44 protein-coding genes (2 of these 44 running past the window's edge) are annotated in these 57,671 nt (G+C 40.5%); 26 read left to right on the top strand and 18 right to left on the bottom strand.

All coding sequences use genetic code 11. From position 1 onward, the window contains the following. On the top strand, positions 1–735 hold the end of the coding sequence (locus tag ED557_14450; GenBank protein RNC79717.1) for a S9 family peptidase. It extends 1,626 nt beyond the left edge of the window; only the last 735 of its 2,361 coding nucleotides appear in the window; the start codon falls outside the window, past its left edge; its stop codon occupies positions 733–735. Positions 736–808: 73 nt separating this feature from the next. On the opposite strand, the gene ED557_14445 is transcribed toward ED557_14450, so the two are convergent. Genes ED557_14445 through ED557_14435 form a run of 3 tightly spaced genes read right to left on the bottom strand, consistent with a single transcriptional unit; the run spans position 809 to position 2,414 of the window. Further along, positions 809–1,255 carry a dUTP diphosphatase gene (locus tag ED557_14445; protein RNC79716.1) on the bottom strand — a complete coding sequence of 149 codons (447 nt, stop codon included), beginning with the start codon at positions 1,253–1,255 and terminating at the stop codon, positions 809–811. Next, positions 1,252–2,037 carry a DUF3108 domain-containing protein gene (locus tag ED557_14440; protein RNC79715.1) on the bottom strand — a complete coding sequence of 262 codons (786 nt, stop codon included), beginning with the start codon at positions 2,035–2,037 and terminating at the stop codon, positions 1,252–1,254. Before ED557_14440 ends, ED557_14445 begins: the two co-directional genes overlap by 4 nt. Positions 2,038–2,051: 14 nt before the next feature. Beyond that, positions 2,052–2,414, bottom strand: a complete 363-nt coding sequence (locus tag ED557_14435; protein ID RNC79714.1) for a Spx/MgsR family RNA polymerase-binding regulatory protein — start codon at positions 2,412–2,414, stop codon at positions 2,052–2,054. Positions 2,415–2,495: 81 nt separating this feature from the next. Between ED557_14435 and ED557_14430 the strand changes: the two genes are divergently transcribed. The 10 genes from ED557_14430 (at position 2,496) to ED557_14385 (ending at position 13,786) form a co-directional block, all read left to right on the top strand. Beyond that, positions 2,496–2,987, top strand: a complete 492-nt coding sequence (locus tag ED557_14430) for a hypothetical protein (GenBank protein ID RNC79713.1) — start codon at positions 2,496–2,498, stop codon at positions 2,985–2,987. A 37-nt stretch (positions 2,988–3,024) separates the two neighbouring features. After that, positions 3,025–3,291, top strand: a complete 267-nt coding sequence (locus ED557_14425) for a hypothetical protein (protein RNC79712.1) — start codon at positions 3,025–3,027, stop codon at positions 3,289–3,291. Continuing rightward, positions 3,288–3,785 (top strand): acetyl-CoA carboxylase biotin carboxyl carrier protein subunit, encoded by a 498-nt coding sequence (locus ED557_14420; GenBank protein RNC79711.1) that lies wholly within the window; start codon positions 3,288–3,290, stop codon positions 3,783–3,785. The genes ED557_14425 and ED557_14420 overlap by 4 nt, the downstream gene beginning before the upstream one ends. A gap of 1 nt (position 3,786) precedes the next feature. Continuing rightward, on the top strand, positions 3,787–5,052 hold the full coding sequence (gene murA / locus ED557_14415) for a UDP-N-acetylglucosamine 1-carboxyvinyltransferase (GenBank protein ID RNC79710.1): 1,266 nt from the start codon (positions 3,787–3,789) through the stop codon (positions 5,050–5,052). A 410-nt stretch (positions 5,053–5,462) separates the two neighbouring features. Further along, positions 5,463–7,232 (top strand): Rne/Rng family ribonuclease, encoded by a 1,770-nt coding sequence (locus tag ED557_14410; GenBank protein ID RNC79709.1) that lies wholly within the window; start codon positions 5,463–5,465, stop codon positions 7,230–7,232. A gap of 58 nt (positions 7,233–7,290) precedes the next feature. After that, positions 7,291–7,842, top strand: a complete 552-nt coding sequence (gene hslV, locus ED557_14405; GenBank protein RNC79708.1) for an ATP-dependent protease subunit HslV — start codon at positions 7,291–7,293, stop codon at positions 7,840–7,842. Then, positions 7,842–9,230, top strand: coding sequence for an ATP-dependent protease ATPase subunit HslU (gene hslU / locus ED557_14400; protein ID RNC79707.1), 1,389 nt, complete (start codon positions 7,842–7,844; stop codon positions 9,228–9,230). Before hslV ends, hslU begins: the two co-directional genes overlap by 1 nt. A gap of 96 nt (positions 9,231–9,326) precedes the next feature. After that, on the top strand, positions 9,327–11,231 hold the full coding sequence (locus ED557_14395; GenBank protein RNC79706.1) for a S41 family peptidase: 1,905 nt from the start codon (positions 9,327–9,329) through the stop codon (positions 11,229–11,231). Positions 11,232–11,687: 456 nt separating this feature from the next. Next, positions 11,688–13,364: a gamma-glutamyltransferase gene (gene ggt, locus ED557_14390; GenBank protein RNC79705.1), complete on the top strand. Its 1,677-nt coding sequence runs from the start codon at positions 11,688–11,690 to the stop codon at positions 13,362–13,364. A 2-nt stretch (positions 13,365–13,366) separates the two neighbouring features. Then, the gene (locus ED557_14385) at positions 13,367–13,786 is read left to right on the top strand and encodes a GCN5 family acetyltransferase (protein ID RNC79704.1); all 420 of its coding nucleotides are present in this window, start codon (positions 13,367–13,369) and stop codon (positions 13,784–13,786) included. 71 nt (positions 13,787–13,857) lie between these two features. On the opposite strand, the gene ED557_14380 is transcribed toward ED557_14385, so the two are convergent. Further along, on the bottom strand, positions 13,858–17,085 hold the full coding sequence (locus ED557_14380) for a peptidase S41 (GenBank protein ID RNC79754.1): 3,228 nt from the start codon (positions 17,083–17,085) through the stop codon (positions 13,858–13,860). 227 nt (positions 17,086–17,312) lie between these two features. Here ED557_14380 and ED557_14375 point away from each other — a divergent pair, with 227 nt between their 5' ends. After that, complete coding sequence (locus tag ED557_14375; protein RNC79703.1) at positions 17,313–18,644, top strand: spore coat protein; 1,332 nt, start codon at positions 17,313–17,315, stop codon at positions 18,642–18,644. Between the two features lie 86 nt (positions 18,645–18,730). On the opposite strand, the gene ED557_14370 is transcribed toward ED557_14375, so the two are convergent. Next, positions 18,731–20,494 carry a cation acetate symporter gene (locus tag ED557_14370; GenBank protein RNC79702.1) on the bottom strand — a complete coding sequence of 588 codons (1,764 nt, stop codon included), beginning with the start codon at positions 20,492–20,494 and terminating at the stop codon, positions 18,731–18,733. Then, positions 20,494–20,757 (bottom strand): DUF4212 domain-containing protein, encoded by a 264-nt coding sequence (locus tag ED557_14365; protein ID RNC79701.1) that lies wholly within the window; start codon positions 20,755–20,757, stop codon positions 20,494–20,496. The genes ED557_14370 and ED557_14365 overlap by 1 nt, the downstream gene beginning before the upstream one ends. A 152-nt stretch (positions 20,758–20,909) precedes the next feature. Here ED557_14365 and ED557_14360 point away from each other — a divergent pair, with 152 nt between their 5' ends. The 4 genes from ED557_14360 to ED557_14345 are packed head-to-tail and all read left to right on the top strand — an operon-like array spanning position 20,910 to position 24,375. Continuing rightward, positions 20,910–21,908, top strand: coding sequence for a formylglycine-generating enzyme family protein (locus ED557_14360; protein RNC79700.1), 999 nt, complete (start codon positions 20,910–20,912; stop codon positions 21,906–21,908). 1 nt (position 21,909) lies between these two features. Next, a complete protein-coding gene (locus ED557_14355; GenBank protein RNC79699.1) occupies positions 21,910–23,460 on the top strand; it encodes a DUF4976 domain-containing protein in 1,551 nt (516 codons plus the stop codon). Between the two features lies 1 nt (position 23,461). Beyond that, positions 23,462–23,866 (top strand): extradiol dioxygenase, encoded by a 405-nt coding sequence (locus ED557_14350; protein ID RNC79698.1) that lies wholly within the window; start codon positions 23,462–23,464, stop codon positions 23,864–23,866. 26 nt (positions 23,867–23,892) lie between these two features. Next, a complete protein-coding gene (locus ED557_14345) occupies positions 23,893–24,375 on the top strand; it encodes a RidA family protein (GenBank protein ID RNC79697.1) in 483 nt (160 codons plus the stop codon). A 378-nt stretch (positions 24,376–24,753) separates the two neighbouring features. Here ED557_14345 and ED557_14340 read toward each other — a convergent pair whose 3' ends face one another. Further along, a complete protein-coding gene (locus ED557_14340) occupies positions 24,754–28,407 on the bottom strand; it encodes a vitamin B12-dependent ribonucleotide reductase (protein ID RNC79696.1) in 3,654 nt (1,217 codons plus the stop codon). A 588-nt stretch (positions 28,408–28,995) separates the two neighbouring features. Between ED557_14340 and ED557_14335 the strand changes: the two genes are divergently transcribed. Further along, positions 28,996–29,751 carry a DUF3047 domain-containing protein gene (locus ED557_14335; protein RNC79695.1) on the top strand — a complete coding sequence of 252 codons (756 nt, stop codon included), beginning with the start codon at positions 28,996–28,998 and terminating at the stop codon, positions 29,749–29,751. Positions 29,752–30,222: 471 nt separating this feature from the next. Here the strand turns inward: ED557_14335 and ED557_14330 are convergent, their stop codons facing one another. The 3 genes from ED557_14330 to ED557_14320 all read right to left on the bottom strand — a co-directional run bounded on the left by ED557_14330 (position 30,223) and on the right by ED557_14320 (position 32,653). Further along, positions 30,223–30,585, bottom strand: coding sequence for a hypothetical protein (locus tag ED557_14330; GenBank protein ID RNC79694.1), 363 nt, complete (start codon positions 30,583–30,585; stop codon positions 30,223–30,225). Positions 30,586–30,786: 201 nt separating this feature from the next. Next, positions 30,787–31,224 (bottom strand): hypothetical protein, encoded by a 438-nt coding sequence (locus tag ED557_14325; GenBank protein ID RNC79693.1) that lies wholly within the window; start codon positions 31,222–31,224, stop codon positions 30,787–30,789. A 4-nt stretch (positions 31,225–31,228) separates the two neighbouring features. Continuing rightward, entirely contained in the window at positions 31,229–32,653 is a 1,425-nt protein-coding gene (locus ED557_14320) for a PKD domain-containing protein (protein RNC79692.1), read from the bottom strand. A gap of 983 nt (positions 32,654–33,636) precedes the next feature. Between ED557_14320 and ED557_14315 the strand changes: the two genes are divergently transcribed. The 4 genes from ED557_14315 to ED557_14300 are packed head-to-tail and all read left to right on the top strand — an operon-like array spanning position 33,637 to position 41,838. Further along, positions 33,637–34,707, top strand: coding sequence for an efflux RND transporter periplasmic adaptor subunit (locus tag ED557_14315; GenBank protein ID RNC79691.1), 1,071 nt, complete (start codon positions 33,637–33,639; stop codon positions 34,705–34,707). Between the two features lie 19 nt (positions 34,708–34,726). Beyond that, positions 34,727–38,023 (top strand): efflux RND transporter permease subunit, encoded by a 3,297-nt coding sequence (locus tag ED557_14310; GenBank protein RNC79690.1) that lies wholly within the window; start codon positions 34,727–34,729, stop codon positions 38,021–38,023. Continuing rightward, positions 38,020–41,049, top strand: coding sequence for an efflux RND transporter permease subunit (locus ED557_14305; protein ID RNC79689.1), 3,030 nt, complete (start codon positions 38,020–38,022; stop codon positions 41,047–41,049). Before ED557_14310 ends, ED557_14305 begins: the two co-directional genes overlap by 4 nt. Positions 41,050–41,088: 39 nt before the next feature. After that, positions 41,089–41,838, top strand: coding sequence for an acyl-[acyl-carrier-protein] thioesterase (locus ED557_14300; GenBank protein RNC79688.1), 750 nt, complete (start codon positions 41,089–41,091; stop codon positions 41,836–41,838). Here the strand turns inward: ED557_14300 and ED557_14295 are convergent. The 5 genes from ED557_14295 to ED557_14275 all read right to left on the bottom strand — a co-directional run bounded on the left by ED557_14295 (position 41,835) and on the right by ED557_14275 (position 47,953). Beyond that, the gene (locus ED557_14295; GenBank protein RNC79687.1) at positions 41,835–42,653 is read right to left on the bottom strand and encodes an aldo/keto reductase; all 819 of its coding nucleotides are present in this window, start codon (positions 42,651–42,653) and stop codon (positions 41,835–41,837) included. The genes ED557_14300 and ED557_14295 overlap by 4 nt on opposite strands. Positions 42,654–42,684: 31 nt before the next feature. Next, complete coding sequence (locus tag ED557_14290; GenBank protein ID RNC79686.1) at positions 42,685–45,489, bottom strand: T9SS C-terminal target domain-containing protein; 2,805 nt, start codon at positions 45,487–45,489, stop codon at positions 42,685–42,687. A 74-nt stretch (positions 45,490–45,563) separates the two neighbouring features. Beyond that, positions 45,564–46,865, bottom strand: coding sequence for a dicarboxylate/amino acid:cation symporter (locus ED557_14285; protein RNC79685.1), 1,302 nt, complete (start codon positions 46,863–46,865; stop codon positions 45,564–45,566). A gap of 38 nt (positions 46,866–46,903) precedes the next feature. Next, positions 46,904–47,731 (bottom strand): DUF92 domain-containing protein, encoded by an 828-nt coding sequence (locus ED557_14280; GenBank protein RNC79684.1) that lies wholly within the window; start codon positions 47,729–47,731, stop codon positions 46,904–46,906. A gap of 3 nt (positions 47,732–47,734) precedes the next feature. Further along, positions 47,735–47,953 carry a DUF3098 domain-containing protein gene (locus tag ED557_14275; protein ID RNC79753.1) on the bottom strand — a complete coding sequence of 73 codons (219 nt, stop codon included), beginning with the start codon at positions 47,951–47,953 and terminating at the stop codon, positions 47,735–47,737. Between the two features lie 135 nt (positions 47,954–48,088). Here ED557_14275 and maf point away from each other — a divergent pair, with 135 nt between their 5' ends. The 4 genes from maf (at position 48,089) to ED557_14255 (ending at position 52,677) form a co-directional block, all read left to right on the top strand. Next, positions 48,089–48,703, top strand: a complete 615-nt coding sequence (gene maf, locus ED557_14270) for a septum formation protein Maf (GenBank protein RNC79683.1) — start codon at positions 48,089–48,091, stop codon at positions 48,701–48,703. Beyond that, complete coding sequence (locus tag ED557_14265; protein RNC79682.1) at positions 48,700–50,559, top strand: hypothetical protein; 1,860 nt, start codon at positions 48,700–48,702, stop codon at positions 50,557–50,559. The genes maf and ED557_14265 overlap by 4 nt, the downstream gene beginning before the upstream one ends. Positions 50,560–50,562: 3 nt before the next feature. Beyond that, entirely contained in the window at positions 50,563–51,828 is a 1,266-nt protein-coding gene (locus tag ED557_14260) for an asparagine synthetase B (protein RNC79681.1), read from the top strand. An 81-nt stretch (positions 51,829–51,909) separates the two neighbouring features. Continuing rightward, on the top strand, positions 51,910–52,677 hold the full coding sequence (locus ED557_14255) for a nucleoside triphosphate pyrophosphohydrolase (GenBank protein ID RNC79680.1): 768 nt from the start codon (positions 51,910–51,912) through the stop codon (positions 52,675–52,677). Position 52,678: 1 nt separating this feature from the next. On the opposite strand, the gene ED557_14250 is transcribed toward ED557_14255, so the two are convergent. After that, the gene (locus ED557_14250) at positions 52,679–53,155 is read right to left on the bottom strand and encodes a DUF2306 domain-containing protein (GenBank protein ID RNC79679.1); all 477 of its coding nucleotides are present in this window, start codon (positions 53,153–53,155) and stop codon (positions 52,679–52,681) included. A 227-nt stretch (positions 53,156–53,382) separates the two neighbouring features. Here ED557_14250 and ED557_14245 point away from each other — a divergent pair, with 227 nt between their 5' ends. After that, positions 53,383–54,552 carry a citrate synthase gene (locus ED557_14245; GenBank protein ID RNC79678.1) on the top strand — a complete coding sequence of 390 codons (1,170 nt, stop codon included), beginning with the start codon at positions 53,383–53,385 and terminating at the stop codon, positions 54,550–54,552. A 40-nt stretch (positions 54,553–54,592) separates the two neighbouring features. On the opposite strand, the gene ED557_14240 is transcribed toward ED557_14245, so the two are convergent. After that, positions 54,593–57,487 (bottom strand): PAS domain S-box protein, encoded by a 2,895-nt coding sequence (locus tag ED557_14240; protein ID RNC79677.1) that lies wholly within the window; start codon positions 57,485–57,487, stop codon positions 54,593–54,595. 164 nt (positions 57,488–57,651) lie between these two features. After that, positions 57,652–57,671, bottom strand: the 3' portion of a protein-coding gene (locus tag ED557_14235; protein RNC79676.1) for a leucine--tRNA ligase. The gene runs 2,515 nt beyond the window's last position; only the last 20 of its 2,535 coding nucleotides appear in the window; its start codon lies beyond the right edge, outside the window; it ends in the stop codon at positions 57,652–57,654.

Below are 57,671 nucleotides of genomic sequence, written 5' to 3'. Positions count from 1 at the left end.
TTCCCTACTTCTTTTACCTACTTTGGTTCAGCAGGAAGGAATCAGACTTTGGCACAACTTGGATTTGTAGTAGTGGCCTTTGGTCAGCGTGGCGGTAGCCCGATCCGTTCTAAGTACTACCATAACTTCGGATATGGTGATATGCGAGACTACCCATTAGCTGACAACAAGTATGGTATAGAGCAGCTTGCTTCTCGTCATTCCTTTATTGATGCTTCCAGAGTTGGAATCTTTGGACATTCAGGTGGTGGATTCATGTCTACAGCGGCCTTGCTTACTTATCCTGAATTCTATGATGTAGCCGTTTCCAGTGCTGGTAACCACGACAATAATGTATATAACGTTTGGTGGAGTGAAGTACACAACGGGGTTAAAGAAAACAGGAAAACTGTTAAGAAGATGAATGCTGACAGTGTAGAAGTGGAAGAGGAAATCATCACTTTCGACGCCCCTATTGAGACTAATGCTGCACTGGCTGAAAATCTCGAAGGACATCTACTACTAGTTCACGGAGATATGGATAATAATGTGCACCCAGCGGGTACGATCCGACTTGCTGATGCGCTCATAAAAGCTGGTAAGAGATTTGATATGATGATCTTACCTGGTCGTCGCCATGGTTTCGGTCCTTATCAGCCATATTTTAACCGAATGATGTGGTACTATTTCGCTGAGCATTTATTGGACGACTACCGATCCAATATAGACTTCAATATCCCAGAAGACGACGATTAAGAACATTGAACCCCAAACTTTGAACATTGAACTTTCAACGTTTTTAGTTCGATGTTCAAAGTTCAATGTTCATTCACTTCACCCCTGTACTCCCAAAACCACCGGAGCCGCGTTCGGTTTCATCGAGCGAATCTACCTCTTCAACCTGAAGCTGAACTACCGGAGTGATTACCATTTGGGCAATTCGATCTCCGTGATTCACGGTAAAGTCTTCTTGACCATGATTTATAGCTATTACTTTTACCTCTCCCCGGTAATCAGCATCGATAGTACCAGGAGAGTTGAGCATAGTAATTCCATTTCTTATTGCAAGTCCGCTACGTGGGCGTACTTGAGCTTCATACCCTTTTGGCAAGGCCATCTGCAAGCCCGTTGGAATAAGTGTTCGTTCACCTGGCTTTAATGTAATTGGTTCCGAAAGAGCTGCCCTGATGTCCATTCCTGCTGCTGAAGTTGATTCATAACTTGGCAGAGACAAATCTTCTGCATGTGGAAGTTTTTTAAACTTGATTTGGCTCATCGCTCTTCCTTTTCATATTCGATTAGTTTGATGATAGCATTTCCTAGAAACACTTTAACCCTGGCTTCGAGGGGAACCCTTAGATCATCATTTAAAAACCATGCCCTGAAATCACCGCTAAATCCAAAAGGACCTTCCAGGTTTTCCGTTTTCCCCCGAGTCATATAGGCTTCAATTTTACCAAAAGGTCGGTACTTTCTTTTTTCAAGCTCAGGAGAATTTTCAAAATGTATGTACCCTACGCCCTTAGCTATATAAACAGGCATAGAGCTCGGTTCATCTCCTCCGGCAAATAAACGCGAAAAATAAAAAATGATATGGCCTGCTGTAGCAGGTTCAATTAAATCCAACATACCCTCTTCACCATCTTCTTCTTTATAGGCAACAGAATTGGTCTCTCGATCAAATGAGTAAATAATCTCTTTCTCTTTCTCTTCGTCAAGATTGTCCTTCCAATACAGCGAAGTAACCGGGATTCCATCTTCATTCTCATAGAAGAAACTATGATAATGGTCAATTTCAGTTCCCATGAAAGGAATTTTAGAGTTGGATTCCATTTTTGTTATGAGGTGCTGATGTACCCTGCCATTATAAAGGGTATCAGATAACAGGGTTACTTCAACCCATCCGAGTTTGAAAAATCCATACTTAACTTCATACCGAAAGGTCTCTTTTACCGAAACTAGCTTTTCGAAGGTAGGTTGGTCGAAAAAAGCATTTTCCTGAGACTCCGCATATTCCGATACAGAAAGAAAAAGTAAAAGTAGTAGAATTCTCCGCATATCCCTTTTAATGGTTATTCACCCATTAACTCATTTTCCTTCAGGAAATTTTCAAAGGCTTCTTCATCATATCCCACCAATACTGAGTTCTCATGTACAAGTACCGGACGTTTTATCATACTCTGATTTTGTTCCAAAACCTCAAGAAGCTCCTCTTTGGATAAGGTTTTGTCTTTAAGACCTAACTGCCTGTATGTGGTTCCTCTTCTATTTACTAATACATCAATGCCTACTTTAAATTCCAGGTCTTTGAGTTCATCCATACTCAGTGGCTCTTTTTTCACATCGATAAATTCATATGGAATTTCTTTGTTATCCATCCACTTTTTTGTGGCTCTTACTTTATCGCAATTTGGTATCCCTATTATATGCAGCATACGTTTTGGTGAATAGTTTCGTATTTTCTGCAAGATACGGTTTGATCTTACAATTTTGAATTCTACACCGTTATTTGTCTGATGAAATATTTCCTACAATTCGCACTTTTATTCACGCTCTTAATTGGATGCACTAATAATGATGCCCAATCTGATTTCGAACGCCAGGCTTTTGGAGAGCCGAATGGAATTACTCAAACAGATGAGAATGGAAATATCATCGGTGATCCTGATTCTGATGATTGGAGAACTTCCCCTTTTTACGCCGGCCTCGCAGAAATTAATCCGATCTTCCCAAACCCGGTTCTTTATGGCTCCAATGGTGCAACGCTAGATGTTTTCCTAAATGGAACGCCACTTACTTCGGTACTGGAACTGGGATACTTCGATTTTCAAAACCGGTGGACTCAAGTTCAGCGTGTTGATGGGATAACTGATTTCAGTCAAAACCCACTCATCGTCAGCCCTGCTTCCTTTGGCTCCAATGCTTCGCTTGCAAGAGGCACATATAGACTTGTTTTACTAGACGGTAATCAAAGAGTGATTACTTATGGAGATATTGAGATCGAGTAGGTTGTGATAGTTTCCCGGGCGCTCTATCTTCCCTGCCATGCGGAAATTACTACCCTCTGAAAAAGCGATTTTACAACACCTGATTTTTCCGGAACCTTATGAGGTTATTCTGGAGGAAACAGGCCTGCCAGTCGGTGCACTTAGAGACGACCTGATAAATCTGATCAATTACAGATTGGTCGAAGTTGTGAATCATGATTCTGATTCTATAAACGGAACTTCATTTTACGACGCTGACAATCTTCAGGATTTTTCATTCAGAGCTACAAAAACAGGACTCAAACATATTAGGCAAGTGGTATGAAATTTGAAGCTGAAGTAAAGGAAACAACTATTGAGGTTGAGCTGAATGAAGAAGAGTCTTCGTTTATTTCCGGAAAGGCCTCAGAAACTTTTACATTCAAAAAAGACAACGGCAGATTTTTCCTGCGATTGGGAACAAAGCTCTATAAAATTGATAATGTAGATTACAACGGTTCTGAAATTACATTTTCGATCAATGGAGAATGGCATACCGTCACCGTTAAGGATGAACAAGAACTACTGCTCGATAGTCTTGGATTCAAAACGGGTTCGGATGTTGCAGAGGGATCTATAAAAGCTCCAATGCCCGGTAAGATTCTGGATATACTGGTAAGAGTTGGTGACGAAGTTACTAAGGGTCAACCTGTTGCCATTCTGGAAGCCATGAAAATGGAAAATGAACTTAAATCCCCTATTGATGGGAAAGTAATTAGCATTGACGCAGAAACCGGACAATCATTAGAAAAAAACAGCCCCATTCTGGAGATAGAATAACTTGGATAAATTTATTATTGAAGGCGGTACCCCGCTAATAGGTACTATACCCATAAGTGGTTCAAAAAATGCAGCTCTCCCGATTATAGCAGCTGCCCTTCTGGGAGACTCTCAAACTATCATACACAACATCCCCCGACTGCAGGACATTTATACTTTCAACAATGTACTTAGAGTAGTAGGCGCACGAGTCGACTTTAACGATTCTGCGAATACAGTTGCTATCGATCCCGGAAATGTATCCTACCTTGAGGCACCTTATGATTTGGTTCGAAAAATGCGAGCTTCCTTTTATATGCTCGGAGCTTTAGTCGGCAAACATGGGTATGCTAAAGTATCTCTTCCGGGAGGATGCGCATGGGGTCCTCGTCCGGTTGATCTTCATATGAAAGGAATGGAAGCAATGGGGGTAGAAATCACCCTGGACAAAGGTTATGTAATTGCTCGGGCTGATGACACCCTGGAAGGTGAAAGTTTTACTTTGAATCCGAGCAGTGTAGGAGCTACGGTAAATTTATTACTCGCATCTGTACTTCGGTCAAGAAAATTTACCATTAAGAATGCTGCTAAAGAGCCTGACGTGGTACAGCTTTGTGAAGTTCTTACCAAAATGGGAGCAAACATCGAGGGCATTGGTACAGATACTCTCACCATTAGAAAAGTTGATTCTTTGCAAGGAGTCGAAATAAGTAATGACCCTGATCGAATCGAGCTTGGAACCTTTATGATTGCAGGGGCTATGATCCCTGGTTCTGAGCTGACCCTTACTGGCTGTAATCCTGATCATCTGGGGAACTTCCCTGAACTACTCAGTAATACAGGGACTGAAGTTCAATTAAATGGTTCTGTAATTTCGATAAAAGCCCCGGAGGTTCTAAAGCCTGTTTCAATTGAAACTGAAATTTACCCTGGCTTCCCAACCGATCTCCAGGCACAGTGGGCTACTATGTTAACCCAGGCTCACGGAGATTCGTCAGTAACTGATACAGTTTACTTCGACCGATTTAGTTATGTGCCGGAATTAGTTCGTCTTGGAGCCGACATGCACAATGAAAAAAATACGGTACATATTAGTGGTAAAACTCCCCTAACCGGAGCATCAGTAATGAGTACAGACTTAAGGGCTAGTGTAAGCCTGGTACTTGCAGGTATGGTCGCAGAAAATACAACTGAGGTGCTTCGTATTTATCACCTGGATAGAGGTTATGAATCGCTTGAAAACAAGCTAAATCCTGTTGGCGCAAAGCTATCAAGAGTTGAAGCGTAAAATTTAAGAAAGCCCTTACATAAGTGGATTTCAGCCGTTATATTCTTTCTGATAAATCGACAGTACATTTTTAGAAAGAACTTTTACTTTTTTGCAATACGAATTGTATTCATATAACCAGAAAAATACGGCGGCCTTCATAAAATCAAGAATACAAGGCCTCTATCTCGATTTATTATGCTTCTGGTCAATATTGATCGCACTAACCACCCAGAAGCAATATTCGAAATCCAAATACGAAGATTTCGATCCTTCAAAAACAAATTTAACAAGTAATTATACCCCAGCCCATCTATCAGTAAGTTCTACTGCTGCGAGGAGTTCGGACCTTATTTTATCACAGACTATTAAAAAGATTCGCAGATGGATGACTTGTAGGGATAACGGGCCGCAGGGAAAAAAGAAATTCAATGAAGAATCAAATTATCATTCATTCTTCGGGCGACCAGGCCCGAATTGCTCTCATCGAGAATGGAGAGCTCGCACAATTATTCATCGAGTCGGAAGAGAACCAGCGTACTGTTGGTAATATTTATGTAGCACGTGTGCACAAAGTGATGAGCGGTATTAGAGCCGCCTTCATCGATATGGGAACGCCAAAAGATGCTTTTCTCCACTTTTCGGATGCAGGAGATCATCTGGATGACTATGTGGCTAAACTTAATGGCCCCAATGCCATCCCCAATGATGCCAAGAAGGACATTAAGAACAAAGAGAATCTATCTAATGTGCAAAAGCAGATGCTTGCCGGTAAAGTTCTTAAAAGCGGGCAGAAACTGCTTGTTCAAATCGTAAAAGAACCTATTGGATCTAAAGGCCCACGGGTTTCTACCGATATTACCATTGCAGGGCGATTCCTTGTATTGATTCCTATGGGAGACTATATCGCCGTATCTAAAAAAGTCAACAATTTCAGAGAGCGGAAACGTCTAAAGAATATCCTTAACGGAATGGTTCCGGACGGATTTGGAGTAATAGTAAGAACTGTTGCTCAAGGTCAATCCGATGAAGCTATCGAAGAGGATCTTCGAAATGTGCTAAAGAAATGGGAACGAGTAGTTGATAACCTGGAAAATGCAAAACCCCCTTCCCTACTATATAAAGATCTGGATATGACAGAAAGCCTGATCCGCGATCTGTTTGCCAAAACCTATGACAGGGTTCTTATTGATGACCCTAAAATGTATCGGCAGATAAAATCTTATGTAGGTCAGATTGCGCCTCAGATGGTTCCTAATGTTGAGCTATATAAGAAGAAGGAACACATCTTCGATTTCATGAAGATATCTGAGGATGTCAACTCCATATTCAGTCCAAGAGTGCGTTTAAAGATGGGCGGCTATCTCATTTTTGAGCAAACTGAAGCTATGTATGTTGTGGATGTTAACTCTGGCCCCTATGCCGCGAAAGAGAAGCAGGAAGATAATTCTCTAAAAACCAACCTTGAGGCTTCCCGGGAAATTGCTAAACAACTACGGTTGAGGGACATCGGCGGGATTATCGTTGTCGATTTTATTGATTTAAGAGACGAAAAGAACCGAAAGAAAATTTATGACGAACTCAAAAAAGAGTTTCGAAAAGACCCAGCCAAAACCAATATCATTGGGATGAGTGATTTTGGACTTGTTCAGATAACGCGTCAACGCATCAGGCCAAGCGTAGTTAATTCTGTATCCAAAGTGTGCCCAATGTGTGGTGGTTCAGGTAATGTGGTAAGCCAGGATACCATTGTAACAGATATTGAAAGCTGGATCAATAAATTCAAGCACAATACCGGATATCGTGCCATCGATCTCTACGTTAACCCGTATCTAAAATCTTACCTTACCAAAGGAATGTTTAGTAAACGGTGGAAGTGGATTTCTAAATATCACCTCAAGATTACAATCATTAGTGACGAGAATACCTCTTTAAATGAATTTCATGTCACATTAGCTGGTTCTGATATTGATATTACAGATGTAGTTATTAGAGGTGAATCTCTAGAAGATTTATTAAATCGCCAGGAGTTGGAGGAATTGAATAGCGGTCAGCATAATAGAGATAACCTTGATATCTCAAAAAAAGAGAAACGACCTCCACGAAATAACGGAAGATCAAATAACCGGCAGAATAACAGATCGTCAGGAAATTCTGCCAATTCGAAAGGAAAGCCACGCCCTCAGCACCAGAATAAATAAATATTGAGCGTGGCTCGGTTATTGCGTTTAGTTGATCAGATTTAAACAAATTGTGACTATGAGTTCATTTAAACTACATGCTACTACAGTAGTGGGCATCATCCATAATGGAGAAGCAGCTATTGGAAGCGATGGGCAGGCGACCATGCAAACCACCGTCATGAAATCCACTGTCAAAAAAGTTAGAAAACTGGCGGATGGTAAAATACTTGCCGGATTTGCAGGTTCAACCGCTGATGCCTTTACCCTGTTCGAACGCTATGAATCAAAGCTTGATGAGTACAATGGAAGCATGCAACGTGCTGCTGTTGAACTTGCCAAAGATTGGCGGAAAGATAAATTCCTTCAGAAACTTGAAGCACTTCTAATTGTGATGGATGCAGAACATGCGTTAGTAATTTCAGGACAGGGAGACGTTATTGAGCCGGACGATAACATCGTGACTATTGGAAGTGGAGGTAGTTACGCATTGGCTGCCGCACGTGCTATGGTTAAACACTCCCCCAATATGACAGCGAAAGATATTGTTGAGGAAGCCCTAAGAATTGCGGCTGATATTGATATCTACACGAACCACAACCGGACGATTTTAGAAATAGAGGGTAAGTAATGATTGAAGAAAAGAATTTAACCCCCCAGCAAATAGTAAGAGAGCTGGATAAATATATAGTAGGACAAAAAGAAGCCAAGCGATCGGTAGCCATTGCCCTTCGAAACCGATGGAGAAGACTAAACTCTGATGAAGAAATTAAGGAAGAAATTGTTCCTAATAACATTTTGATGATTGGGCCTACCGGTGTTGGTAAAACGGAAATAGCCCGAAGATTAGCTAAGCTCGCTATGGCTCCATTTGTTAAAGTGGAAGCATCCAAATTTACGGAAGTTGGATATGTGGGACGTGATGTTGAATCCATGATTAGAGACCTCACTGATCTTGCTGTGAATATGGTTAAGGAGGAAATGCAAGAACGAGTGAAGGGCAAAGCAGAAGAACAAGCCGAAGAACGCATTCTTGATATCCTCATCCCCCCTGTTAAGAAAACTGGTGTTGGCTTTAATAGTGATTCTAATTTTGATGCGGAAAAAGCTTCTGATGCGGAACTAAATGAGCGTACCCGAGAGCGTTTCAGAGAAAAACTTAAAAATGGTGAGCTGGATGAGCGTAAAATTGAAATCGAAGTAAAAAGCTCGAAAAACCCAATGATGCAGGTCTTTGGCCCAGGCGGGATGGAAGAAATGGGGGTAAACCTCCAGGATATGCTCGGTAATATGGGAAAAAGCAAAAAAGCCAAGCGTAAGCTCGAAATCAAAGAAGCGCGTAAAATCCTTATTGAGGAAGAAGCGGAAAAACTGATTGACCATGAATCAGCAGTTCAGGAAGCCCTTGTTAGAGTTCAAAAGCAAGGTATTGTCTTTATTGATGAGATCGACAAAATAGCTGATTCTTCATCTGGAGGAGGTAAAAGCGGACCTGATATAAGTCGTCAGGGAGTTCAAAGAGATCTTCTGCCAATAGTGGAGGGAAGCACAGTAAATACCAAACATGGAATCGTAAAAACTGACCATATCCTCTTTATTGGCTCAGGTGCTTTTCATGTTTCCAAACCATCGGATTTAATCCCAGAGCTACAAGGGCGTTTCCCAATCAGGGTAGAATTGAATTCGCTTACTGAAGAAGACTTTGTAGATATACTTAGTAAGCCAAAGAACGCTCTTACAAAGCAATATCAGGCCATGCTAGCTACCGAAGGTGTTAGCATTACATTCACTGATACAGCCATTAAAGAATTAGCAAGAATAGCAGCATTGGTTAATAGCCAGGTAGAGAATATTGGAGCAAGAAGACTTCACACTATCATGTCTTCACTTTTTGATGAGCTCTTATTTGCTGTGCCCGATGACATTAACTCAGGGGAAATAACGATTGATCCTAACTATGTAGAAAAGCAATTGGATGGACTTGTTAAGGACAAAGATTTGAGTCATTACATCCTTTAACATTGGTTCATACGTATTTATTCATTACACTCGTTAAGATGAAACTTATCCCTGAATTAGTGGTTATCAGTATTGAATATTAGCCTTATGAAGTTTATGACATTGAAGAGATTTCTGGTTCCAAACCTGTTTATAGTACTCATCCTCGCTACCTTAAATTTTGCCGGAGTTGATGAAGTCATCAAAACAAATGATGACGACAAAACCAACCTAACAAAATACGTCCAGGCTCAACGTGCCATACTTCAAAATTACTTTGGCTATGCTGATATAGATATCATGTACAAAACCGGTATTAAGTATATGGTAAAAAGTATCGAAGATTCTACCATTACTATTTCAGGAACACCAATCGATACCACCTTTCCCGGAATTCAAGTATCAAATCTCAGGGAGTCTTATCTCAAGTTCGAAGAGGCATATTTATATGTAGCCAATAATGGACAGGACGAGGATATGAAATTCTTAACTGAGCAGGCTATTCGGGGTATGTTTTCAACCCTTGATCCACATTCCGTATTTATTGAAGCAACGGATAGTGAAGAAGACCAGGAAAATTTTGCTGGTAAATTTCAAGGAATCGGGGTTCAGTTCAATGTCTTGAATGATACCATTACCGTAGTAACAGCAATTGCAGGTGGCCCTAGTGATCAACTGGGAATTCAATCCGGCGACCGTATTGTTCAAATCGATGATACCTCGGCTGTCGGCTTTAACAATGAAGACGTAGTTAAGCATTTACGCGGAGAAAAAGGCTCTAAAGTCCGGGTAGGAATCATTCGCCCGGGAGTATCTGAAATGCTCTATTTCACCATAACACGTGATGATATTCCCCTCTATACTGTTGATACCTCTTACATGCTTGATGATCAAACGGGATATATCAAAATAAATCGTTTTGCAGCTACCACCCATGATGAGTTTATGCAAGCTATGGATCAGCTAAAAGATGAAGGCATGGATCGACTGGTACTGGATTTAAGAGGCAATCCTGGTGGGTATCTTGGACAGGCCGTAGCAATAGCCGAAGAGTTCTTCCCTAGAGGTACGCAGCTTGTAGCAACTCAAAGCCGTCACAATCGATTTAATCAGGAATATTTTTCTCGAAAAGATGGGGTATTCAAGGATAAGCCCATTATTGTGTTAGTGGATGAAGGCGCTGCCTCAGCCAGCGAAATTGTATCTGGTGCTTTGCAGGATCATGACAGAGCGTTAGTTGTTGGGCGGCGAACTTTTGGAAAAGGATTGGTTCAACAGCAATATGAATTAGCCGACCAAAGCTATGTACGAGTAACTATTTCAAGATACTCTACCCCATCAGGCAGGGTAATTCAAAAAGAATTTACTGAAGGTGGCGGCGAAGAATACGCTTATGAGATTTACAATCGAAGCGACAACGCTATGAACGACGCAATTGAATTTGTAGATGAAGTTCCTGACACTCTTCAGTATAAAACCGATGCAGGCCGTACAGTGTATGGTGGCGGAGGTATTGTACCTGATTATATCATCCAGGCTGATACCACTCGATCCGGATATATGATCAATTTCTCACTCAGAAAAAGGGCGTCATTTGAATTTATCAGAAGCTATCTCGATAGCTATGGAGACAAATTCAGAGCGGAATGGGAATCCGATTTTGAACGATTCCGAACAGAATTTACCTGGCCGGAAGAAGACCTTGCCAGATTTAAAGCCTCTCTTGAAGAAAAAGGTATGGTTATCACCGATGAAGTTTCCAGTCCTGAATTCAAAAGAGATTCTCTTTTTGTTCCTCCTGGTTACTTCGAAGAAGTGGCATGGATGGCTGAAGGCAGGATGAAAGCAGAGTTAGCACGTCAGGTTTGGGGACTCCCCTACTTCTACCCTATTGTAAACGATGTATTTGATACTACCCTTGAAGAAGCCATGGGACTTTGGGATGCCTATTCAAAACTCGAAGCATTGGCAAAAGGAAAAGCTTCTCTAGATGATTTCTCTGATATCAAATCGGATGGGTAAAGTATTAGGCCCCTGAGACTGTAAAACCTTTTTGGGTTAATCCTTAACGTTTGGTTATCCGTTAATAGTTATTCGTTATTGGAAAGATGACTTGCCAATAACGAATAACTATTAACGAACGGAGTGAAGCTATCTCAGAATTATTACAAGTTACCCTTAGACCGCTTCGTACCTCGCGGATGGTTGATTAGCTCAAAATGAAAATTTAAAGGCAATTACTTAAATCATTTGCCAAGTAAAACCCACCCCTGTATCCCCTCCCAAGAGGGGAACTTTTTTAACTTTATTTAGAAATTGAACAACGAGCCTCCCCTCCACCGGAGGGGATTGAGCCCGCCTTCTATAGTATATTTACGGCGGACAGGAGGTAGGTTCAAAGAAACTATTATTTATTTCACCCGGAAATCTTCGTTTATTGTTGCCAGTCAAAAACTTAGTAATGGTCATCTAATTTATATGAAAAAGCTTTTGCTTGTTGCACTTTTAGCACTATTCACTTCTTCCATAAACGCTCAAGTTTATTATCAAAATGGAATGGTTGCTTCCGATAATATGATAGCCTCTGAAGTTGGGTCTGAAATTCTTCAACAAGGTGGAAATGCAATAGATGCTAGTATTGCCACAGCTTTTGCCCTCGCTGTAGTACATCCTCAAGCAGGAAATATCGGTGGAGGTGGTTTTTTGGTTTATATGGATAGTGAAGGGGAGTCCACGACCTTCGATTTTCGTGAGAAAGCTCCGCTTGCAGCAACTAAAACGATGTACCTGGATGAAGATGGAAACTATATCTCAAGAAGTAATAATACTGGTTTTCTATCAGTGGGAGTACCAGGTACAGTAGCTGGTTTATGGGATGCTCATCAAAAATATGGGAGTTTGCCCTGGGCAGATTTGCTTCAACCAGCAATAGAATTAGCAGAAGACGGATTCCCTTTGAGTTTCACCCTCGCACAACATGCGAAGAATTTTTCAGAGAATTCTACTGATAACGAGTTCATCCGGAATTTTTTAACCAATGGGACTGGTGTCCCACTAAAAATGGGCGAAATCTGGAAACAACCTGAACTCGCTTATGTGCTAAAGAAAATTAGAGATGAAGGTCAGGATGGTTTTTACAAAGGTGAAGTTGCAGAAAAACTAGCAAGCTACATGGCTGAGAATGGTGGAATTATTACCATGGAGGATTTGGCTAAATACAACTCTGTGGAGAGAGCACCGGTAACAGGTACATATAAAGAGTACGACATCATTTCAATGGGGCCGCCTAGTTCCGGGGGAGCGACGCTAATTCAAATGATGAATATGATGGAACTGGTCGACTTTGAAGAAATGCCTTTCAATTCCACCAAATACGTTCACTTTATGGCCGAATCAATGCGTCGTGGTTATGCTGATCGTGCTGAATATTTAGGTGATCCAGATTTCAATCCTGAAATGCCTGTAGACCGGTTAACCTCCAAAGAACATGCACAACAACGCTTCTCAAATATCGATTGGGAACAAGCTTCTGTGAGCGATTCCTCTAAGTTTGGACAATTGTATGATGGGCAAAGTACAACCCACTTTTCTGTAATCGATAAGGATGGAAATGCAGTTTCTCTTACGTACACACTTGAGTTCTCATATGGCTCTCGCTTAGGTTCTCCTGAACTTGGTTTTATCCTGAATAATGAAATGGGAGACTTCAATGCCATTCCGGGAGAAACTAATCGCTCGGGTCGGATTGGAACACTTCCAAATCAAATCGAACCGGAAAAACGTATGCTTTCGAGTATGAGTCCAACCATTATTGCTAAGGACGGAAAGCCTTATTTCGTAATTGGAACTCCCGGTGGACGAACCATCATCAATACTACATTCCAGACCGTTCTAAAAGTTATCGAATTTGACATGCGCGTTGACCATGCCATTGAGTCCATGAAAGTTCACCACCAATGGTTACCTGATCGAATTCTTTATGAACCGAATACACTTTCACCTGACACAAAAGCCGCTCTTGAAGCTATGGGACACACCCTGGTTCCAAGAAGCAGTCTCGGACGAATGATGGGAATTATTTGGGATCAGGAAAATGGTGTCTTTATTGGCGCTTCTGATAGTTCAAGCCCTGATGGGGGAGTAGCTGGATTCTAAAAATGAAATACCCTGAAGTCAAAAATAGTAGCGAAGTGGGAAATTATCCTGCAAAAGTATTTGCGGGTGGTGGATTTGTTTGGGATGAAGTTTTAGAGTATCGAGTTTGGTGCCACCCAGAGCAAGGTGCTCAAAATAAGTTTGAAGGAGACGACTACTTTTACGCCTTTGATAATTTTGAGGATGCCTTAGAATTTTCTAAATCAACTAAAGGAACAGTTGAACCAATAGCCTTAATTCTGCAAAGAGAATACATAGATGAACCTGAAAGTGGGGAGTATATTCATATTAAGAAAGAGCGAATAACCGAATGGCCTGTTGAGTTCTTGTCTCGACCGAGAAGAACCGATTCAACAATTCCTGACTTTCTATCACCGACCGCTCCAGAAAACAGACTTGATATTTTAAGAGGAAACGTGTGAAAAGAAAAGAACCGACCTCAGAATGACTATGAGTAATTGAGTGGGCATGCAATTACTCATAGCCTAAACAGTTAATCCTCAACCTCCCCCATCAGCTCTTCAATAGCTCTTTCGAGCTGTTGATCTCTTCCGAAATCGATAACACCAGGCATATTCTTAATCTGGATATCTGGTTTGGTTTCCAGGTTTTCCATCCAGCGACCAGCTTTATCTTTGGCGCTTACAGGAACAACTCCCCATACACCACCATTTGGCAATCGCTCCCATCCTGCAAAGCTACAGGTTCCTGGAACGGGCATCCCCAGGGTAGTACCTATTTCAAGATCAACATAACCCTGAGCATAGCAGTGTCCGTCTGAGTAATTACTTTCATTGAACATAGTCAGAGTTGGCTTAGTCCAGCGGGAAGTTGGTTCCCCTCCTACCACTTTATCAGCCGTAGCATAGGTAATAAATCGCTCTCCGGTAAAAAACATAGCCAAATCAGCTACAAGATCTCCTCCTCCATTAAAACGAGTGTCAACAATGATCGCTTCAGCATCAAGGTATTTGCCCATTATATCCTCAAAAATATCTCGATAAGGACCATCACTCATTCCCGGGATATGAACATAGCCCAGCTTTCCATCACTCTTTTCTTTCACCTCTTCTGCATTCTTTTTAACGAAGCGATTATAAAGCAATCCATTTTCTGTTCCCAACGAAACAGGCTTCATGGTGATAGTAACGGGGTTTCTGCCTCGCTCATCGGTTAGTTCAAGGAGTGTGAACTTTCCGGCTTTCCTGTTCAGGTATTTAGCTACATCCTCATCAGCCGAAACTACTTCTCCGTCAATTTTTTGGATAATCATACCTGGCTTAACATCGAACTTGGCTTTATCCAGTGGGCCGCCTTCAATTACTTCTACAATCTTGATACCATCATCGGTGTGCTCATAATCCATAAAAATACCTAATGAAGCTGTTGCATCTCCATTATCGATATTATCACCGAACCGACCTCCGGCATGAGACACATTCAATTCACCTAGTATTTCACTTAAGAGCTCAGCAAACTCATAGCCATTACCTGTATGAGCGACTTTTGGCTTGTACTCATCAACAAGCATATCCCAATCGTTACCATGGAAGCTAGGCTCATAAAAGATTTTACTGGTTCGAAGGGCAACATGATCGAACATGACTTCTCGCTCGGCTTCTGAATCAAAATTCATCTCCGCACTGATGCTAATCGATTTTTGAGAACCAGCACCCGGATCAATCTTCGAAATTCTTCCACTGCTTAACAGATAAAGGTTCTCCATTTTGTCGTCCCACATTAGACTGGCACCGCCAGCATTTAATCTAAGCACCTGCTTGGTCTCCCGGGTTCTCAGATTTGTTTCCCACAGGTTTAAACCTCGTTCAAAACGTGCCAGGTAGTACAGTTTGCTAGCATCTTTTGAGAGAACAGCATCACCTAAACTGGAAGAATGAATAGTAAGTCTGGCCGTACGATCTTCCATCCCATTCCAGTCAAAGTTCAAACTTTTATCCTCTTCTTTTTCTTCGTCTTCTTTTTTCTCATCCTCGTCTTCCTTCTTCTTTTCTTTAGCAGCCTTCTCAAGTTCTTCCATTAACTTGAAGTCTTCTTCACTGAGGTTGTACTTATCCCAACCTTCCTGGGTAAAAAACATGGTATATACATCATATTGAGAACGACCGCTGGTAGCGTAACTCTTCAATCCATGGCGATTACTAAACCAAAGCAACTGCTTCCCTTCATTCACCCAACTTGGACTAGTATCGTAATATCCGCTCGGAACCAAGGTTTTCATTTCTTCCTCTCCTGATGCATCTAAAAGTACGATATCGGCATTATTGAGGAGTTTATCGTAGCGCATCAATAACCATTTACTATCCGGGCTCCAGCTGAAGTCCTTATCTCCATCTCGCATATGGTATAAATCTTCAGGAGTAAGCAGGGTAACCGTTCGCTTCGATTCAAGATCCATCACCTTCAGCGTTCTACGATCCTCAATATAGGCTATCTTCTTACCGTCAGGAGAAATCTTTGGTAGGTAGTTGTCTACATTTGTCTCGATGAGTGCTTCTTCTTCAAGCAGTGTGGAAGCATAGAAGAAAGGCTCTTCTTCCCTTACCTTTTTTGTTTGGTAGATACTCCATTTTTTATCTCTTTCACTAGCATAAACAACAGATTCACCATCAGGAGTAAAAGAAACAAAGCGCTCCGTTTCAGGAGTTTTCGTTATTCTTTTGGTGAGTGAACCATCTACCGTGGTTACAAATACTTCTCCGCGAGCAATAAAGGCAATCTCCTTGCCATCAGGAGAAATAGCCATTTCAGAAACTCCTCCATTCACATTTAGAATTTCATCGCTATTCGCAATATCCTGGGTACGGATTGAGATATTCACCTTTCTTGGGTCACTTCCCTCCTGCATCGTGTACACTTCTCCGTGATAGCCAAAAGCCAATCTCCCATTTCCGATACTTAAAAACCTAACCGGGTGGGTATCAAACTCAGTCAATTGAGTATTTGTAGAAGGATTAGATAAGCTCAGTTTGTGAATATTGAATGAGCCACCTTCTTCACTCAAATAATAGATATTCTGCTCAGTATCATCATAAACCGGGTTGCGATCTTCTCCATAAAATTCGGTGATTTTAGTGTGCTCACCTGATCTTGTGTCATAGCTCCAGATATCCCGGGCTATGGCTGATTGATGGTGTTTTCTCCATGGGTCTTCATACCCTTTGTTATCATGGTAAATTAGCTGAGTACCATCACTGTTCATCTGAACATATTCAGCAGGAACGGTAAATACCTGATCTACTCTTCCCCCACCTACCGGCACTGAATAAAGTTCTGCCTGTCTGCTTGTTGGATATTGGCGATGAGTTGCCAAGTCCTGGCGTTGGGCCTTGAATAGAACTGAATTATTATCTGATGAAAAGGTATAAGGTTCTTCATCATTTGAATGGAACGTCAAGCGGGTAGCTGCACCACCTAATGCGTCCATTACATAAATATCAAAATTTCCATATCGATCAGAAGCAAAAGCGATATGTCTGCCATCATTACTCCAAACGGGCATGTAATCGTGTGCTTTATGAAAGGTAATCCTGGAAGCCTGGCCACCTGAAGTCGGTACTGTGTACAAGTCTCCTTTATAGGTAAAGGCGATGGTTGATCCATCCGGAGAAATAGAAGGATATCTTACCCATTCCGGAGTAACTTGGGCAAAGGTAATAGTCACCAAAAAAAGCGAGAAACAGAGTGAAAGAAATGATCGCATGTAAATAATCCCTTTAATTTTGAATTTCATGAAAGTATAGAAAACGTGCCGCCGATTTTGTAAATAGTTTTACTTAAAGCGTATAAAAAAGCTAACCTGAGTTGAACATTGAACAAGGAACTTCGAGGTTCAGTGTTCAATGTTCTTTATTCAAGAAGCCTCTTAGGGGTAATTATTAGCAAGCGTGTACTAATATTAGACAGTCAACAATATTCTTGGCCTGAAGAATGAAAAAGCACACCCCACTTTTAATTGCCCTCTTATTATTATTCACATTTTGCGAAAACTCAACCGATAGCGGTTCTTCTGTGGAAGTTGATTTAGATGATGGTACCGCACTTGATCTTTCAGACTGGACTACAGAAACGCATAGCAATGATGTTGATCCAAACTACTCGGTCGTTTTTGAGGAAAATACTCTTAAAAGAATCGATATCACTATCAGCTCAAGTAACTGGGCTGCCATGCAGGCTGATCTTGACGAAAACCTGACTGGCTCCATTGAAGACATTGATTTTACTCCAGTTTGGGTTCCGGCTACTATTAGCTTTGATGGTTTGATTTGGTCTAAAGTAGGAGTCCGGTACAAAGGAAATTCCACTTTATTAAATGCTTCCCGAAGTGGAGGAGATAAATACCCATTCAAGCTCGATTTTGATGAATTTGAAGATGAATTTCCCGAAATAGATGATCAGCGTTTCTATGGATTCAAACAATTGAATTTGGGAAACAATTACTCTGATGACACTTTCATGCGTGAGAAAATTGCGCCAGATTTGTTTCGTGAATTTGGCGTTTCAGCACCCAGAACTGCTTTTTATGCTGTTTATTTAGATCGAGGGAACGGATCAAATTTTATTGGTCTCTATACGCTTGTTGAAGAGGTAGATGATTCGGTACCCGATTCCCAATTTCCTGATGACAATGGTAACCTCTATAAGCCCGATGGAGATGCAGCTTCTTTCGCACTAGGCACTTATGATGAATCTGAATTTGATTTGAAAACTAACGAAGATGAAGCCGATTATTCAGATGTACAAAGCTTTTATGATATACTTCATAGTGATTTAAGAACCTCTGACGAAACCCAATGGAAAGCCGATCTCGAAGGTATTTTTGACGTGGACACTTTTCTCAAATACCTGGCTGTAAATAATGTAATCCAGAATTGGGATACCTATGGCCTGATGACGCACAATTATTTCCTCTACAATGATGAAGGTATATTGACCTGGATTCCATGGGATAATAACGAAGCCTTTCAAGATGGAAAAATGGGCGGCGCTTTAAGTTTAGGAATGGACGAAGTAAGCTCGGATTGGCCTATCATTCGATATATAATAGATATTGAGGAATACGAAACTACGTATATGAACTATGTGCAAGAATTTAATGAAGGAGTATTCGAAAGTTCCACAGTAAATGCCACCCTTTCCAGCTATGAAACTTTGCTTAATGAATATGCTTCTCAGGAATCATCAAGCTTTAGCACTTCTGTAAGCTCTTTACAGAGCTATATCGAAACCCGGAATTCCGTAGCAGCCAGCTTCGTAGAATGACCTAATCAGAAGTGAACATATCGAACATTGAACGTTGAACAAGGAACATCGAACTTCAGCGTTCAAAGTTCACGATTCAATGTTCTTCACTTGGGATATCTGATCTCTTCGACCATTTCCTGGACTTCTTCCGGGGGCTCAGGATAAAATCTTCCAATGGCTAACGAAACGACCAGATTCACTAACATACCCAGCGTTCCTATTCCTTCGGGAGAAATACCAAACCACCAGTTTTCAGGTACATTAAGTTCCGGAAAGGCAATTTTGAAGTAAATGATGTAGGCAAGTGTGAATAATAGCCCGGCTACCATGCCTGCAACTGCCCCTTCCCTGTTCATCTTTTTATAAAAAATTCCCAAAATGATAGCTGGAAAGAACGATGCTGCTGCTAAGCCAAAGGCAATAGCCACAACCTGGGCTACAAAGCCAGGTGGATTAATTCCAAAATATCCCGCAACCACTACCGCAACTGCTGCTGCGATCCGTGCATATCTTAATTCCGCCTTATCAGAAATATTTGGGTTGATTTGCTTCTTTATCAGATCGTGAGAAACAGCGGTAGAAATTACTAATAGCAAACCAGCAGCCGTAGAAAGTGCAGCCGCCAGTCCTCCTGCAGCTACAAGAGCAGCCACCCAGTTGGGGAGTCCTGCTATTTCAGGATTTGCAAGCACCATAATATCACGATCTACATAGAGTTCGTTCTCTGAGCTTGTAACTTCATTGCCAAATAAAGGCTCGCCTACTTCCCCTCGTTTAACCTCTCCATTTTCTTTTAGAAGCTCTGGTACGCCAACGATTGCAGCACCGGGTTTGTAATCAATCAGACCATCCTCATCTTTATCTACCCAGGCTAAAAGACCAGTTTCTTCCCAAGTATCGAACCAAGGAGGCATCTGTTCATAAGGTTGCTCGCTAACCGTTTCTATCAAATTGGTTCTGGCAAATACAGCAATTGCGGGAGCAGTGGTATAAAGTATGGCGATAAAAATAAGGGCATATCCTACTGATACACGAGCATCTTTTACTTTTGGAACCGTGAAGAACCGAACGATCACGTGCGGCAAGCCTGCTGTTCCAACCATCAAAGCTACGGTGATAAAAAACACATCCTGCATACTCTTGGTCCCTGAAGTGTATTCGGAAAACCCAAGCTCGGTATGCAGTTGATCCAGCTTATCTAAAAGGAATACTCCTGAGCCATCATTAAGGGTTGAACCAAACCCAAGTTGGGGAATAGGGCTCCCAGTTAGCTGCATCGAGATAAAGAAGGCAGGAACCATAAAAGCAAAAATGAGCACACAGTATTGAGCTACTTGGGTGTAAGTAATACCCTTCATTCCTCCCAAAACCGCATAGAAGAAAACGATGGTCATTCCAATAACCACACCCCAAAAGATTTCAACTTCCAGGAACTTGGAGAATACCAGGCCAACACCCCTCATCTGCCCGGCCACATAGGTAAACGAAACGATCAAAGCACAGATGACGGCTACGGTACGGGCGATATCCGAGTAGTATCGGTCGCCGATGAAGTCAGGTACAGTAAACTTTCCAAACTTTCTTAGATAAGGAGCCAAAAGCAGTGCAAGTAGTACATAACCTCCAGTCCATCCCATTAAGTAAACAGCTCCATCATAACCCATAAATGAAATAAGGCCTGCCATAGATAGAAAAGAAGCAGCTGACATCCAATCAGCAGCTGTAGCCATTCCATTGGTTAGTGGCTTTACTGATCCTTCTGCTACATAAAATTCACTAGTTGATGCAGCCTTACTCCATATTGCAATACCGATATACAACGCGAAGGTAATCCCTACAATGATATAGGTCCAAACTTGAACATCCATCAGGCATCCTCCTCGCTTACTCCATACTCCTTATCGAGGCGGTTCATCAGAAACACATACACAAAAATCAGAATTACGAAGGTATAAATAGATCCCTGTTGTGCAAACCAGAATCCAAGTTTAAATCCTCCAACTCGTATTGCATTTAATTCTGGTGCTAATAGAATTCCAAAACCGTAAGAAACCACAAACCATATAGTGAGCAGTATCCCCAGGTATCTTAGGTTTTTTTTCCAGTAACCTTTTAAGTCTTTGTCTGACATTCATTATCTCCATTTGATATAGCTTGAGCCAGGAAAAGCTTTAAACTCAAGTTGGAGAATAGTATGCGGCTTTTAAGCGACTTGTTCAAGGTAGCTTTACATGAGAAAATCTTTCACTTGGCAGATGCCCAAAGATTTCTTTATTTCGACGTATGAGACTACTAATTCTGGCGCTCGGCTTTATTCTTTATTCGTGCTCTTCAGCCGAAAAAAATGAAGGAATTCCTGAATCAAACCCGGAGGGTATGGTTTGGATAGCAGGCGGCTCATTTAATATGGGAGGAGATGATCTGCAGGCAAAGCCGGATGAACTCCCTCTTCACCAGGTTTCGGTAAGTGGTTTTTGGATGGATATTCATGAAGTGACCAACGCTCAATTTGAGGAATTTGCAAATGCTACCGGGTACCTAACCGTAGCAGAACGTACACCTGATTGGGAAGAACTCAAAAAACAACTCCCCCTTGGTACTCCCAAACCTCCTGATTCTGTTCTGGTTCCTGCTTCATTAGTATTTGAAAAAGATTTTGTTGAAAAAAAATTACCTACCTGGAACTGGGTTCCTGGAGCTAATTGGAGACAACCGCTAGGCCCTGAGAGCACTAATGAGGGACAAGAAAATTACCCTGTCATTCATATAGCCTGGGAAGATGCACAAGCTTATGCCGATTGGGCTGGAAAACGATTACCTACTGAAGCTGAGTGGGAATATGCAGCCCGTGGGGGTGTATTTGAAACCCAATCAACTCGAAAGCAAGCAGCTATAGCAGCGAACATTTGGCATGGTACCTTCCCTTATTCGAATTCAGAAGATGATGGACATTATTATTCTGCGCCTGTAAAGAGTTTTGAACCCAACATTCTTGGCCTTTACGATATGGCGGGAAATGTTTGGGAATGGACGCAAGACTGGTACGATCCCAACTATTATAAAATTTCAAATGGAGCCGAAAATCCTGTTGGCCCTGATAAAGGATTTGATCCCTTTGAACCAACCATTCCAAAAAAAGTGGTACGTGGCGGTTCCTTTTTATGCCACGAAAGTTACTGTGCGGGATACCGGGTATCTGCAAGGATGAGATCGAGCCCTGATACCGGATTACTACATACCGGATTTCGACTGGTAAAAGATTATACACCCAACGATTCATAACATGAAATACACAAGCCCTCTTATTCTCTTTATTTGCTTTCTCTTGAGTTGTACCTCTCTCACTGAAACCGAAAGCCAACTTGATTTTGAAACAATCCCCGATACTCAAAAAAAGAATATCGTTTTCATTTTATCTGATGATCACCGTTTTGACTTCATGGGGTTCACAGGTAAAGTACCCTGGTTAAAAACTCCGGCTATGGATCGTATGGCAGAGGAAGGTGCCTACTTCCCAAATGCATACGTAACCACTGCCCTATGCTCACCAAGCCGGGCTTCTATACTAACCGGTTTGTATTCTCATTCTCATACCGTTGTAGACAACCAGGCCCCAGATCCGGGAAACCTTACTTTTTTCCCTGAATACCTTCAACAGCATGGATATAGCACCGGGTATTTTGGCAAATGGCATATGGGCGATGAAAATGATGAACCCCGCCCCGGTTTCGATCATTGGGTAAGCTTTCGTGGCCAGGGAGTGTATTATAACCCAACCTTGAATATTAATGGTGATCGGGTCGAGTATGGAGATTCCACCTATATCACAGACTTATTAACCGAACTCTCAGTGGAATGGCTAAATGAGCAATCAACTGATGAGCCATTCTTTATGTATTTATCGCACAAAGCAGTACATGCCGAATTCATGCCTGCTCAAAGGCACCTAGGTACTTATGCGAATGAGGAACTGATATATCCGCCAAGCTTTAATGCTCCCAAATATGGAATCCCTAACCTACCTACTGCCCAGTATACAGGAACTCCATTAGAGGGGGAAGAATATTATGGAGACGGTCGTCTTCCTGATTGGGTAAAAAATCAACGAGAATCCTGGCATGGCGTGGACTATATGTATCATGGGCAGATGGATTTCGAGACCTTCTACAAAAATTATACGGAAAGCTTGCTAGCTGTTGATGAAAGTATAGCAGCAGTTATGGACGCTCTTGAAGCCAAAGGAATCCTGGATGAAACACTCATTATCTACATGGGTGACAATGGCTTTTCATTTGGAGAACATGGGTTAATTGATAAACGCCATTTTTATGAGGAATCGGCGAAGGTTCCTTTCCTTGTCCGCTATCCTGAAGTATTAGAGGGCGGTCAAGTAATCGAAGAAATGGTTCAAAACATTGATGTAGGACCTACTTTTTTGGAGTTAGCCGGAATTAAAACACCGGAACATATGCATGGAAGATCAATACTTCCCATACTGGCCGGAAATACTCCCGATGATTGGAGAGATCGCATTTTCTATGAGTATTACTGGGAATATGACTTTCCTCATACGCCAACTATTCATGGGGTTCGCACCGATCGCTATAAGTATATCCGCTACCACGGAGTTTGGGATACCAATGAATTTTACGATCTACAGGAAGATCCATTTGAAATGAACAACCTGATTGACAGTCCTGAACACCAGGAAATCATTGAAGAACTCGCAGGTGAAATCTATACCTGGCTGGAAGAGACAGATGGAATGCAGATTCCTTTAAAACGAACTATCAAGCACCGTTGGGGTGATCAACGCAATATTGGAGTGTACTAAAATGAAGAATACTGCCTGGCTAAACTTACCCATTAAAGAAGTAAAACGTTCTAAGGACTTCTTTCAAAAGCTTGGAGCTTCATTCGTAGAAAATGAAACCGAAACTATGTTCGGTATTTACCTCGGTGGAAATAACATTCAGATCATGATGTTTACTCACCCGGAGTTCGAACAATTTACCCAAGCAGAGGTCATTGATGCTTCTTCTTCCGCAGAGATGTTGATTTCAATGGAAGCATCTTCAAGAGAAGAAGTGGATGAAATGGCAACAAAGGTTAAGGAAGCTGGAGGACAAGTCCAGGGGCCTGATTTATGGGGAGGCTGGATGTATGGAATCCTTTTTCAGGATTTGGATGGGCACCGATGGAATATGGCTTATATGGACTGGAATAAGATGCCTAAGTAACATCAAAGATTCTTTTATTTGAAGCTATGAAACTACCAATCCTAAAATCATCCCTCTTTATTCTACTGGGCCTATTAAGTCTGAACTGTACTCAATCTGAAAAAAAAGAACGAGTAGAGATCAAACATCTTGATTCGGGTAAGATTCTCCCTGAGGAAGCTGATCTACCCTTCTCTGAAGCTGTGTTGGTTGACAACACCTTATACCTCTCCGGCCAAATTGGGATTATACCAGGAACGTTAACCCTGGTTGAAGGAGGCATAGGAGCCGAATCTAAACAAGTGATGGAGAACATAAAGACAACTCTTGAGGCTCATGATTTCAATATGAATGATATTCTTAAATGCACCATTATGATCGATGATATCTCCCAATGGAGCTCCTTTAATGAGATCTATAAAACCTATTTCGAAGAGCCTTATCCTGCACGTAGCGCTTTTGGAGCAGATGGATTAGCTCTTGGCGCTGCTATTGAGGTTGAATGCATAGCGGTTTTAAAGTCCGATTAAACACTTCTTCTTTTTTACAATCTCTCTCCAGATGCTTTATGGGAACGATACTCAGAGAATTTCTGGCGGGATTTTAGAAAAGTGACTAATGAGTATTAACCATCCAAAGAAGTCATCCTGAACTCGTTTCAGGATCTTACGGAAGGGCGTTGATTAATCGTTATTCCAATAATTGATTCGTGGGCTTTACAAAGATGCCGAAACGCGTTCGGCATGACCTTAAATAAAAAACCCCAACCGGCTTTCCACCAATTGGGGTTTATCCTGTTTCTCCATGAAAGAAACTCTTAAACACTTTTGCGAGCGAAGCGAAGCAATCTCAGTTTCAGGTACTCTGAGATTGCTTCGGCAAAATGCCTCGCAAACGGTGCTTTTTATTTAACTGCAGCCTGAGGTAGAGCCACAAGTAATACACTTCATACATGTGCCATTGCGTACCATCGTCATGCTTCCGCATTCAGGGCATGCATCACCTGTATAACCTAATTGCTTTGCTTTCTCATAATCACTTTCGTAGCTACTTGCCTTTTCTGCTTTCACAGCCTGAACCGTTGCTTGTGTTTCAGTGATTACCTGTTCAACTACTTCCGGAATCTTAGCCTCTGCCGGTGCTGGAGGCGCAGCAGGTGCTGGCACTGGTGCCGGAGTTGCTATGGCAGCAGCAGTAGCCGTTGCATCTTCCATTGGGCGTAGATCACGAGTATGAATTTGATCAGCTGGCACGTGAGCCAAATCTTCTCTTCCAAGATACGTAACTGCTAATTCACGGAAGATGTAATCGATTACCGATGTACTCATCTTCACATGTGGGTTACCATTTACCATACCGCTTGGCTCAAACTTGGTGAATACAAAGGCATCCACAAATTCCTCTAGTGGCACTCCGTGCTGAAGACCTAAAGAGATAGAAATAGCGAAACAGTTCAGTAAGCTTCGGAAAGCAGCGCCTTCTCGGTGCATATCAATAAAGATCTCACCAAGCTGACCGTTTTCGTATTCGCCTGTTCTTAGATAAACGCTTTGTCCACCTATTTTCACTTTTTGAGTATATCCTTCACGCCGGAAAGGAAGTCTCTGACGACGAGCTACATATTTGTGAATGATGCGCTCTGCAATCTCAACTACCTGATCCTGAGCTTTGGCAACTACTGGATCTGCAGGTGTTTCTTCTTCCTCATCCAGTTCTTCAAACACATCTGCCATACTATTCAATGGCTGGCTAAGCTTAGAACCATCACGATAAAGAGCATTTGCTTTCAACATCATTTCCCATGAAAGCATATAAGCGTCTTTCATGTCTTCCACTGTTGCTTCATTTGGAAGGTTAATGGTTTTGGAAATTGCTCCTGATAGGAATGGCTGTGCAGCCGCCATCATCTTGATATGACCTTCTGCGGAGATATAACGGGTTCCGATTCGTCCGCACTTATTCGCACAATCAAAAACTGCAAGGTGCTCATCTTTTAGATGAGGGGCACCTTCTACGGTCATGGTTCCGCAAACATAATCATTGGCTTCCTGGATTTGCTCCTTACTAAATCCTAAATGTTTAAGCATATCAAAGGTAAAGTCAGATAACTGCTCTTCCGTAATCCCAAGTACTTCTTTGCAGAAGTCTTCACCTAATGTGAAGTGGTTGAACGCAAATTTAATATCGAAACTGCTAGGTAAGCCTGCTTCAATTGCTTCCAGCTTCTCATCGGTAAAGCCTTTCGCCTTCAGAGATTCCGGGTTGATATGCGGACAGCCTTCCAGTGTGGCATGACCTTTTGCATAATTGATAATCGCTTCAGCTTCTTTGGGAGTATATCCTAATGTCTTTAATGCTCTTGGTACACTCTGGTTGATTATCTTGAAGTATCCGCCACCCGCAAGTTTCTTAAACTTCACAAGTGCGAAATCTGGCTCAACACCAGTTGTATCACAGTCCATTACCAGGCCAATAGTACCTGTAGGAGCAAGTACCGTTACCTGTGCATTTCTATATCCATTCTTTTCACCCAGCTCAACGGCTGCATCTGAAGTTTCTTTGGCTGCACTAAGAAGGTAATCAGGGCAAATTGATGCATCGATACCTAAAGGCTTAACAGTCAGGCCTTCATATTCTTTTGGTGCTGCATTATAAGCTGCACGTCTATGATTACGCATTACACGAAGCATGTGCTCCTTATTACGCTCATATCCTTCAAAGGCACCTAACTCACCAGCCAGCTCTGCGCTTGTTTCATAGGCTTTCATATGCATAATTGCTGTAAGTGCTCCGGCAATTGCTACCCCTTCAGCACTATCATAAGGAATCCCTTGTACCATAAGCGCAGCACCAATATTGGCATAACCTAGCCCAAGAGTTCTGAATACATAAGAAAGCTCTGCGATTTCTTTAGATGGGAATTGAGCCATGAGAACAGAAATCTCAAGAACGGTGGTCCAGATTCTGGAAGCATAACGAAGAGACTCTACATCAAAGGTGGTGCATTCTTCATCGGTGAAGTACTTCATTAAGTTCAATGAAGCAAGATTACATGCTGTGTTATCCAGGAACATGTATTCAGAACATGGGTTACTTGCTCTGATTTCTCCATCTTCAGGACACGTATGCCATTCGTTGATGGTATCATGGTACTGTGTACCCGGATCAGCTGAAGCCCACGCAGCATATGCGATTTGATCCCACATTTCCTGTGCTTCAAGCGTTTTGCAAGGTTTAGGCTCGCGACCTTCTTTTTCTGCTGTTTCCTTTTCTACCCTCCAATACAGATTCCATTCAGAATTATCTTTAACAGCTTTCATGAACGCGTTAGGAACACGAACAGAGTTATTCGAGTTTTGACCGGCTACAGTAGCATATGCTTCTGAATTCCAGTCTGTATCATACGTTTCGAATTCAAGATCCTTATATCCCTGAGCTGCAAGCTGGATTACCCGCTCTATATAATTGAGAGGAACCTGGTCACGCTTAGCCTGACGAATTACTTTTCCAAGCTCCTTATTCTTGAGCGGGTCACGGCTCATTGCTCCGTTAAAAGTTCTTCCTTCAATTTCTACCGGAGTATGGCAAAGGCGGATAATATCCTTAAGATGCTTTTGAGTCATTTTTGAGCCAGCAACAAGTGCAGCTACTTTTTGCTCCTCTTTCACCTTCCAGTTGATATATTCTTCAATATCAGGATGGTCGAGATCAAGAGTAACCATTTTAGCAGCACGTCGAGTGGTACCACCAGATTTAATAGCTCCCGCAGCTCGATCTCCAATTTTAAGGAAACTCATTAATCCGGAAGATTTTCCTCCCCCACTGAGTGGTTCATTCGCACCACGGATAGAAGAAAAATTACTTCCGGTACCTGAACCATACTTAAACAAACGTGCTTCACGCACCCATAAGTCCATGATTCCTCCCTCATTCACCAAATCATCATCCACACTTTGGATAAAACAAGCGTGAGGTTGAGGATGCGTATAAGAATCTTTTGATCGAGTAAGTTTCCCAGTTTTCGCATCTACATAATGATGACCTTGAGCAGGCCCGTTAATTCCATAGGCCCAGTTCAATCCTGTATTGAACCACTGTGGGCTGTTAGGAGCTGCCATTTGATTAGCAAGCATGTAGCAAAGTTCATCATAGAAAATCTTGGCATCTTCTTCGGTATCAAAATAATCATGCTTCCATCCCCAGTATGTCCAGCACCCAGCCAGGCGACTAAATACCTGCCTACTATCAACCTCATGAGAAAAGCGCTTTTCCTCAGAGAGATTTTTTAATTCCTTTTCATCCGCTACAGAACGCTGAAGCCAGCCGGGCACTCCTTTTTCAGATACCTTTTTAAGAGCGGCAGGTACGCCTGCTTTCCTGAAGTATTTCTGTGCAATAATATCAGTTGCAACTTGAGACCATGACTCAGGTACTTCCACGTTCTCCATAAAGAATACTTGTGAGCCGTCCGGGTTTTTAATTTCTGAGGTTCTCTTGACAAAATTCATCCCGTCATAGGGAGTAGACCATTCAGGATTTGTATAAAAGCGAGTAAACTTCATTGGCGTAATACTGTAGATTTCGTGTTAGTCTTTCGTGGATTTAATACCGTCAACCCCTCGAGAATTCAAGCTGATTCTCCTAAAGAAGTGCCCTCAAATATATAGGCAGGCAAGTAGGCTAACAAATTAAATCTGGACTTTTTTTCCACAAAAAGTATTACTTATCCACATTAACTAATATTTAAATTTAATAAAGATTGGTTAACGTTATTTTAATTATATGAATTACTATTTTATCGATTTAAAAAAATATTGAACAGCCAATAAAAATTACGTTAAAACATTAATAAAAGCATGTTTATTAAGTCAAGGCCTTGAAAAGTTATCCACATTAAATTCTTTTCAAACTTAATTTAGATAATATTTATTCATAAATTTCATTTGTTATTTTTTAGTATAAATGATAAATAATATGATTTATATTCCTTTTTTTTGTATTGATATTTTTTGGGTTTCGGACAGATTTTTCACAGCAAACCTATCCCCTATCCCTGTAGCCTTAAGAAAAAAAGTTTAACATTTTTATCACAAAGCCCTTTTCGAGAAACTAAAAGTGAAATAGCCCAGTTACTGATCAAAAAAAATAAGATGAAATTTCTAAAGAGCTTTATCTGGTTAGCGTTTGTTTTTGCTACCACTGCTTCTTTTGCATTTTCTCAAGATGCAATATCTATCCCGGTTACTGAATTCAACCCGGAACAACTAGAGGAGTATGTGGAAAATCCTAAGTGGTCAATTCTATCTCTTCCCCGAAGAGATAAAACAACCTACACCCTTGTTGAGATGAACGATCGTACAGCTATTAAGGGAGAAAGTAAGAACAGTGCCTCTGGCCTTATATATAAGGTAGATATAGATCCTAACGAATATCCAATTATAGAATGGAGCTGGAAAGTAGATGATGTACTAGAACAAGGGAACTACAAAACAAAAGATGGGGATGACTATGCAGCCAGAATTTATATCACCTTTGATTATAGCAAACGAAAGTTAAAATTCGGTGACCGGGTCAAATATGAAGCCATACGAACTTTTACCAGGTATAAAATTCCGCTCCGGGCTCTTAACTATGTATGGGCAAATAAAGCCGAGACAGAAACCATTGCTCCCAACGCATATACAAATTGGGTATATATGGTAGCCGTACAATCCGGAAAAAATGAAAGTGGCGATTGGAAATTTGAATCCAGAAATATAGTGGAGGATTACAAAGCAGCTTTTGGCGAAGAACCTCCAAGAATTTCAGGAGTAGCTATTATGACCGATTCCGATAATACAAAGGCGGAAAGTAAAGGGTATTATGGTGATATCGTGTTTAGAAGCCTGCCCCTGAACGATAACTGATCTTACAAGAGGAGGGAAATTACTGTGCAAACTCTTCGCTTCATCAATAGCGCTGAAGTTCCTACTGATTCTGTAGCTCTACTGCGGCACCCAAATTGGAGCTCTGCTCCAACCATTAGCCTTCATATACCATAATTGGATACAGAGGCCTTTCAAGTCTTGGATTTGAAAGTGAATGCGGAAACCTTTTAAAGCCATTCAGTAGCCCCAAACAAACAAAAGTCCCAGCGTCCGTGGGTGTTGCACAACATTGAAATTATCTGCGTCGGTATAGAGGTGTCTAAAGTGGGGGTAATAATCGCAAAATGTCCCGTAGTAGAGCTAAGTTTTCCCTTCCGTCACGGAGCAGAGCTCCGTAACTAGGTTAAAGGGATAGTAATCATCGCAGCCGAATACATTTCCATCTACATCTACACTGGTTCTTATCGTACCCAGATGAACATGTGTCAGTACAGTTATGAAGAAAACTTCTTATTCAATAATATTCTCTGACTCTTTACCTTCATTTGTAAAAACTAACTTTTCATATATCACAAACAAGTTAGCTCCAAGATAAATTATAAGTCCAATGAATTTATCTGAATGTTTATAAAGCATATCATATGACCAATTTGCAAATGCAATTTTATCCATTATAATAAAAGACGGGTATTCTAAAGTCTTTTCAATAAGTATCATTGCAACAAACAAAACTATGAATATCGAATTGACGATAAGATTATATACTATAAGTTTCCTTCTTTCTTTAAAGAAAAAGCCAATAATAATCATCAGAATAAATACACCTAGTATTATTTTCCCATCATAAAGAAACCTCAAAATTTCTAATCTCATTTTATTGTCCTCCTTTCATTGCATTTATGAAAACTCTGATCTTCGTTACAGTTTGGGTATATAAATCATATACATCATGATGACCTTCTAATACTTTCATGCTTTCCTCTACCAGAATCGTAGTTAATAAAACATGTGAAAGTTCATACATAGCTGTATTCTTCGATTGTCCAAAAGAAATCAGGCTCTACCCATTAACATTTAGAATTGATTTACCACTTCAATTATTTCATCTGTTTCTTCGTCATATTTAATCGCTAAATGCCACGCAATTGATATAAATGAGGTAATAATATCTTTTGAATTATCTTCATATAGCTTTTTACCTTTGATATCCTTGCTGAATAGGATCACTTTTAGATTTTTTGGGTTAACTGTGGAGTCAGGAGTCAAATCATATTTGGAATAATAATCTTCTTCAATTACAAACCAAGTATCGTCTTCTAGAGGGAATAATCCGTTTGAAAGAAAAATCTCTTCAAACTTTTTCACATTTTCACCTGCAATTGAAAGCTCAACACCATTAATATCTTTCATTTTCAATCTATCATTATCGATAGTAATTGAGTTTTTACAACTAAATAAAGAAAACATGGAAAAGTAGATTACGAACTTGAGTATTCCTTTTTCTAATTTCATTATTTCACCTATATCTTTTGATTGCTTCTTCTAAGAATCGATTACCTTGAAAGAAGGATTCTCTGCTCCCAAGAAAACTGGACCTACCTTGTGCTGAAAAATGACTTACTCCTCTTTGTCCTAATATAAAACCCTGCATGTTAAATTTTCTTGCTGTAGCAAGATCCGTATCAGATGGAGCATTTCCTCCAGCTACGATATTTCCATTTACATTCCATCCTGGGTGTGTATGTATAAATGCAATTACATGACGGTCTCTATAGGTTGTATTGCTTCCGTCGTAATTCGGCAGATAAAAACTACCACTTCTCGAAGTATTACCATATGTAGCGGGATTGAAAATTACCAAACTAAAATTACCGTTTTCATCCTCGAGAAGATATGCAGCCAACTCTACAGCAACACCTTCTTCTTTACCTGGATGAGATAGTAACCACATTAGTTGCAAGCCAAAAGTAATTAGATCACCTTCAAAATATTCCATCTCTCCAAAATATGGATTAGGCCCAAATTCGGGTACAGTTTGTTGACTAGGTACTTCAGAACTCTCAGGAGTATCGTTTTCAATCGAACTTGATTGAGATGATTGATTACTACCAGTTTGGCCATTTTTATTTTTTTCTACTAGTGTTCGTAGCCCATCAACTATGGCTTGATTGTCTGCCTGTGCTTTGGCTTCAGGACTAGCATAAATCTCTCCATCCTGCCCACAAAAGGTTACATAGGAAGAACCACACGAACTCATTCCGGTTGGGTCGGTGTAGTTGAGGGGGTTATTTCCTACATAGGTGTACGAGGAGGAGAACTCCATTAACGGATCCATTTGGTTGAAGCGGCCTAGGAGTGGATCATAACCCCGGGCATTCATGTGTACCATCGTCAGGCTGGCTTCGTCGTCCTGCTCATGCCCGGTGAATTTGTAATCATCATTTGGGTTGGAGGAGTTATTGGAGCGCCCGTCCATTTGTAGCCCAAAGGGATAGTAATCATCGTAGCCTAGTACATTCCCATCTACATCTACACTGGTGCGCACATTACCAATGTGATCTTTAAGGAAGTACACCCGCTGCGGGCGTTTGATGGTTACCGTAATGCTTGTGGTATTGGTTAGGCTAATGTTGTTCCACACTTTTAATGAGACGGTATAACTTTGCTCATGTACATTGGCAGGTAAGTTAAAGGTGTGGGTTTTTGTGGGACCGGTATACGTACTCCCTTCAATGGTCCATTGGTAGGTGGTGATATATCCACTACAGTTGTTTGGCGTACTGGTTTCCCCGGAAAATACAATCTCGGTGCCGTCTCTAAAGCTAAGCCCGGAAGGAGTATTGGTAATGGTTGCCGTGGGGGCAAAGTAGCATTCTTCGGTAGCAACAACCAGGGAAATTGAAAGAAGGCTAAGCAAGGTACTTACTAATATCTTTTTCATTGCTTGCCTCCCGTACTATCAGCGGAAGCGGGTGCCGGGCTTCTTTTTCCTGTTCCCTTTTTTCTTCTACATAGAGTACTCATAACTGTTAGTCAACTGAATTGTTAGTTTTTCTTCTTAATTGACGTGACGGATAGCCTAATCTATCCATGAATAGGTACACAAAAGCTTGACTGATTTTCCTGCTTGTACCTATCCTTGTAGTTAGAACTGCGAATGTGTAGTGACTCCTTTTACACTATGTTTGTTCTCTAACCCTTGTCGCATCATTAAGATGTGTATTACAAGAGATAGATACAACCTAATTGTAATGATTGTCATAATGGTAAATTATTGGTCTTCATGATGTTAAAAATGCTGAATGTTGATTCTCAGTTGAGGGTGAGTAGACTAAAAGTAGCTACAAGAATTTTTCATTCTTGCGCATATATTTGACTATTAGGTACAAACTTGAGCTTCATACCATGTATTCAAAGATCGAATGTACCCAATCCGAAATTTCTTCTTAACTACTTTTAGCAGCATCGCCACAACCACTGGAAGCCAGAGCTTCCCGCTCCGCATTCCGAATGTGGACATTCGTAACGAGGAAAAGATCTCTGGGGCTGTATCCCCTCCGTCAGAGGATGGTTTTAAGGTGGCAGGTATTTTTTGCCAACCACAAAAACTCTAATACACAAAAAATTAGTGGTTTCGTGTATTTGTGGCTAATCCGATGCATAGGCTCTCTGGTATCACGGGCAAACCTGGTTTACTTTCTGCTGTTCTATATCCCGGAGATTGCCTGCCTTCCGAAGTCTCGTACAGAGGATAGGCCTGTTTACCATATGTTTCTCCAGAAGGCAGGCCTGACACCTATAAAGATGACCTAGATGTATTATCCGTCAAAAGAAAGATCAAAAATTTTAACTTCTCATTCCGAAACAATGTGAAAATGAGGTCGTAACGGGCTCCGTTCAACTCAAATCAATTATTTTTTCGGAATGAAAACAAAACGCTTCGGACACTTCTTAGTAGCTTCTGCTGTTACCATATTTACTCTTCAGGCATGCAGCAACGGAGGCGATCAAAACAACAATAACAATAATAATGAGAATGATGCCGATTCCACTCTGGCTATCCCAGTGGAAGTAAATGATGTTACAAGAGGAGATATTTCAGCTTACTACTCCAATACCGCTACTCTCGAAGCTGTGGAAGAAGCCACTATCGTAGCAAAAGTAAGAGGACTTGTACAAGAGCTTATGGTCGAGGAGGGTGACTATGTAAGAGCTGGTCAAGTCATTGCTAAGATCGAAGATGATCAATACAGGATTGAAAGTGAAAGAGCTAAAGCTACCCTGGATCGACTCTACAATGATTACCAACGAAACAAGGAATTGTTCGACAGAGATTTACTTGCTGCGGAAATTTATGAAAACTCCCGTTACGAATATGAATCACAAAAAGCAGCTTACGATCTTGCCGAGCTAAATTACGAACACACTAATATAAAAAGCCCAATTAATGGTGTTATCTCAGAGCGATTTATAAAAGTTGGCAATATGATTGGTACCGATCAGCAGGCATTCCGTGTAACTGATTTTGATCCTATTCAGGCTAATTTGTTTATCCCTGAACATGAACGCGCTAAAATAAAGGCGGGACAAAGAGCTGAGATGATCGCTGATGCTATTCCAGGACAGCTATTTACAGGTCGAGTAGAAAGAATTAGTCCTATCATCGACCCTCAAACGGGTACTTTTAAAGTAACTGTTTATCTGGATGATAATCAGGATATGCTTAGACCAGGCATGTTCGGTCGTGTAAAGATCGTATACGATACACGGATGAATACCAAGATGATTCCTAAAGCAGCGATCATGTCTGAAGATGAAATCCAGTCTGTGTTTGTAATCAAAGATTCCCTTGCCTTCCGAAAAATTATTCAAACAGGCTATGTAAATGGTTCTACAATCGAAGTAGTAGCAGGATTGGATGACGGCGAAATGGTAGTAACTACCGGACAGGGAAGCTTAACTGACAGCACCCGCGTAAATATCATCCGACTTTAATTCTTAAGGGGCATATACTATGAAACTGATTGATTTTTCCATCAAAAGGAAAGTAACCATTAGTATGTTCACGGTTGCAATCCTTTTGTTTGGGGTGGTTTCATTAGGTAGACTGAATGTCAATCTTCTGCCTGATCTTAGCTATCCTACATTAACAATTCGCACCGAATTTGAAGGTGCTGCACCTATCGAAATTGAAAACCTGATTACCAAACCTATTGAAGAAGCAGTAGGTGTGGTTAAGGGAGTTAAAAAGGTTCGTTCTGTATCCAGAACCGGACAATCTGATGTTGTATTGGAGTTCGTGTGGGGTACTGAAATGGATTTCGCTAACCTGGATGTGATAAGTAAGCTTGATGCTATTCAGCTTCCGCTTCAGGCAAGTAAACCGGTCACTTTACGCTTTGACCCTTCGCTGGATCCTGTAATGCGTTACGCCCTTTACTTTGATGAAACTGAAGCTGAAACCTCATCAGAAGAAGGTGCTTCCGTAGATTTTGCATCCTATCAGGATATCAATAACCCTGATGCAATTACTGAATTAAAACAGCTTCGGATTATTGGAGAAGAGCTTTTAAAGAAGAGCCTTGAATCCACAGTCGGTGTAGCTTCTGTAAAAATTAGTGGGGGGCTTGAGGAAGAAATACAGGTTAATATCGACCAGCAACGTCTATCCTATCTTAATATCCCAATCGAAACAGTGAGTTCAGTCCTTGGTGCGGAGAATATCAATCTTTCTGGTGGTCGCCTTGAGGAAGGTACACAGCAATACCTGGTTAGAACGCTTAACGAATTCCAAAGCATCGAACAGATTCGAAATGTGATTGTCTCCACTGCAAATGACAACACGATCTACCTGAAAGATGTAGCTGATGTAACCCAGGCCTATAAAGAACGTGAGGCCATCACTCGCTTAAATGGAATGGAAGCAGTAGAGGTAGCCATCTATAAAGAAGGAGATGGAAATACCGTAGCTGTTGCCGAATTAGTAGACCAGAGAATGGGTAGAATTCAAGAAATGCTACCCGACGGAATGAAACTTGAAAAAGTATATGACCAATCCATTTTTATTGCTTCTGCGGTAAGTGAAGTTCGAAACGCAGGTATTATCGGTGGTATTCTTGCCGTATTAGTTCTCTTTTTCTTTTTGAGGGATTTCTGGAGTACGGTAATTATATCTATCTCAATTCCGGTATCGATCATCGCAACCTTTAACCTGATGTATGGCAATGATATTACTCTAAACATTATGAGTTTAGGTGGTATTGCCCTTGGGATTGGAATGTTGGTAGATAACTCCATTGTGGTACTGGAGAATATTGCACGACACCGGAGCATGGGCAAAAGTGTCCTCAAAGCTGCTCAGGATGGAGCAGGTGAAGTAGGCACGGCAGTTATCGCCTCTACCCTTACAACGGTTGCTGTATTCTTTCCGCTTGTATTTGTTGATGGAATTGCGGGGCAGCTTTTCCGTGACCAGGCGTTAACAGTAACCTTCTCACTTCTTGCTTCACTTGTAGTAGCAGTTACTTTGATTCCGATGATGTCTTCTCTTAGTTCACAAAAGAAAGAGCATGCTCCTCTTACCTTAAAAGAACCACGGACAGGATTTGGAAGAGTGCTTAGAGCCATACGCTTATTCTTCTTCTACACCATTCCTGCATTTATCACCAAGATCTTGCGATATATAATTGCTGGTGTTGCATGGGTATTCTCAAAGCTTTTTGCCATTCCACTTTTCTTATTTGATAAAGCTTATGGCGGAATAGAAAAAGCGTACCATGGCTTACTTCTTGGAGCAATGAAAGCTCGATTCCTGGTAATCCTTATCGCTATTGGTTCTTTTGTCGGTGCTATTGCCCTGGTTCCAAAAATAGGAATCGAGTTGATTCCACAAATGTCTCAGGGTGAATTCTCGGTAGAATTTAAATTACCTCCGGGAACCCCCATCGAAGAAACCGATGAAGCATTACGAGCCGTTCAAGATGTAACCAGAAACCGTTCAGGAGTACGTTCTACCTTTGCTGTAGCAGGAACTGGTAACAGAATTGATGCAAATCCAGACGAAGGTGGTGAGAATTGGGGCGAGCTTAATGTTATGTTAGCTTCCAGAGCATCTGCTTCTGATGAGGAACGAACTATGAGCTCTATGCGCCAGTCATTAGCCCAGGTTCCCGGACTCCAGTACAAATTCGCTAGGCCTTCATTATTTACTTTCTCCACCCCTGTTGAAGTTGAGGTGAGTGGGTTTGATCTCGAAAATCTAAAAAAAGTTAGTGATGAGATTACCCGCCAAATGGAAGCTAACGGGCGTTTTGCTGATGTTAAAAACTCCATGGAGATCGGAAGTCCTGAAATTCAAATTCTTTTCGATCGTGATCGTGCTGCAGCATTAGGTCTACAGGTTCATGAAGTAGCTGATCGGGTTGTAAGCAACGTACGAGGTGATGTTGCTACCCGATATTCCTGGAGAGACCGTAAAATTGATGTATTAGTTCGTGCACGTGAACAAGATCGGTCTTCAGCAGAAGAAATCCAGCAAATCATTGTAAACCCTGGAAGTGAGCGTCCTATTCCTCTTAGTGCAATAGCAAATGTTCGCATTGCTAATGGACCAGGAGAAATACGCCGAGCTTCTCAGCAACGAGTAGCAGTTATTTCTGCAAACCTGAATTACGGTGATCTTGGTGAAGCTGCGGAAGAAGTACAGACTATTATTAACGAAACAGCTAAACCTACAGGAATTTTCGCTAGGGTAGCTGGTCAGAACGAAGAAATGTCTGACTCTTTCCGTTCACTTCTATTCGCTCTTTCACTAGCTATTTTCCTTGTATATCTGGTAATGGCTTCACAGTTCGAATCCTTACTACACCCCTTTATCATCCTGTTTACTATACCCCTGGCACTGGTAGGAGCTATACTGGCCTTGTTTGTTACTGGAACAACCATAAGTGTTGTGGTATTTATCGGATTGATACTTCTTGCGGGAATTGTAGTGAACAACGCCATTGTATTGATTGACCTTATCAATCAATTAAGAGAGCGTGGAATGGAAAAATATGATGCAATTATTGAAGGAGCTAAATCAAGGCTTCGTCCAATTCTAATGACCACCTTAACCACCACTCTTGGTCTTTTACCTTTGGCTATTGGATTTGGGGATGGCGCTGAGTTAAGAGCTCCAATGGGTATCACTGTAATCGGTGGATTACTTGTCTCTACCCTGTTGACCCTTGTTGTTATTCCAGTAATGTATTCCATTATGGATCACAAGCGATATGATGTAGAAACTGAAACAGTTGAGGCAGAATCATGAGCTTTACCGAGCTATCCATAAAACGCCCTGTTACCACCATGATGGTTTTTGTAAGCCTCGTGGTGGTTGGTATCATTGCTACACGACTAGTACCACTCGAATATTTCCCGGACATTAGTTTTCCAGGAGCTTTCGTTCAGGTCCCCTACCCCAATGCTTCACCTGAGGAAATTGAAGAGCAAGTTATTCGCCCTATGGAAGAAGCGTTGGCTACTATTAGCGGCCTGGAACGGATGAATTCAAATGCTGGTGAAAATAATGGCGGCATTGTAGTACAGTTCAAACAAGGCGCTGATATAAATTTGAAGGCCATCGAGATCAAAGAAAAGATCGAGAGTGTCCGAGGTCAGCTACCGGATGATTTTGAATACTATAACATTTTCAAATTCCAGGATGGCGGTGGTAATACGCTTCAACTTCGAATTTCCAGTGAACGTGACCTATCCGATGCCTATGATCTTCTTAACCGGAACTTAGCTCAACGTATCGAAAGAATTGAAGGAGTTGGGCAGGTAACCTTATATGGTGTTGAGAAAAAAGAAATCCGAATCGAATTAATGACCGATCGGATTTTAAGTTATAACGTAGATCTAAATGCTCTCACTGCCACGCTAAGACAAGCTAATTTCTCAGCTTCTGCGGGTAAAATCACAGATAATGGCCTTCGGTACAATGTCCGTCCAATGGGAGAACTCAGAGGCGTAGATGACATCGAGGATCTCATTATTGGAGAAAACAATCTTCGTGTGAAAGATATAGCCACAGTCAAATATGTTGAGCCTGTTAGAGATTACGCTCGGCACCTCGACATGAAATATGCCATTGGCCTGGATATCGTGAAAGAATCAACAGCAAACACAGTGGCTGTTGTGGAGGCTGTACTGGAAGAGATCGAAGAGATAAATGAGCTTCCTGAAATGCAAGGAATTAACATTTATGAAATGAATAACCAGGCGGATGGAATCTTGCAATCCCTCCGCGAGCTACTAAACTCTGGTATTCTTGGTGCTGGTCTTTCTGTAGTTATGCTCTTCTTCTTCCTTCGTCAATTTGGTACTACGATGATTGTTGCCACTGCGGTACCATTCTCCTTAATTGTAACGCTAGGATTCTTTTTCTTCCTTGATATCTCCTTGAACATCCTTTCTATGATGGGATTGATGTTAGCCGTAGGTATGCTAGTTGATAATGCAGTAGTAGTAACGGAGAATATTCATAGGCATCAACGAAAAGGTAAGAGCGCTTCAAAAGCGGCGATTTTTGGAGCCAGAGAAGTAGGTATCGCTGTTACAGCAGGTACATTAACATCTGTGGTAGTATTCCTGCCAAACATCGTAAATGAGAGCTTTGTAAAGCCTTATATGTACTATATCGGGATGCCAATTATCATCTCATTGGTTGCGTCTCTTCTCATCTCTCTTACAGTAATCCCTTTGCTTACTTCTAAACTGAAGGCACCGGAAGAGCAGAAAAAAACCATTATTGATAAGTTTTCTGTTAAGTATGCCGCCTTCCTGGGATGGTTTGTTGACAGACGTTGGGTATCTTCGATTAGTATCCTCTTGCTTCTGTTTAGTATCGCCATACCTGCCAATTTCATGCAAACGGACATGTTTCCTCGCGTTGAACAACGAGAAATTGGATTGCGTTACAATTTGAACAGTTCTTATACCCTGGAAAGGGTTAAAGAAGCCGTGGATAAAGTAGAGCAATACCTATACGACAATCAGGAGAAATTCGAAATTGAATCGGTATATACTTACTATCAACCCGATTTTGCCAATTCTACGATTATCCTTACCGGAGAAGAAGTTGCTGAAAAATCGGTCGAGCTTATCAAAAAAGAAATCGAAGAAAACCTCCCTGTTGTGTTGATTGGTGAGCCTGCTTTTGAATTTAGAAGCAGGAACAATACGGAAGCTGTTCGCGTATTTGTTCAAGGCGAATCAATGGATGTACTTAAAGAACTCGCTGAGCAGGTTGAATGGAGATTAAGTCAAATCGAAGGACTTTCTGATGTTAAGTCAGAAGCTGAAATCGGAAGAGAGGAAGTGCGGTTAAGTATTGATCATGAACGAGCCCGTAACTTTGGGCTTACATCTACCCAGGTAGCTCAAATGATTTCCAGTTCTGTTCGAGGTCAAACTCTTCGTAGAATTCGGGGACCTCAGTCTGAGATCGATGTTGTATTAGCACTTCAAAATTCTGATCGCCAATCTATTGATGACTTGATGGAACTTCCCATTGCTATTGGACCAGATCAAACTATTAAACTTGCATCACTTGCTGACTATGAGCAAACGCAAGGTCCGGGACGTATTTTCCGCGAAAACAGAAAAACATCTCTCGGTATTAATGTAAACCTTGATGGTTTACCTATGGATCAGGCCAGAACCCAAATTGCCCAGGTAATGGAGCAAATTGTATATCCTGTAGGTTATCGGTGGAGTTATGGCCGTAGCTTCGATAACGACTCTGAAGCAATGAATGTAATGCTCTTCAATATGATGATCGCTCTATTCCTGATTTATCTGGTTATGGCTGCATTATTTGAATCATTGATTTATCCGGCAGGTATTCTCTCCTGTATTATTTATGGAGTAGTTGGAATTTTCTGGTTCTTCTTTATTACCGGTACCACCTTCGACTTCATGTCACTAATCGGGATACTTGTATTAATGGGTATTGTGGTGAATAACGGGATTGTACTTATTGATCACATACTGCATTTGCGTAGCGAAGGATTAAGCAGAAGAGAAGCTGTGATACAAGGAGGAAAGGACCGAATGCGTCCAATCTTGATGACTGCAGGTACTACCGTACTTGGATTAATACCGCTTGCAATTGGAAATACTCAAATCGGTGGCGATGGCCCTCCTTACTTTCCTATGGCGCGTGCTATTATTGGTGGACTTACCTTCTCAACAGTAGTTACGCTAGTCGTTCTCCCTTCCCTTTATATCATCCTTGATGATTTAAAGATATGGGCAGGAAGAATTGGACTGATGTCTAAAATCAGATCTTAAAAAATTAAACCCCTCAAGTTTTGAGGGGTTTTTTTATGTTTGCTAGCTATGGCAGACAAATACACCTTCCACCAGGAAAACTTCGTTATCCGGGCAAATGAAATAGACGCCTCCGGAAAAATAACCCTCTCGGCAATTGGTAACTTCTTTCAGGAAGTAGCAGGCAATAATGCTCGTGATCTAAATTTCGACATTACGGACCTTCATAAAACAAAATCTACCTGGGTCCTTTACCGGATGGATATTAAAATTGATGAATATCCAAATTGGCGAGACGAAATTACTTTGGAAACCTGGCCTGCCTCTGGTGACTCCTTTCGCGCGCTTCGTAATTACCAAATCATAGATAAAAATGGGAAGAAGCTGGGATGCTGCTTGAGTTATTGGCTAATGATCGATTTAGTAAATCGAAAACCAATGAGGCTTCCTCAAACCGTCTTAGATACCCGGTTTGTTGATAGAGAACATAGCCTGGAGTTGAAATCTAACCGGTTTCGACCCCTTGAAGAACGAACTGTTATCGATGAGTTTAAGGTCAGGCGTTCCGATTTAGACATGAATAACCATGTTAACAATGTGAATTATATCACCTGGATGTTGGAATGTATTCCTGAGGATAAACTCACAGATGTTCACCGATTTGATATTATCTATATGAATGAAGGGGTGTTAGGAGATACGATCCAGGTTTACACAAAGATTGAAAACGAACTCCCAATTATGATAGAACTCACAAAAAACGAAAGCCATACCCTAGCAATTGCTGAAATCAGCTATCGAACAGCTTAATCCCATTCTGGTGCGAAACCAGGATTTATGATTCTGAAAGTTTTATCCAGATCGTCAATTGCGTAAAAGTCTTCATCGTCCAGTACAAAATCATAGACATCCAAATTTTGTTCAAGGTGATCCTTTGACGATGCCTTTGGAATAACAACAACCTGCTCCTGTTCTATTAACCATCTTAATGCAATTTGAGCAGAAGATTTACCATACTTTTCGCCAAGCTCTCTCAAAAGAGGATTATCAAGCATTTTACCTTGCCCTAATGGACTGTAGGCAGTAACCAGAAGATCATGCTCAGCTGCATAATCGAGTAAATCAAATTGTCCCAGAAGTGGATGATATTCAACCTGATTACAGAATACTGGCATAGAAAGCTCTTCGTTTACCTCTTTAAGCAAACTCATCGGAAAATTACTAACCCCTATCTGAAGGGCTTTACCCTGCTCTTTTAAAGCAAGCATTGCTTCTACCGTTTTCTCCAAATCATAGTCCGGATTTGGCCAATGGATGAGCAGTAAATCCACATAATCGAGGTTTAAATCCAACAAAGACTGTTCCGCAGATTTTAAGAGTTTATCTGCTTCCAGATAATCTCGATCAATTTTGGTTGTAATGAATAACTCTTCTCTATCGATATGCGCTTGCCTGAGTGCGCTGCCGACTTCTTGTTCATTTTTATATACCTGGGCGGTATCAATATGTCGATAACCGATACTCAATCCCATTTTAACTACTTGTTCTGCTTTCTTTCCTACGAGCCCGAAAGTTCCTAACCCAACTTCCGGAACGTCCACCCCTTGAACGGTTTTAAACTGCATGTTTGTTTTCTTCTTTCTCTTTTTTTGGGTTTTACTTTACAAGTGTCATTTTTCGGGTCATAACCTTCGTTCCGACTTCTAACTGATAGATATACATCCCACTCGGTAATCCGGTAGCATCCCATTCATATTCATGATCTCCTTCAGACAAAGTTCCTTCAGTAAGAACTGCCACGGGCTGTCCTACCACGTTAAATACAGAAAGTTTAACAGGCATCGATTCAGGAAGTGTAAAAGAGATAATAGTTTTGGGATTGAAGGGATTCGGATAGTTCTGATGCAGGGAAATATCTTCAGGGATAAAGCTTTCTGTTTCCTCAACTCCAGGGGGCAACAGAACTAGTTTAAATCGTGCTTCAAAAACTTCCTCTTCAAGTTCTTTAGTAATGATATCATTCTCAGCTTCATCATCATTATTTCTTTGCTCCGAAAGCCGTTCAAAATCAAATGACCACCCTGTACCTAAAATATGTTCTTTTTGTGTCTGCTCATCCAACAATTTAATCGTCCAATCAGAAGGTACTCCTTCCCATGATTTGATTGAAAAACCAAAAATACCAGACTCTTCGCTCTCAAAACGAATAGGAATCACCACTTTTTGATCTTCATTTAAAGTGCTTACACCTACCATTCTATTCCATACACCACTTTTTCCCAGACCCATAAAAAGTGCTTCGGGTTCGTTAATAGCTAAGCCTGGTTCAAACTCAGGAGCAATAATGTCTATGATATCAGATTCTTCTTCTGAGAATCTAAGCTCAACACTATTCGAAGTACTTTCGGTAGCAAGCTGCAACCTCAAAAACATCTTCTCTTCGTCTAAAATCCCGACACCTTTATCTATTGTGAGTGAATCTGATAGAGTCACTTCAAGCAATTCCTCAGAAAAAACAGAATCGGCTTTAATCCAAAAAACAGCTCCGGGAGGAATCATATCATAATCAGTTAGAACCTTAGAATTAGCCCAACCAACTTTTTCCCATACATATATATTGGGATTTATAAGATTTGCAGAGAATGTTTCTTCAACAGCGTCAAAGATATCTTTCACCCAAATAGGTTGATATGAAGTATTCTTCAACATATTAAACCCTTCGCTCACTCCAAGCACGCCATTCTCGTCAATATCGGTTCCGGAGATTTTAAAAGTCAGTGTGGAATTAAGCGTCTCATCTGCTATTTCTGGAATATCCAATGAATCTTCAGTTGCCTCAATTTCCATTAATTCTTCGAGCGAGAAATACTTTAGTAATTCTTTTGCCTCAAGATCTGTGACTGATAATTCCGTAACGGCTAAAAAAGATGCTTCAGATTCTTCCCAACTAAAGACTTCACTTAAATTCCATTCTGGCTTTAACTCGCTTCCATTGATTACATACCAGCCAGGTTCCGGTGTCTCCTCTTTGCTTATTTCATTAGCACTAAGCTGTACAATTCCATCTACCTGATTGACATTTGCAGAGATAATCTGGTTTGAGCTGACATTCTCAATTTCTGACCGATTAGTCTCACTTTCTATAAGCCTGTATTCCTGCTCTGTTACTTTATCTTGGTAGCTTGTTTTGAGTTCAACATTGCCCGATCCTCTTCTAAGCCATCTTTTTGCAATATGCGATCCAAATTCGGCATCAGGATGATGGACTTTTAACGATTGTAGTGCCGGAAGGAAGGTACCATATGGAAACTCGAATAACTCGCCCCGGCTCTCAATTTTCCAGCCAGATAAATCAACGTCGATGCGCTCATTATTTCGAATCTCTATATAGTCCGATTCCGATTTTCCTGAATAAAATACCCGACTGATATCTACATCAGGTATTTCATTATCATTTATAAAAGCAGCGTGAGTAACAAAATCCCCTAATTCTCCTTTAGAGAGATTTTGTAATTCGAAAAAAGCATTTTCTGTACTCTCGTATCCACTATCATCAGTAGTAGGTATTTCTACTGCATATACTGCATCACCGATTAACCCCGTAAAGTTGAATGTATACTTTTGGAACTTCTCTGTATCGTTTGTATCTGCAGAGCTATAAAAAGGGTTGAATACAGCATCTACAGTTAATCTGGAACCATCATGCTCATAGATTGCAACATTCAAGAATATAGATTCGCTTTCTTTTGTAGTGGAGATGCTTTCATCAAACAGTACTACCGGAGGAATAAGGATTCTAAATGCAGTTCTCATTGTATTAAAACTGACTTTATCTCTTCCTTTCCACTTTGCTGGATCGGAGACGAAGGAAGCAAGCATTTTTGGAGTGCCGCTGGCTCCGTTCCTTAAGTAATACTGATAGTTATCACGGCCTCCGAGTTGAAGTAATGTGTAGCTTTCTTTAGAAATACTTGCAGGTATCTCCGACCCAAGCTCATTTCGGGGGTTCCATATCTCGTTACTCCCCCAGCCTATTCCATAAATTACTCTGGTTGTGCCATTATCCTTCTGGAATGCAAATATTCGGTCACCATTTCCAAAAAACTCAAGCTTTCCGTCCACATTCACTCTATGATCTTCTATACTGTTTACATGAATGTTAGTACCCGCTTCAACCGGAGCCGTAATTTTTACCTCTATTTCCTGCCCGTTGTTTATTACGAGTTCCTCGGCATTCCAAACTCCATTAGAAAACCATATTGTGCTCCCCTCTTCAAGATCAACAAGTGGAATAAAATCAAAGGAATTATCGGTTGAATTTACTGAAACCACAACCACATCTCCTGGCAGCAATACAGATTGCGCAGACACACTGTCACTAAAGCTTAGAAACGACAGGATAAAAATAAGAGGCAGAATTGTATGCTTATATCTTATCAGTAGCTCTTGAACCATAGGCATTTAGCATTTGAACGACGCTCTAATTAACCACTTTAATTCTACAATGGCACGTTAAACTTTAGCATTTCTCAAATTTATTCTTCGAGAGCTGGTTCGTGTAGTTTATCCTCCGTTGAAGCTACCGTAAGTGCAACTGCGGCATCTCCAGTAATATTAACGGTGGTACGGCACATATCAAGGATACGATCTACCCCAAGGATAAGGGCAATTCCTGCTGTTGGTACCTGAATAGCTTCCAGTACAACAACCAACATCACAATTCCTGCACCAGGTACTCCTGCTGCCCCAACCGAAGCCGCAGTTGCTGTAAGTACAATCATCAACTGTTGACCTATTGTTAAGTCCATTCCCAGTGCTTGTGCAATAAAAACAGCTGCTACTGCCTGGTATAAACTAGTTCCATCCATATTAATAGTAGCTCCTACAGGTAATACAAAGCTGGAAACTTCCTCATCTACTCCTAAATGCTTTTCCACCCTTTCCATAGTAACAGGAAGTGTGGCTGAACTTGAGCTTGTACTAAAGCCAAGCAACATTGCTGGGCGAATTGCTTTGAAGAACCCGGACAGTTTCATGTGCTTGCTAAAGACTTTGAACATACTGGAATACACCAATAGTACATGTATAATGAGCGCAATGAGTACGGTTAAGCAATACCACCCTAGCGCCCCAAGTAGTTCAAGGGCCTTGGATAAGTCATCCCCAGCCAGATCGACGATAAGAGATGCCATAAGTGCAAATACACCATATGGAGCCGTTTTCATTATTAAATCGACAATCTTGATGATCACATCATTCAAGCTTTCAAAGAATGTAATGAGGAACTTCCCCTTCTCCCCTCCAATTTGAATAATCCCTATCCCAAGGAGAATAGCCACAAACACTACTTGTAGCATAAGGGCATTATCGGAAGCGGCTGCGAAAAAGTTAACGGGTACCATATCAACGATAAAGTCTAGTGGGCCTCTGTTAATAATCTCCTGAGCAGATTCGCTTCGTGCATCAATTGAACTACTGTAAGTTTCTTGGAGACTTTGCTGAGTTTCTTGTGGTAAACTCGTACCAGGTTGAATTATGTTTACAGCCAATAAACCAATAGTTACAGCACAAATAGTGGTCATTAAATAAATAACTACGGTTTTTCCTCCCATACGCGACAATTTGGTAGTATCATTTAAGCTTGTTACCCCTGCTATTAGAGAGGCAAGAACCAATGGGACAGCAATTAGCTTTAAAAGATTGATGAATATTGTTCCAAAAGGCTTTATAAAATCAGAGGTGAATGAATTAAAGCCCAAAACACTGGATACTAATCCCCAGATCAATCCGAGAATTAAGCCAATTATTATTTGCCAGTGCAGTTTTTTATACCACATAGAAATCTTGTTTTATTCTTAAACGTGTAACGATCTACCTATTGTCCAAATATTAAAACCGCGAAAAGAGCTACTACAGAGGCGCTTCCCGAGGCCAACCAGTTTACCATATTATTGTCAACATAGGAAATCCGCTTTGCAAAAATCTTGGTGAGCCACTCTTTTATTTCAGCACCTTGCCAGGTGGCTCCAATCCAGGAATCAATCAAACTTCCTATAAATCCCGCTAAAACAATAACAGCTGAAGTAAACAAAGATACTTCCCCATCAATCAACCAGAAAATCAGTGCTACAATTAAGGAACCAAGCAAAGAAGCTATTGTTCCTGATACACTTATTGCCCCATCAGTACCTGGTTTCACCTTTTCAAAAGTACTTATCAGCCATGTTTTTCCTTTAGTATGATGGGTTCCTATTTCTGATGCCCAGGTATCTGCTGTTGCTGATGCCATACTTGCTATTCCTGCTACCAAAAAAATCTTTTCTTTACTCAAAAACCAAATCATGATCCAAAACGCAAACCAAAATCCATTCGACCATACCTGTGTCCCATTTCTGCGGAACTTTTCATCTAAAATATATTCTTCACTAATCATGTCTTTAGATAGTAAAGAACTTGAAACGAAGAATACCAAAGCTATTACTGCTCCTGTCAATCCTGCGAGTCCAAATGCAATAATTCCAAAGAGGATGGCGGCGATCATACCATCTAATGTTAGCCAATTAACAAAAAAGGCTGTGTATGCGCATAGTATTGAAAGGGCAATAGCTATTACTATCCGTAAATGATCCTGGGCATCTGCTACCAGGAGAAATAAAAAAATGAGAGAAAAGAAGAAAAAGATATTTGTTAGCCTGTCCAGCACTAATTAAGAGGCTACTTCCTTTTCTTTTTCTGAACTATCAGTACGATCATGCTTCATGATAGCATAAATAACAACTACATAACCAGCCATGATTACAATCGGAGAAACATATAATGAGATAAATCCATGTATCTCATTTTCGATATACATTGCAGCAAAACCACTTACAATTAAAAGTATGGCAATACCAATCAGCCGATAATTAAAGGCTGAAAAAAACATGGGGTGATCGTCTGACTTTCGAGTATTTCCTTTGGGCATGCTAAATTTTTAAAATCATTAACGTTTTTTAGGCTTGAAACGAACCGTTAAGTTATTTAATTATCAGAAACTCCAAAAGCCTGAGTATTCATATATATGCTAAAAATTGTGCTGGCTTCCCAAAGCCCGCGAAGAAAGAAGTTATTGAACCAGTTAGGTTTGATTTTTGAAATATCGCCAAGCGATAAAGAAGAAGTCATTACTTCTGATATTCCAGAACAAATAGTTACCGACCTATCCTTACAAAAAGCTTTGGATGTATCTCAAACCATGAAACATTCATTAATAATCGGAGCTGATACTATTGTGGTATACAACCAGCAAATACTTGGAAAGCCCGGCTCAGAGTCAGAAGCAATTAATATGCTCACTGAATTAAGCGGTCAAATTCATTCCGTTTATACTGGAGTAAGTTTTGTAGTAACTGATGAAGAGTGTATTGTAAAAAAAAGCTATTCCTTTTTTGAGGAAACCAAAGTGCGATTTAGTACGTTGAGTCCTGAAGAAATTGCTGCATATGTTGCTACTGGAAGTCCAATGGATAAGGCTGGAGCCTATGGCATCCAGGATGATTGGGGATCTGTATTTGTAGAGCATATTGATGGTGATTATTATAATGTGGTTGGATTCCCTTTAAATCGTTTTTATAAGGAGATAAAGAATTTCATACCAGATATTCTGGATCAAATGGTATTTCCCCCTGTTAAATGAATATGGCACGAACCGTAGTATCTTTTATTATTGCTTTACTCTTTTTGTCACCTGTAGATAGCGTGGCACAAATTAATGCTGAGTTTCAGATAGCGAACAGGCTCTATCAGCAGCAGCGCTATGAAGAAGCCCTTCCCTTTTTTGAGCGTATTAACAGGCAAGATCCAAATATGTTTCTGTTTTTTGACCGATTAATCGATTGCCATATCCAGTTGAAGCAATATGACACTGCCATTGAACTTGCAGAAAATAATATCAGCGATCAGATTAATGTACCTCAAGTCAATGTGCTATTAGGGGAACTGTACTTCCTTAAAGATGATACAACCAAAGCCTTTGATATTTGGAATAGCAATCTCCAAAGATATCCGAACCAGCTGCAGTTATATATGAATACTGCAAACGCTATGATGGACAGAAGGGCCTATCTAAAAGCAATAGAGGTATATAGAAGAGGAAGACTGGTCTTCAATAATGATCAACTTTTTGTTGCTGATATCCCAAGTGCATATATGCAAGCCGGAAACTATGAGGAAGCCATTGCGGAGTGGCTTAATATTGTAAAAACTAACCCTCAGCAGATTTCAGGCATACAACGAATGTTAGATCGATACAATGATCCTCTTCTGTTTGATATAGCCGTTCTTGAGATCGAAGACCAACTTTCGGAGCTACCTGCCAATCATCAGGCTTATAAGCCCTTTTTTGAACTACAAATATGGCTTCTTCTTGAAAATAAACTTTTTAGAAGAGCTTATGCTTCTGCAAGAGAGTTTGAAGAAAGAACTTCAAACTACAACTTCACCTTATTTAATGTAGGAACACAATTAGCTGAGAATAATGAATTTGATCTGGCTCTACGGGCATTTCATTATTACTCTGAATCTACAACCGGGGAGATCTCCTGGAGAGCAAACGAAGAAAAAGCAAATACCTACATTCTATGGGCAAAATATCTGGATGACTATAGTCTGGACTTCTCTAATCAAAGAGATTCATTATTCAGTACGGCGCTTACTTTGTTAGAAGGAATTACCAGTGAAACCAGAACCTATAGCCGTATTAAGCAGGTGTACTTAAAACAGGCTGAAATAGCCCTGGATTTCGTTTTTAATAAAGAATTAGCAACTCTTGCTACACAACAATTAAAAGACCTAAACGGATCGGAAGAAACTCCCGAATCCAATTATTTAGATGGCAGGCTTTTCCTTGCCGACAAAGAATTTACCTCTGCAAGGATTTCATTTACCCGTGCCAATAAGCAAACAGATGTTAGTGACCTCGCAGAGAAAACCCGCTATTTTTTAGCTCTTACCGATTTCTATGCAGGTGATTTTGAATTCTCTCAAATTCAATTGAAATCATTAGGTCGACAAAACACCTCATTTTATGCTAATGATGCATTAGAACTACGGCTTTGGTTACAAGAAGGAATAAAGGCAGATACCACTGGTGAGGCATTACAAGAATTCGCTTCTGCTCATTTCAACCTCTACACCGGGAACAGGAAAGAAGCCTCAGAACAATTATTGGCTATCGCTCAGAATGATGCTCCAGGAGTATTTATTGATAATGCCTATTTAATGTTATCCAAAATACCAGAAATGAAAACAGAAGAATATGTATCAGAGCTCTCAGAGTTTATTGAAAAAACTCCTTCTGTCTCTCAAAGAGAGGAATTTTTATGGCAAATTGGAAAGCTTTATGATGGGATTTATACAGAAAACGGAGAAAGTGAAGTTACCCTAAGAAAGCTGGTAGATGTATATGAGAGATTGATCCTGGAATACCCTCAGGGTTTCTATGCTCCATTCACCAGAGAACGATTAGCAGCACTACCAAAACCAAATTCATAATTCATGAGAAAAATCATAACAACTCTACTCTTCTTTATTTTAATAGTTGGTAGTTCTCAGGCGCAGCAGCAGGTGCTAATTCCTATGGATGCCACACAGACAAACCACCTAAAAGCCTATGGAGTGATCTTTAACCATGTAAAAGATGGGTTTACTGCCAAGTGGTTATTAAACTACAGAGGAGGCTCATTTATGGCTGTGGTTGATAATGACATCATCCGAAAAGCCCGATTAAGAAATGTGTATGTGGAGGTAGTGAATTCGTCACAAGCAGCATCTATTGTAGCTAATGTAGAATCTAATGGCTCGAACACCTCTGTTGTTAACCTAGAAAAAACTCCTCGTATTGCGGTTTACACTCCTGATCAGGCTCTCCCCTGGGATGACGCCGTTACACTTGCACTTACCTATGCTGAAGTTGAATATGATAAGCTTTGGGATATTGAAGTACTGGAAGGTCAACTCCAACAATACGACTGGTTACACCTTCACCATGAAGATTTTACCGGCCAGTATGGGAAATTCTGGGCAAGCTACCGAAATGCTCCCTGGTATATCACTCAAGTTCGCCAGATGGAGGCTATGGCCAAAGAACTCGGTTACTCAAAAGTAAGTGAGCAAAAAAAACAGGTTGCTTTGGAAATCCAACAATATGTAGGTAATGGAGGATTTCTCTTTGCTATGTGTTCTGGCACCGATACGTTTGATATTGCTCTTGCATCTCTCGGAGTAGACATTGCTCCTGAACAATTTGATGGCGATGCAATCGACCCAAATGCCCAGGAAAATCTGAACTATTCCAATACCTTTGCCTTCACTGACTTTAACGTCATTATCAACCCATATGAGTATGAACATGCCGACATTGATGTGCCTGTCGCGATTAATCAGGTAGATCAAAGCCTCGATTTCTTTACACTATTTGAGTTTTCCGCTAAATGGGATCCAGTTCCTACTATGCTTACTCAGAATCATGTAAGTAGTATTCGTGGCTTCTATGGACAAACCACTGCTTTTAGAACCGAGAAAGTGAAATCATCGGTTGTAATTTTAGGCGAGGCTCCCGGAAGAAATCAGGTGAAATACTTGCATGGTAATTATGGGAATGGAACGTTCACCTATTATGCAGGCCACGATCCCGAAGATTATACTCACCGGGTAAATGACCCCCCTACCGACCTGGCTCTACACCCAAACAGCCCTGGCTATCGTTTAATCCTCAATAATATTCTGTTCCCGGCTGCAAAAAAGAAAAAGAAGAAGACCTAGCGAGATTTAAGATTCAAAATTAAAAATGAAAGATGGTACCTTATTCCATCTTTCATTTTTAATCTTTCATTTTGAATTTATATGAAGCCAAGCCGTGATTTCGAAGCTCTTGTAGAGCTTGTGGCTATTCTTAGACGAGAGTGCCCATGGGATCGTAAACAAACCCATTACTCTATCAAAGATAACCTGATTGAAGAAGCCTATGAAGCAATTGAGGCTCTTGATGAAGGGAATTTTGATGAGTTCAAGAAAGAGCTTGGCGATCTGTTATTACATGTAGTCTTTCATTCGAATATAGCCAGTGAGTCAGATACTTTTGAAATAGGAGAAGTCATCTATACGCTCATGGAAAAGTTAATCAGAAGGCACCCACATGTTTTTGGAGAAGAAGTAGTAAAAGGAGAAGATCAGGTTGCGGAAAACTGGGAAAATATAAAGCTCAAAGAGGGAAAGAAGTCGACATTAGATGGACTTCCAAATCATCTCCCTGCCCTAATTCGAGCACAACGGATGCAAGAAAAAGCCGCCAATGTAGGATTTGATTGGCCTGAATGGGAACAAGCCTGGGAAAAGTTGAACGAAGAACTTGGAGAATTCAGGGATACACTATCGACCAATGACTCTGAAAAAACAGCTGATGAATTTGGAGATGTTCTCTTTTCTTTAGTCAATGTTGCCCGCTACTTTGACCTTACTGCTGAAGATAGCCTTAGAAAAACCAATAGAAAGTTTGAACGACGTTTCCGCTTTATTGAAGAGAAGTTAAAAGGTCGAAATAAAAACCTGAAAGACGCTACGTTAGAAGAAATGGATGAACTTTGGGAGATATCTAAAAAGGAATTGACTTAACCTATCCCGAATATCTGTCTAGTATCGTTCGCTTCTTTGATTTCAATACGTAGGCTCCTATAGATATAGTCATCGCAGTACCGGTTGCTACTAATACCCAAAATCCTGCAAACCTAAAGAACCGACTGAATGTCTCACTCCAAAAGGCAGCGTACAATCCAATAATCGACCAGTTCATAAATTCATAGTGCAGTTCAAGCCAGCTATTCTTTGGCTTTTTTAAATAAACAGGAACCAGCCCTCCCAATAATGAAATCAGACTTATAATAGCTGCAAAATGAAATGGCCCAAAGTAACCGAAGAGATCATAAATCATCAAGGCCGTACCATTTAAGATGAGCATACTTACAGCATAGAAGTATCCCAATCGTATATGTAATGGTGTCCCTTTCTTCAAGAACAAAACAATTGCCCCAAAAATCATTGCAGCGATTGCCGATATTAAATGAATAATGCCCAATGTTCCCATTTCGTACATATCATTTCATTTTCTGTCCAAATTCTGAGAAAATTACGTCAATAAAAAAGCGTTGTTTCGATATTAAATAGCGTAATTTCATTTAAAAAATTCCCGCTCTTTCATTACCTTTAATTCCTTTGATATTTTTCAAAAAGGGATGAAATTTTTGCCATACCACATTTGTTGGATCCAGAAGAATTGATGGCAAATTAGGTCACTGATCATACACTAATAAGGAATAAAAAATGTCGACAAACCTACATACAGGCTTTGATGAAAATGAATTTCCCTTTATAAATAAGGGACTTGACGGAATTGTAGCTTTTTCTACTACGAAGAGTTTTATTGATGGAGCTAAGGGAGAGCTTATCTATTCAGGCTACAATATCGATACTCTTGCTGACAAAGCTACGTTCGAAGAGGTTTGTTTTCTTTTATGGAATGATCGACTTCCTAATGCTCAGGAACTGGAATCCCTCAAAAGTGATCTTATTAAAGAACGTGCTATTCCGGAGGTAGTACTTAATTACCTCACTTCTACCGACAAAGAAGCTGAACCTATGGCCGTTTTACAATCTGCAGTTTCAATGCTTGCCGATTTTGATCCAACCAAGGGTAAGTATGATCCTGAATTATTTATGAGCCAAGCAATTGCACTAACTGCTAAAATCCCGACTATTATTGCTGCTTATGACCGAGCAAGAAATGGTAAAGATTTTGTAGCTCCACTTGATTCAGGAAGTACAGCATTCAACTTTCTATATATGCTTAACGGTGTGGAACCAGGCACTCAAGCTGAAAAAACAATGGATCTTTGCCTTATTCTTCATGCTGAACATGGAATGAACGCTTCTACTTTCACGGCAAGAACAGTTTGTGCGACCATGTCAGATATGTATTCGTCAGTTACTGCTGCTATCGGAGCTTTAAAAGGACCTCTGCATGGTGGAGCAAATACAGCTGTAATGAATACCCTTATGGAGCTTGGAAAAGAAGGTGACGATGCAGATGCTGTTGCTTTCACTAAAGCTAAGTTGGCCCGCAGGGAGAAAATTATGGGCTTTGGTCACCGCGTTTATAAAACATTTGACCCTAGAGGAAGACATCTTCAAAAGATGGCAAAATCACTTTCTGAAGAAACTGGCCATGAAGAACTATACAGGTGGTCAATGGATATGCTTAATACCATGAAGTCAGAAAAGAATATCGATCCAAATGTAGACTTCTTTTCAGCAACAGTATATTACTCCATTGGAATACAGCCAGATTTGTATACCTGTATTTTCACAATGAGCCGTATCTCAGGCTGGACTGGTCACTTTATGGAACAGGCTGCTAATAACCGATTGATTAGACCTAGAGCCTTATATGTAGCTGAAAAGAATTTGGACTGGACTCCAATTGAAGAGAGATAATCAGCTACTTCCCTGACTTTATCATTTTCTCCTTTTATTCTTACAGGTACTGTGTGCCATTCCAGGTTTTCATACTACTTGGGGTAAACCTCAATGCAAACGTAGTTCCTTCTTTGGAACACCAAGTTATTTTTCCGTTTAACTGAGCTGATAAACTGTTTATTAAAGCAATGCCAAGTGAATTTGATCTATTCTCTTCAAAGTTATCCGGTAATCCCACTCCTGTATCGCTCACCGTAAATACTTTTTCTTCGCCTTCATCAATAATTGAGAGTGTAATTTTCCCATTTGTATTATCCGGAAAAGCATACTTAAACGCATTGGTAACAAGCTCATTAGCTATAATTCCAAATGGGACAGCCTGATTAACATTTAGCGTTAATTCGTCTCCATAAAGCTCGATATCTATTTCTCTTCCTGACCTTGCAAAAGTATTCTTAATGTCTTTTAGCAGATCTTTCAGGTAAGACTTTATTTCTATGCTGGTAAATAGTTCACTTTGGTACAATTTTTCGTGGATGGTTGCAATAGATTTGATCCTGGCTTGTGACTCCTTAAAAAGTTGAACTACTTTCTCGTCTTGAATTGAATAGGATTGAAGGGCGAACAAGCCTGAAACAACAGCAAGGTTGTTTTTAACTCTGTGATGTATCTCTTTGATTAGTACTTCTTTTTCCGAAAGTGAGTCTTCGAGTTGATTTTGGTATTCCAGAAGACTTGTTATGTCAGTAGCTGTACCTGTACATCCGACGATGTTTCCCGCTTCATCATATAGCGGGTATGCCTTTGCTGAAAGGGAAATTATCTTTCCATTTTTCCGAACCATCCTCAGATCAAAATTATCGAACTCCCTTCCTTTCATCACTTGCTCATGAATCTTGGTAGCTTCATATGCCATATCCTCAGAGATGTAAGGTAAAAAGGGCTCTCCGATTAGCTCTTTCGGTTTATATCCAAGAATCTCAAAACTTGCATGATTCAAGAATGTAAATCGACCTTGATAGTCTATTCTCCATATTAAATCGTGAGACGCTTCGATCAAGCTTCGATACTTTCTCTCGCTCTCAACAAGAGCGGCTTTTGTTTTTGTTCGCTCCGTAATATCCTCAAGAAGAACCATAATTTTAGAGACCTGACCGTCTTTTCCGATTATTGGAGTAAGATAGTTTTTAAGGGTAATTTTTCTTCCTGATTTAGTAATCCTTTCAATAGCTTCAATTTTAGGAGTACTTCTCTTCAGCTTCTTTTTTACCTTTTCTATATGCTCTTTTTGAACAAATGGGATAAACTTCCCAAATACTTCTTCGGCTTTCCAACCAAATACCTCTTCTGCCTTGGTATTCCAAATATCATCAACAATTCCTTCGGGTGTTATAGTAATAATAGCAATGGGTGCAGAATCAATCAGAGTTGATAACACATTATTTGTACGTAGGAGCTCATTCTCGAACTCCTTTTTCTCGGTTACATCATTGATTAAAACTAGCCGACCTTTAGATCCATTAAAAACCACTCTACGCCAGTGTATCTCAACATTTATTGCTTTACCATCTTTTCTTTTGTGCTCTCCGGAAGCTGTTTTGATTACCCCGTCGAGTCCAAGGTCTTTTTCTTTCCTGACTAATTCCAGGTATCGTTTTATCCCTTCTTTTGGTCTCAAATCAAGTGAGGTCATTGAAAGAAGCTCTTCTTTCGAATAACCGTATAAAACTTCAGCTGCTCTATTAGCTGAAATTATTGCATTACTACCATCATCCGAAAGAAGTAATAGAGGATTGGGGTTATTTTCAAATAAGTACTGATATCTTGATTTACTTTTTGCAAGATCAAACTCTCGTTCTTTCTGTTCGGAAATATCCTGAAAAGAACCCGTGATTTTTATTACGCGATCTTGTTCAAAAACTGGTGTACCTGTACCTCTACACCATTTCTTGTTTCCGAAAGAATCGATTATCTCAACTTCAATATCAAAAGGGACACCTTTTTCTGCTTCTTTCAACGATCGCTGTAATAATTCCCATGACTCTTTTGTATGGAATCTTTGATCCGTCTCCTTCCTGGGATCAAATTCCTCTTCTGATATTCCATAAATATCATAAATACCTTTCGTCCAAACCTCTCTTCCTGATTCTAATTCCTTCTCCCAGGCTCCAATTTTTGCTTGTTTACTCACTTCCTCAAAAAGTGTGGTTAACCGAAGCTGGTCTGTCACATCCTGGAACATCGACATCGCATATTCCTCTCCGTCTTTTTTTATTACATGGGAGTGGACAATTAATTCTACATAGGTTCCATCTTTCCTTACCTCTCTGAATTGAGCACCTTCCATTAAACCTGCTCCTATAAAGTCTGCATACTTCTTTTGTTCAAGCTCAATATTCTCTTTGGGTGTGATTAGATCCAGGCATGCTCCTTCTAATTCTTCTTTTTCATACCCCATTATTTTGCAATACCTGTCATTTACCTTGATAATCTTCCTTGTCTTATCCGAAATACGGATACCAATAAAAGAGTCAAACAGGGTATTCTTATAAAGCTCGGTAAAGTCATACTCTTTTTTCTTTCGCTGTAACTCAAGCTCCCTCTTTAAAGAAGGGACAAGCCTTCCCAAATTATCTTTCGAGATAAAATCCTTAGCGCCAGCTAATATTGCATCCAGTACTACCTCACAAAGTGGTTCACTGGAAATAAGAATGAGAGGAATATCTAAGTTCCTTTGCTTTAAGAATTGTAGGACTTCAAAATTCTCGCTTTTTTGAAGCTCATTCTTACAAATAATGATATGATAGCCCTCATTTATGGGCTTTTCCTGAAATTCCTGTAATGAATTTAGAAGGGTAATTTTAATTCCGTACCCACTTTTTTCTAATTCTTTACTTATTGACTGAACATCCTCAATGTTGTCCTCAATTAATAGAACGCGTACTTCTTGCATGCTAAAAACCTATTTAGATTACAAAACAATACACCTGATATAGACAAATTTTAAGCCAAGAGAACAATACTGTGCCTTTGTTTGGAACAATATTGAACAAACCGATTGAATCTATATATAAGAAGACAAAAATGTGGGATTGTAGACTTTAAATAACCCCTTTATTAGAGTTTTATAACCAAAT

The organism is Balneola sp., from assembly GCA_003712055.1.
Taxonomy (GTDB): Bacteria; Bacteroidota; Rhodothermia; order Balneolales; family Balneolaceae; genus RHLJ01.
The sequence above is the reverse complement of the archived record's forward strand: the minus strand, read 5'-3'. Positions and strand labels throughout refer to the sequence as shown.

Coding starts and splice junctions, on each gene's coding strand:
- ED557_14260 (RNC79681.1), top strand. CDS start 50,563: ATGAGAAAAATCATAACAACTCTACTCTTCTTTATTTTAATAGTTGGT.
- ED557_14240 (RNC79677.1), bottom strand. CDS start 57,487: ATGCAAGAAGTACGCGTTCTATTAATTGAGGACAACATTGAGGATGTT.
- ED557_14420 (RNC79711.1), top strand. CDS start 3,288: ATGAAATTTGAAGCTGAAGTAAAGGAAACAACTATTGAGGTTGAGCTG.
- ED557_14430 (RNC79713.1), top strand. CDS start 2,496: ATGAAATATTTCCTACAATTCGCACTTTTATTCACGCTCTTAATTGGA.
- ED557_14310 (RNC79690.1), top strand. CDS start 34,727: ATGAAACTGATTGATTTTTCCATCAAAAGGAAAGTAACCATTAGTATG.
- hslU (RNC79707.1), top strand. CDS start 7,842: ATGATTGAAGAAAAGAATTTAACCCCCCAGCAAATAGTAAGAGAGCTG.
- ED557_14345 (RNC79697.1), top strand. CDS start 23,893: ATGAAACTACCAATCCTAAAATCATCCCTCTTTATTCTACTGGGCCTA.
- ED557_14360 (RNC79700.1), top strand. CDS start 20,910: ATGAGACTACTAATTCTGGCGCTCGGCTTTATTCTTTATTCGTGCTCT.
- ED557_14385 (RNC79704.1), top strand. CDS start 13,367: ATGAAATACCCTGAAGTCAAAAATAGTAGCGAAGTGGGAAATTATCCT.
- ED557_14375 (RNC79703.1), top strand. CDS start 17,313: ATGAAAAAGCACACCCCACTTTTAATTGCCCTCTTATTATTATTCACA.
- ED557_14445 (RNC79716.1), bottom strand. CDS start 1,255: ATGAGCCAAATCAAGTTTAAAAAACTTCCACATGCAGAAGATTTGTCT.
- ED557_14350 (RNC79698.1), top strand. CDS start 23,462: ATGAAGAATACTGCCTGGCTAAACTTACCCATTAAAGAAGTAAAACGT.
- ED557_14305 (RNC79689.1), top strand. CDS start 38,020: ATGAGCTTTACCGAGCTATCCATAAAACGCCCTGTTACCACCATGATG.
- ED557_14255 (RNC79680.1), top strand. CDS start 51,910: ATGAAGCCAAGCCGTGATTTCGAAGCTCTTGTAGAGCTTGTGGCTATT.
- maf (RNC79683.1), top strand. CDS start 48,089: ATGCTAAAAATTGTGCTGGCTTCCCAAAGCCCGCGAAGAAAGAAGTTA.
- ED557_14325 (RNC79693.1), bottom strand. CDS start 31,224: ATGAAATTAGAAAAAGGAATACTCAAGTTCGTAATCTACTTTTCCATG.
- ggt (RNC79705.1), top strand. CDS start 11,688: ATGAAAAAGCTTTTGCTTGTTGCACTTTTAGCACTATTCACTTCTTCC.
- hslV (RNC79708.1), top strand. CDS start 7,291: ATGAGTTCATTTAAACTACATGCTACTACAGTAGTGGGCATCATCCAT.
- ED557_14435 (RNC79714.1), bottom strand. CDS start 2,414: ATGCTGCATATAATAGGGATACCAAATTGCGATAAAGTAAGAGCCACA.
- ED557_14245 (RNC79678.1), top strand. CDS start 53,383: ATGTCGACAAACCTACATACAGGCTTTGATGAAAATGAATTTCCCTTT.
- ED557_14250 (RNC79679.1), bottom strand. CDS start 53,155: ATGTACGAAATGGGAACATTGGGCATTATTCATTTAATATCGGCAATC.
- ED557_14395 (RNC79706.1), top strand. CDS start 9,327: ATGACATTGAAGAGATTTCTGGTTCCAAACCTGTTTATAGTACTCATC.
- ED557_14410 (RNC79709.1), top strand. CDS start 5,463: ATGAAGAATCAAATTATCATTCATTCTTCGGGCGACCAGGCCCGAATT.
- ED557_14330 (RNC79694.1), bottom strand. CDS start 30,585: ATGAGATTAGAAATTTTGAGGTTTCTTTATGATGGGAAAATAATACTA.
- ED557_14265 (RNC79682.1), top strand. CDS start 48,700: ATGAATATGGCACGAACCGTAGTATCTTTTATTATTGCTTTACTCTTT.
- ED557_14340 (RNC79696.1), bottom strand. CDS start 28,407: ATGAAGTTTACTCGCTTTTATACAAATCCTGAATGGTCTACTCCCTAT.
- ED557_14380 (RNC79754.1), bottom strand. CDS start 17,085: ATGCGATCATTTCTTTCACTCTGTTTCTCGCTTTTTTTGGTGACTATT.
- ED557_14320 (RNC79692.1), bottom strand. CDS start 32,653: ATGAAAAAGATATTAGTAAGTACCTTGCTTAGCCTTCTTTCAATTTCC.
- ED557_14425 (RNC79712.1), top strand. CDS start 3,025: ATGCGGAAATTACTACCCTCTGAAAAAGCGATTTTACAACACCTGATT.
- ED557_14290 (RNC79686.1), bottom strand. CDS start 45,489: ATGCCTATGGTTCAAGAGCTACTGATAAGATATAAGCATACAATTCTG.
- ED557_14295 (RNC79687.1), bottom strand. CDS start 42,653: ATGCAGTTTAAAACCGTTCAAGGGGTGGACGTTCCGGAAGTTGGGTTA.
- ED557_14355 (RNC79699.1), top strand. CDS start 21,910: ATGAAATACACAAGCCCTCTTATTCTCTTTATTTGCTTTCTCTTGAGT.
- ED557_14335 (RNC79695.1), top strand. CDS start 28,996: ATGAAATTTCTAAAGAGCTTTATCTGGTTAGCGTTTGTTTTTGCTACC.
- ED557_14365 (RNC79701.1), bottom strand. CDS start 20,757: ATGTCAGACAAAGACTTAAAAGGTTACTGGAAAAAAAACCTAAGATAC.
- ED557_14315 (RNC79691.1), top strand. CDS start 33,637: ATGAAAACAAAACGCTTCGGACACTTCTTAGTAGCTTCTGCTGTTACC.
- ED557_14370 (RNC79702.1), bottom strand. CDS start 20,494: ATGGATGTTCAAGTTTGGACCTATATCATTGTAGGGATTACCTTCGCG.
- ED557_14440 (RNC79715.1), bottom strand. CDS start 2,037: ATGCGGAGAATTCTACTACTTTTACTTTTTCTTTCTGTATCGGAATAT.
- ED557_14285 (RNC79685.1), bottom strand. CDS start 46,865: ATGTGGTATAAAAAACTGCACTGGCAAATAATAATTGGCTTAATTCTC.
- ED557_14275 (RNC79753.1), bottom strand. CDS start 47,953: ATGTTTTTTTCAGCCTTTAATTATCGGCTGATTGGTATTGCCATACTT.